Source organism: Pseudoflavonifractor phocaeensis, from assembly GCF_016901955.1.
In the GTDB taxonomy this organism is placed as follows: domain Bacteria; phylum Bacillota; class Clostridia; order Oscillospirales; family Oscillospiraceae; genus Flavonifractor; species Flavonifractor phocaeensis_A.
This window is the reverse complement of the sequence record NZ_JACJLC010000021.1, coordinates 1-48,219: the sequence shown is the minus strand read 5'-3', so window position 1 is coordinate 48,219 and position 48,219 is coordinate 1. Positions and strand designations below refer to the sequence as shown.

52 protein-coding genes are annotated in these 48,219 nt (G+C 63.4%); all 52 read left to right on the top strand.

Annotation, left to right across the window (positions count from 1 at the left end; all coding sequences use genetic code 11):
• Positions 1–485, top strand: a 485-nt coding sequence (locus H6B51_RS06975; RefSeq protein ID WP_204882993.1) for a M23 family metallopeptidase, incomplete at its 5' end; no start/stop codon positions are given.
• Positions 486–1,067, top strand: coding sequence for a site-2 protease family protein (locus H6B51_RS06970; protein ID WP_204882992.1), 582 nt, complete (start codon positions 486–488; stop codon positions 1,065–1,067).
• A 138-nt stretch (positions 1,068–1,205) separates the two neighbouring features.
• Positions 1,206–1,547 (top strand): 50S ribosomal protein L19, encoded by a 342-nt coding sequence (gene rplS, locus H6B51_RS06965; protein ID WP_204882991.1) that lies wholly within the window; start codon positions 1,206–1,208, stop codon positions 1,545–1,547.
• A gap of 138 nt (positions 1,548–1,685) precedes the next feature.
• Positions 1,686–2,540 carry a ribosome biogenesis GTPase YlqF gene (gene ylqF, locus H6B51_RS06960; protein WP_204882990.1) on the top strand — a complete coding sequence of 285 codons (855 nt, stop codon included), beginning with the start codon at positions 1,686–1,688 and terminating at the stop codon, positions 2,538–2,540.
• Between the two features lie 14 nt (positions 2,541–2,554).
• Positions 2,555–3,160: a ribonuclease HII gene (locus tag H6B51_RS06955; RefSeq protein ID WP_204882989.1), complete on the top strand. Its 606-nt coding sequence runs from the start codon at positions 2,555–2,557 to the stop codon at positions 3,158–3,160.
• Positions 3,157–3,528, top strand: a complete 372-nt coding sequence (locus H6B51_RS06950) for a YraN family protein (RefSeq protein ID WP_204882988.1) — start codon at positions 3,157–3,159, stop codon at positions 3,526–3,528. Before H6B51_RS06955 ends, H6B51_RS06950 begins: the two co-directional genes overlap by 4 nt.
• Before the next feature lie 14 nt (positions 3,529–3,542).
• Complete coding sequence (locus tag H6B51_RS06945) at positions 3,543–4,484, top strand: dipeptidase (RefSeq protein ID WP_243421170.1); 942 nt, start codon at positions 3,543–3,545, stop codon at positions 4,482–4,484.
• On the top strand, positions 4,472–5,959 hold the full coding sequence (gene thrC, locus H6B51_RS06940) for a threonine synthase (protein ID WP_204882986.1): 1,488 nt from the start codon (positions 4,472–4,474) through the stop codon (positions 5,957–5,959). Before H6B51_RS06945 ends, thrC begins: the two co-directional genes overlap by 13 nt.
• The gene (locus H6B51_RS06935; RefSeq protein ID WP_204882985.1) at positions 5,960–6,640 is read left to right on the top strand and encodes a metallophosphoesterase; all 681 of its coding nucleotides are present in this window, start codon (positions 5,960–5,962) and stop codon (positions 6,638–6,640) included.
• A 118-nt stretch (positions 6,641–6,758) separates the two neighbouring features.
• Complete coding sequence (gene tig, locus H6B51_RS06930; protein WP_204882984.1) at positions 6,759–8,180, top strand: trigger factor; 1,422 nt, start codon at positions 6,759–6,761, stop codon at positions 8,178–8,180.
• A gap of 100 nt (positions 8,181–8,280) precedes the next feature.
• Positions 8,281–8,862, top strand: a complete 582-nt coding sequence (gene clpP, locus H6B51_RS06925) for an ATP-dependent Clp endopeptidase proteolytic subunit ClpP (protein WP_204882983.1) — start codon at positions 8,281–8,283, stop codon at positions 8,860–8,862.
• A 100-nt stretch (positions 8,863–8,962) separates the two neighbouring features.
• Positions 8,963–10,276 carry an ATP-dependent Clp protease ATP-binding subunit ClpX gene (gene clpX / locus H6B51_RS06920; RefSeq protein ID WP_204882982.1) on the top strand — a complete coding sequence of 438 codons (1,314 nt, stop codon included), beginning with the start codon at positions 8,963–8,965 and terminating at the stop codon, positions 10,274–10,276.
• A gap of 98 nt (positions 10,277–10,374) precedes the next feature.
• On the top strand, positions 10,375–12,780 hold the full coding sequence (gene lon / locus H6B51_RS06915; protein WP_204882981.1) for an endopeptidase La: 2,406 nt from the start codon (positions 10,375–10,377) through the stop codon (positions 12,778–12,780).
• A gap of 59 nt (positions 12,781–12,839) precedes the next feature.
• A complete protein-coding gene (yihA, locus tag H6B51_RS06910; RefSeq protein WP_204882980.1) occupies positions 12,840–13,439 on the top strand; it encodes a ribosome biogenesis GTP-binding protein YihA/YsxC in 600 nt (199 codons plus the stop codon).
• The gene (locus H6B51_RS06905) at positions 13,436–14,188 is read left to right on the top strand and encodes a fumarylacetoacetate hydrolase family protein (protein WP_204882979.1); all 753 of its coding nucleotides are present in this window, start codon (positions 13,436–13,438) and stop codon (positions 14,186–14,188) included. The genes yihA and H6B51_RS06905 overlap by 4 nt, the downstream gene beginning before the upstream one ends.
• A gap of 101 nt (positions 14,189–14,289) precedes the next feature.
• Positions 14,290–15,000 carry a site-2 protease family protein gene (locus H6B51_RS06900; protein WP_204882978.1) on the top strand — a complete coding sequence of 237 codons (711 nt, stop codon included), beginning with the start codon at positions 14,290–14,292 and terminating at the stop codon, positions 14,998–15,000.
• Between the two features lies 1 nt (position 15,001).
• Complete coding sequence (locus H6B51_RS06895; protein ID WP_335342119.1) at positions 15,002–15,823, top strand: segregation and condensation protein A; 822 nt, start codon at positions 15,002–15,004, stop codon at positions 15,821–15,823.
• Between the two features lie 2 nt (positions 15,824–15,825).
• Positions 15,826–16,485 (top strand): SMC-Scp complex subunit ScpB, encoded by a 660-nt coding sequence (gene scpB / locus H6B51_RS06890; RefSeq protein ID WP_204882996.1) that lies wholly within the window; start codon positions 15,826–15,828, stop codon positions 16,483–16,485.
• Entirely contained in the window at positions 16,482–17,132 is a 651-nt protein-coding gene (locus tag H6B51_RS06885) for a DUF2953 domain-containing protein (RefSeq protein ID WP_204882977.1), read from the top strand. The genes scpB and H6B51_RS06885 overlap by 4 nt, the downstream gene beginning before the upstream one ends.
• A 3-nt stretch (positions 17,133–17,135) precedes the next feature.
• Complete coding sequence (ytfJ, locus tag H6B51_RS06880) at positions 17,136–17,546, top strand: GerW family sporulation protein (protein WP_204882976.1); 411 nt, start codon at positions 17,136–17,138, stop codon at positions 17,544–17,546.
• A 37-nt stretch (positions 17,547–17,583) separates the two neighbouring features.
• Positions 17,584–18,663 carry a D-alanyl-D-alanine carboxypeptidase family protein gene (locus H6B51_RS06875; RefSeq protein WP_204882975.1) on the top strand — a complete coding sequence of 360 codons (1,080 nt, stop codon included), beginning with the start codon at positions 17,584–17,586 and terminating at the stop codon, positions 18,661–18,663.
• A 62-nt stretch (positions 18,664–18,725) separates the two neighbouring features.
• Complete coding sequence (locus H6B51_RS06870) at positions 18,726–19,433, top strand: pseudouridine synthase (protein ID WP_204882974.1); 708 nt, start codon at positions 18,726–18,728, stop codon at positions 19,431–19,433.
• A gap of 175 nt (positions 19,434–19,608) precedes the next feature.
• Positions 19,609–20,478, top strand: a complete 870-nt coding sequence (locus H6B51_RS06865) for a MurR/RpiR family transcriptional regulator (protein WP_204882973.1) — start codon at positions 19,609–19,611, stop codon at positions 20,476–20,478.
• The gene (locus tag H6B51_RS06860; RefSeq protein WP_204882972.1) at positions 20,475–21,728 is read left to right on the top strand and encodes a BaiN/RdsA family NAD(P)/FAD-dependent oxidoreductase; all 1,254 of its coding nucleotides are present in this window, start codon (positions 20,475–20,477) and stop codon (positions 21,726–21,728) included. The genes H6B51_RS06865 and H6B51_RS06860 overlap by 4 nt, the downstream gene beginning before the upstream one ends.
• Position 21,729: 1 nt before the next feature.
• A complete protein-coding gene (cmk, locus tag H6B51_RS06855) occupies positions 21,730–22,410 on the top strand; it encodes a (d)CMP kinase (RefSeq protein WP_204882971.1) in 681 nt (226 codons plus the stop codon).
• On the top strand, positions 22,407–23,003 hold the full coding sequence (locus H6B51_RS06850; protein WP_204882970.1) for a lysophospholipid acyltransferase family protein: 597 nt from the start codon (positions 22,407–22,409) through the stop codon (positions 23,001–23,003). Before cmk ends, H6B51_RS06850 begins: the two co-directional genes overlap by 4 nt.
• On the top strand, positions 23,000–24,943 hold the full coding sequence (locus H6B51_RS06845; RefSeq protein WP_204882969.1) for a bifunctional 4-hydroxy-3-methylbut-2-enyl diphosphate reductase/30S ribosomal protein S1: 1,944 nt from the start codon (positions 23,000–23,002) through the stop codon (positions 24,941–24,943). Before H6B51_RS06850 ends, H6B51_RS06845 begins: the two co-directional genes overlap by 4 nt.
• A 210-nt stretch (positions 24,944–25,153) precedes the next feature.
• The gene (locus H6B51_RS06840) at positions 25,154–26,986 is read left to right on the top strand and encodes a stalk domain-containing protein (protein ID WP_204882968.1); all 1,833 of its coding nucleotides are present in this window, start codon (positions 25,154–25,156) and stop codon (positions 26,984–26,986) included.
• A gap of 197 nt (positions 26,987–27,183) precedes the next feature.
• On the top strand, positions 27,184–27,660 hold the full coding sequence (locus H6B51_RS06835) for a CarD family transcriptional regulator (protein WP_204882995.1): 477 nt from the start codon (positions 27,184–27,186) through the stop codon (positions 27,658–27,660).
• 95 nt (positions 27,661–27,755) lie between these two features.
• Positions 27,756–28,490, top strand: coding sequence for a 2-C-methyl-D-erythritol 4-phosphate cytidylyltransferase (ispD, locus tag H6B51_RS06830; RefSeq protein WP_204882967.1), 735 nt, complete (start codon positions 27,756–27,758; stop codon positions 28,488–28,490).
• Positions 28,487–28,966, top strand: a complete 480-nt coding sequence (ispF, locus tag H6B51_RS06825; protein WP_204882966.1) for a 2-C-methyl-D-erythritol 2,4-cyclodiphosphate synthase — start codon at positions 28,487–28,489, stop codon at positions 28,964–28,966. Before ispD ends, ispF begins: the two co-directional genes overlap by 4 nt.
• A 65-nt stretch (positions 28,967–29,031) precedes the next feature.
• On the top strand, positions 29,032–29,286 hold the full coding sequence (locus H6B51_RS06820) for a putative Se/S carrier protein (RefSeq protein WP_204882965.1): 255 nt from the start codon (positions 29,032–29,034) through the stop codon (positions 29,284–29,286).
• Positions 29,283–30,407, top strand: a complete 1,125-nt coding sequence (locus H6B51_RS06815) for an aminotransferase class V-fold PLP-dependent enzyme (RefSeq protein ID WP_204882964.1) — start codon at positions 29,283–29,285, stop codon at positions 30,405–30,407. Before H6B51_RS06820 ends, H6B51_RS06815 begins: the two co-directional genes overlap by 4 nt.
• Positions 30,408–30,630: 223 nt before the next feature.
• A complete protein-coding gene (cdaA, locus tag H6B51_RS06810; RefSeq protein ID WP_204882963.1) occupies positions 30,631–31,518 on the top strand; it encodes a diadenylate cyclase CdaA in 888 nt (295 codons plus the stop codon).
• Complete coding sequence (locus tag H6B51_RS06805) at positions 31,499–32,743, top strand: CdaR family protein (RefSeq protein WP_204882962.1); 1,245 nt, start codon at positions 31,499–31,501, stop codon at positions 32,741–32,743. Before cdaA ends, H6B51_RS06805 begins: the two co-directional genes overlap by 20 nt.
• 26 nt (positions 32,744–32,769) lie before the next feature.
• Positions 32,770–33,198: a SoxR reducing system RseC family protein gene (locus H6B51_RS06800; RefSeq protein ID WP_204882961.1), complete on the top strand. Its 429-nt coding sequence runs from the start codon at positions 32,770–32,772 to the stop codon at positions 33,196–33,198.
• A complete protein-coding gene (locus tag H6B51_RS06795; protein ID WP_204882960.1) occupies positions 33,198–34,061 on the top strand; it encodes a DUF5685 family protein in 864 nt (287 codons plus the stop codon). Before H6B51_RS06800 ends, H6B51_RS06795 begins: the two co-directional genes overlap by 1 nt.
• Positions 34,058–34,672 carry a J domain-containing protein gene (locus tag H6B51_RS06790; RefSeq protein WP_204882959.1) on the top strand — a complete coding sequence of 205 codons (615 nt, stop codon included), beginning with the start codon at positions 34,058–34,060 and terminating at the stop codon, positions 34,670–34,672. Before H6B51_RS06795 ends, H6B51_RS06790 begins: the two co-directional genes overlap by 4 nt.
• Positions 34,673–34,675: 3 nt before the next feature.
• Positions 34,676–35,215 (top strand): hypothetical protein, encoded by a 540-nt coding sequence (locus H6B51_RS06785; RefSeq protein WP_204882958.1) that lies wholly within the window; start codon positions 34,676–34,678, stop codon positions 35,213–35,215.
• 71 nt (positions 35,216–35,286) lie between these two features.
• Positions 35,287–36,165, top strand: coding sequence for a YicC/YloC family endoribonuclease (locus H6B51_RS06780; protein ID WP_243421169.1), 879 nt, complete (start codon positions 35,287–35,289; stop codon positions 36,163–36,165).
• A gap of 11 nt (positions 36,166–36,176) precedes the next feature.
• Positions 36,177–36,446, top strand: a complete 270-nt coding sequence (remA, locus tag H6B51_RS06775; RefSeq protein ID WP_204882957.1) for an extracellular matrix/biofilm regulator RemA — start codon at positions 36,177–36,179, stop codon at positions 36,444–36,446.
• Positions 36,446–37,054, top strand: a complete 609-nt coding sequence (gmk, locus tag H6B51_RS06770) for a guanylate kinase (protein WP_204882956.1) — start codon at positions 36,446–36,448, stop codon at positions 37,052–37,054. The genes remA and gmk overlap by 1 nt, the downstream gene beginning before the upstream one ends.
• 6 nt (positions 37,055–37,060) lie before the next feature.
• On the top strand, positions 37,061–37,264 hold the full coding sequence (rpoZ, locus tag H6B51_RS06765) for a DNA-directed RNA polymerase subunit omega (protein ID WP_204882955.1): 204 nt from the start codon (positions 37,061–37,063) through the stop codon (positions 37,262–37,264).
• Positions 37,265–37,351: 87 nt separating this feature from the next.
• Positions 37,352–39,823: a replication restart helicase PriA gene (priA, locus tag H6B51_RS06760; protein ID WP_204882954.1), complete on the top strand. Its 2,472-nt coding sequence runs from the start codon at positions 37,352–37,354 to the stop codon at positions 39,821–39,823.
• A gap of 11 nt (positions 39,824–39,834) precedes the next feature.
• Positions 39,835–40,329 carry a peptide deformylase gene (def, locus tag H6B51_RS06755; RefSeq protein WP_204882953.1) on the top strand — a complete coding sequence of 165 codons (495 nt, stop codon included), beginning with the start codon at positions 39,835–39,837 and terminating at the stop codon, positions 40,327–40,329.
• On the top strand, positions 40,326–41,246 hold the full coding sequence (fmt, locus tag H6B51_RS06750) for a methionyl-tRNA formyltransferase (protein WP_204882952.1): 921 nt from the start codon (positions 40,326–40,328) through the stop codon (positions 41,244–41,246). Before def ends, fmt begins: the two co-directional genes overlap by 4 nt.
• Before the next feature lie 3 nt (positions 41,247–41,249).
• Positions 41,250–42,497, top strand: coding sequence for a glycosyltransferase family 39 protein (locus tag H6B51_RS06745; RefSeq protein WP_204882951.1), 1,248 nt, complete (start codon positions 41,250–41,252; stop codon positions 42,495–42,497).
• Positions 42,498–42,515: 18 nt separating this feature from the next.
• Entirely contained in the window at positions 42,516–43,214 is a 699-nt protein-coding gene (locus tag H6B51_RS06740; protein WP_204882950.1) for a zinc metallopeptidase, read from the top strand.
• Position 43,215: 1 nt separating this feature from the next.
• Positions 43,216–44,526 (top strand): 16S rRNA (cytosine(967)-C(5))-methyltransferase RsmB, encoded by a 1,311-nt coding sequence (gene rsmB / locus H6B51_RS06735; protein ID WP_204882949.1) that lies wholly within the window; start codon positions 43,216–43,218, stop codon positions 44,524–44,526.
• Complete coding sequence (gene rlmN / locus H6B51_RS06730; protein ID WP_204882948.1) at positions 44,523–45,548, top strand: dual-specificity RNA methyltransferase RlmN; 1,026 nt, start codon at positions 44,523–44,525, stop codon at positions 45,546–45,548. Before rsmB ends, rlmN begins: the two co-directional genes overlap by 4 nt.
• A gap of 61 nt (positions 45,549–45,609) precedes the next feature.
• Entirely contained in the window at positions 45,610–46,341 is a 732-nt protein-coding gene (locus tag H6B51_RS06725; protein WP_204882947.1) for a Stp1/IreP family PP2C-type Ser/Thr phosphatase, read from the top strand.
• 17 nt (positions 46,342–46,358) lie between these two features.
• Positions 46,359–48,219: Stk1 family PASTA domain-containing Ser/Thr kinase (pknB, locus tag H6B51_RS06720; RefSeq protein ID WP_204882946.1), on the top strand; the 1,861-nt coding region annotated here is incomplete at its 3' end.

Here is a 48,219-nt window from a genome sequence, read left to right as displayed (position 1 = left end):
CTCCCGGTCCTGTCCCCACGGCGGAGCACGTGGACTATACCGGTCCCGCCCTGCCCGCCAACACCTCTATGGACAAGTACGACCTGGCCCTGGGGGAGACGGTGAGCCCGGTGGTGGGGGTGCTCACCTCCTCCTTCGGCTGGCGGGAGCACCCGGTGGATGGGGAGGAGAAGTTCCACAATGGGGTGGACCTGGCGGTGAATATGGGCACCCAGGTGCTGGCCTTTGCCGCCGGTACCGTAGACTATATCGGAGACTCCCCGGACGACTACGGTCTCTACCTCCAGATCGACCATGGCAACGGGGTGAAAAGCTTTTACGCCCATTGCTCCCAGCTGCTGGTCCGTCAGGGACAGACCGTGGCGGCGGGGGAGGCGGTGGCCCTGTCGGGAGACTCGGGCAAAACCACCGGGCCCCACCTCCATCTGGAGCTGAAGGTGGACGGGGTACGGATCAACCCCATCTATTATATTGAGACCGGCTGAATGAGATGGGGCCGGACGGAGATCACGGCGGGGGCCCTGGTGCTGTGGGCCGCCCTCTTTTATCTGGACCAGGGTGGTGCGGTGCCCCAGGTCCTGACCGCCTGCGCCCTCCACGAGGGGGGCCATTGGCTGGCCATCCGACTGCTGGGGGGGCGTGTTGCCGCCCTGCGGGTGACCTGCGTGGGAGCCGAGCTGCGGCTGTCCGCCCGGCACCCTATGAGCCCGGCGGGGGAGCTGTTGGCTGCTCTGGCGGGCCCGGCGGTCAACCTGCTGCTGGCCCTGGCCTGTGCCGGGCTGGGGGAGGGTTGGCACTACTTTGCCGGGCTCAACCTGGCCCTGGGCTGCTTCAACCTGCTTCCCCTGGCTCCTCTGGACGGGGGGCGTGCCCTGGGGTGTCTGCTGGCCCTGGCGGGGCGGCCCGGCTGGGGAGCGGGAGTGGCCAGAGTCTTGTCCGCCGCACTGTGCGGCGGGCTGCTGACGGGAGCCCTGCTGCTGTGGCAGGCGGGCGTGCCCAACCTGACCCTGCCCTGCCTGGCGGTATGGCTGCTGTGGGGGGCGGTGGGACGGCCGGCAAAAAAATAGAATTTCCCCTTGCTTTTTGTGGAAGGCCATGGTATACTATCTCGGACTCAAATAAAGGGCGGTCCTCTGCGGCTGCCGCCCCACAGACGGGCGGCGGGAATGGCCGGCAAGAACGCCTATCATCAGGAGGAACATCAAATGGATCTTATGCAGGCTTTCAGCGCCAAGTACCAGAAGGCTGAGCCCCCCGTGGCCAATGTGGGCGACACCGTCCGTGTTCACGTCCACATCAAGGAAGGCAACCGTGAGCGTATCCAGGTCTTTGAGGGCACTGTGATCGCCAAGAAGCACGGCGGCCTGGAGGAGACCATCACCGTCCGCCGGGTGTCCTACGGTGTCGGTGTGGAGAAGGTCTTCCCCATCCACGCTCCCGCTGTGGAGAAGATCGAGCTGGTCCGCAAGGGCAAGGTGCGCCGCGCCAAGCTGTATTACCTGCGGGACCGCGTGGGCAAGAGCGCCAAGGTCAAGGAGCGCATCTGAGCATTCAGAATTGTCCAAAAAAAGAGAGAGGCTGTGGCCTCTCTCTTTTTTTGTGCGCCTTTGCCCTTTTCAAACTACAAGATGTTGTGTATAATATCTTCCGTATTTCATTTTTATTGGGAACGAGGAGGCGGGGCTATGAACATTCAGTGGTATCCCGGCCATATGACCAAGACACGGCGGCAGATCCAGGCCGACCTGAAGCTGGTGGACCTGGTGGCGGAGATCATCGACGCCCGCATCCCCATCTCCAGCCGCAACCCGGATATTGACGAGATCGTGGGCGACAAGCCCCGGCTGGTTATCCTCAACCGGGCCGACCAGGCCGACCCCGCCATGAACAAGGTGTGGGGGGAGTGGTTCCGCCAGCAAGGCTGGTGGGTGCTGGAGACCAACGCCCGGGACGGCAAGGGGGTCAACCAGTTTTCCTCCGCCATCAAGTCCGCCCTGAAGGACAAGATCGAGCAGTGGAAGGCCAAGGGCCTGGTGGGCCGTCCGGTGCGGGCCATGGTGGTGGGGGTGCCCAACGTGGGCAAGTCCACCTTCATCAACCAGGTGGCCAAAAAGAAATCCGCCAAGGCGGGCAACAAGCCCGGGATCACCCGGGGCAAGCAGTGGGTCAACGTGGACCCCGGCCTGGACCTGCTGGATACTCCCGGCATTCTGTGGCCCAAGTTTGAGGACGAGACTACCGGTATGCACCTGGCCTTCACCGGGGCGGTGAAGGACGAGATCATGGACCTGGAGACCCTGGCCTGCCACCTGCTGGACATCCTGGGCCAGCGGTACCCCCAGGCGGTGGCTGCCCGGTACAAGGTGGAGCCCCAGCCCGGTCAGCCCGGCTGGGAGCTGCTGGAGGCCTGCGGCCGCAAGCGGGGCTTTCTCATCTCCGGTGGGGAAGTGGACACCGAGCGCATGGCAAGGGTGCTGCTGGAGGAGTACCGCAGCGGCAAGCTGGGGAACTTTACCCTGGAGACCCCGCAAGAAGTGTAAAGGAGTTTTTCCTGATGGATATGTGGGCCTGGGAGCGGAAGAGCCTGGAGGATGGACACAGGCTGATTTGCGGCTGTGACGAGGCGGGGGCCGGGCCCCTTGCGGGCCGGGTGTACGCCGCTGCCGTGATCCTGCCCTTGGGGGAGGACATCGACGGCCTTACCGACTCCAAGAAGCTCACTCCCAAACAGCGGGACCGCCTGTTTCCCCTCATCCAGGACCGGGCGGAGGCCTGGAGCGTGGCCTGGGTGGAGGCGGAGGAAATCGACGAGACAGACATCCTCAGCGCCCGGATGAACGCCATGCAGCGGGCTATAGACGGCCTGGGCGTGAGGCCTGACTTCGCCCTCATCGACGGCAACCGGGATCACGGCAAGGCGGGGGCCATCACCACGCCCCACACAACGATTGTAAAGGGAGATTCCCTGTCAGCTTCCATCGCTGCCGCCTCTGTTCTGGCCAAGGTGAGCCGGGACCGGTACATGGAGGAGATGGCGAAGTTGTACCCCCAGTACGCCTTTGAACGCCACAAGGGCTACCCCACCAAGCTCCACTATGAACGCCTGCGGCAGTACGGGCCCTGTCCCATCCACCGCCGTACCTTTTTGAAAAAGCTGTGAGCGGGGGAGAGGCCAGGCTGCTGGGCCGGTGGGGGGAGGCCCAGGCAGCGGAGTGGCTGCGGCGGCGGGGGTATACCGTCCTCGCGGCAGGATACCACAGCCGGTTTGGCGAGATCGACCTGATCGCAAGGGATGACAAGTACTTATGCTTTATTGAGGTCAAGCTGCGCAAGAGCGACGCCTTTGCCCCCGGCCGGGCGGCGGTGGACCGGCGCAAGCAGCAGAAGCTGCGCACCACGGCGGAGCTCTACCTGGCGGAGCATCCGTGTCCGGGACTCCAGCCCCGGTTTGACGTGGCGGAGGTGTACGCCCCCCAGGGGACGGCCACCCGGGACCCGGAGATCCAGTATATTGAGAACGCGTTTTAAGAGGGGGGATGGCCTTGGATATCGACCTCTTTGACGGCCACTGTGACACGGTGTGCCTGTGCTGCCAGTCCGGCGGAGGCTTTGGCCGCAACACCTACCACGTGGATCTGGAGCGGGCGGGGAAATACCGCCGGTACGCCCAGTTCTTTGCCCTCTTTGGCCAGCCGGAGGATTTTCCGGGCAAGTCCTTCCGGGAGATCTTTGACGCCGAGTACGGCCTGTTCCGCCGGGAGATGGAGGCAAATGCCGGCCAAATCGTCCACTGCCGGACGGCAGGGGAGGCGGAGACGGCCTTTGCCGCCGGGAAAATGGCGGCTTTCCTGTCGGTGGAGGGGGCTGAGCTGCTGGACTGCTCCCTGGAACGGCTGGAGGAGGCCCGCCGTCTGGGGGTCCGGGCGGTAAACCCCACCTGGAACCGGGCCAACGCCCTCTCGGGCACCAACGCGGAGGAGTCTGACAAGGGCCTCACACTCCAGGGAAAGGCCTTTGTCCGCAAGGCGGAGGCACTGGGCATGCTGGTGGACGTGTCCCACCTGTCCGATCCCGGATTCTGGGATGTGGCCGATACTCTGTCCGGCCCCTTTTTTGCCAGTCACTCCAACAGCCGTTCTATGTTTTCTCACGCCAGGAACTTGACCGACGGGCAATTTACTGCCATAATAGAGCACGACGGCGTGGCCGGCCTCAACCTCTTTTCCCTGTTTCTGGGGGGAGGGGGAGATCTGGAGACCGCCGCGGCCCATCTGGAACACTGGCTGGAGCTGGGCGGCGCCAAGCATATCTCCCTGGGGGGAGATCTGGACGGATGCAGCCCCCTGGCCGCCGGAGTGGAGGGCGTTCAGGACTACGACAAACTATACGAGATCCTACTCAGGCGCAATCACAGCGAGGACCTGATCCGGGATCTGTTCTTCAATAATCTGATGAGGGTAGTGAGCAAAGTATGTACTATGTAAGCACAAGAAACAAACAGGACCGGTGTACCGCCGCCCAGGCCATTGCCAGGGGCCTGGCCGCCGACGGCGGCCTGATGACCCCCGAGGTCTTTCCCAAGCTGTCCCCCAACGGCCTGAACACCATGCGGGACATGTCCTATCAGCAGCGGGCGGTGTTCATTATGAACTCCTATCTGGACGACTTCACCTCCTTCGAGCTGTCCACCTACGCCTCCAAGGCATATGGCGGCAACAAATTTGACGCCAAAGAGGTGGCGCCCGTCCGCCAGGTGGACCCCAGCACCTACTGCCTGGAGCTGTGGCATGGCCCCACCTGCGCCTTTAAGGACATGGCCCTGCAGATGCTGCCCCACCTGCTCACCGCCTCTTTGAAGAAAAACCAGGAGTCAAAGACGGTGTGCATCCTGGTGGCCACCTCCGGTGACACCGGCAAGGCCGCCCTGGAGGGCTTCCGGGACGTGGACCGCACCCGCATCCTGGTGTTCTACCCCAAGGACGGGGTCTCCGCCATCCAGGAGCTGCAAATGAATACCCAGGAGGGAGGCAACGTGGGGGTGTGCTCCGTGGTGGGCAACTTCGACGACGCCCAGACCGGGGTAAAGAAGCTCTTCTCCGACGAGATCCTCCGGGAGCAGCTGGCCGAGCGGGAGGTATTCCTGTCCTCCGCCAACTCCATCAACTGGGGCCGTGTGCTTCCCCAGATCGTGTACTATGTGTCGGCCTACTGCGACCTGCTCCGGGACGAGAAGATCCAGAAGGGAGACCCCATCAACGTCTGTGTCCCCACCGGCAATTTCGGCAACATCCTGGCGGCCTATTACGCCAAGGAAATGGGCGTGCCCATCCACAAGCTGATCTGCGCCTCCAACTCCAACAACGTCCTTACCGACTTCATCCGCACCGGACAGTATGACCGTAACCGCACCTTCTACAACACCATGTCCCCCTCCATGGATATCCTGATCTCTTCCAACCTGGAGCGGATGCTTTTCGCTCTGTGCGAGCACGATGACAGCCAGGTGCGGGAGTATATGAGCCAGCTCAACGCCACCGGTATGTACAAGGTAGGCCCCAACATCCAGACCAAGCTATCCAAGATTTTCGCCGCCGGCTACTGCGACGACGCCCAGACCCAGAAGGTCATCGGCCGGATGTGGAAGGAGCACAGCTACCTCATCGATCCCCACACTGCCGTGGCCTTCGACGTGCTGGACCAGTACCGCCAGGAGAGCGGGGACGCCACCCCCACCGTGGTGGTGTCCACCGCAAGCCCCTTCAAGTTCTGCGACAGCGTGCTGGGGGCCCTGGGGGTCACCGAGCTGGCAGAGGGGACCGCTATCCTGGATCAGCTTTCTGAGCTTACCGGCGTGCCGGTGCCCGCCCCCCTGGCCGCCCTGAAGAACAAAAACGTGCGCTTCCAGAACACCGTGTCCAAGGAGCATATGGTGGACAAGGTGCTGGAGATGCTCAGCTGAATGGCCCTCTTCGTCATTGGGGACACCCACCTCTCCCTGGCCTCCAACAAGCCCATGGATGTGTTCGGCGGCGGCTGGGAGGGCTATGTGGACAAGCTGCGGGAAGGCTTTCTGGCCGTGAGCCAGGAGGATACGGTAGTGCTGTGCGGCGACCTGTCCTGGGGTATGAGCCTGGAGGAGGCCCGGGCCGATTTCGCCTTTCTGGACGCCCTGCCCGGCGGGCGTAAGCTGATGCTCAAGGGCAACCACGACTATTGGTGGAACACCGCCTCTAAAATGAACCGTTTTTTTGCCGAAAATGGCTTTTCTACCCTGAAAATCCTCCACAACAACTGTTACGACTATGGAGAGTACGCCCTGTGCGGTACCCGGGGCTGGTTCTACGAGGAGAAGGGGGATCAGAAGGTGTTCAACCGGGAGCTGATTCGCCTGGAGGCCTCCCTGAAGGCGGCGGGGGAGCGGCCCAAGCTGTGCTTTCTCCACTATCCGCCCCTCTACCAGGGCTATACCTGTCCGGAGATCATTGCCCTGCTGGAACAGTATGGAGTGGAGGCCTGTTACTACGGTCATCTCCATGGGGGCAGCCACCGGCTGGCCATGGAGGGGAAGATCGGCGGGGTGGAGTACCGGCTGGCGTCGGCCGACTATCTCCGGTTCCGTCCTCAAAAAATTGCGGAATAATTGAAAAAAACTATGGAAATTTCTCAGCATATCTGATAGTATAAAACGGATAACGCGAAAGATGCCCCACCACCCGCCCCGGCGGGACTGCCGGGGCTGACAGGAGGAAGTAAACAAGATGAATGTCAAAAGCGTCGAGAAGCAGGAAAAAAGCACCGTTGCGGTAGTCATCGAGATCAGCGGCGAGGAGTTTGAGGCCGCCGTTCAGAAGGTCTATCTGAAGCAGCGGGGCAAGATCACCGTGCCCGGCTTCCGCAAGGGCAAGGCCCCCCGGAAGATCATCGAGGGCATGTACGGCTCCGGCGTGTTCTATGAGGATGCCATCAATGAGCTCTATCCCAAGGCCTACGCTGAGGCGGTGGAGCAGGAGAACCTGGATATCGTGTCCTGGCCCAACGTGGAGGTGCTGGAGGCCGGCAAGGACGGCCTGACCTTCAAGGCCACCGTCACCGTCCGCCCCGAGGTCAAGCTGGGCGAGTACAAGGGCCTGACCGCCGAGAAGGAGGAGGTCAAGCTCACCGACGAGGACATCGAGGGCGAGCTGAAGCCTTACATCAACCGGGCCACCCGCATGGTCACCGTGGAGCGTGAGGCTCAGAACGGCGATACCGTGGTCATCGACTTCGAGGGCTTCCTGGACGGCAAGCCCTTTGAGGGCGGCAAGGGCGAGGGCCACAGCCTGGAGCTGGGCTCCGGTTCCTTCGTCCCCGGCTTCGAGGAGCAGCTGGTGGGCGCTAAGGCCGGCGACGAGAAGGACCTGGATATCACCTTCCCCGAGGACTATCACGCCGACCTGGCCGGCAAGGCCGTGGTCTTCAAGGTGAAGGTCAACGAGGTCAAGGAGAAGCAGCTGCCCGCCATCGACGACGAGTTTGCCAAGGACGTGTCCGAGTTCGACACCCTGGAGGAGTTCAAGAAGGATCTGGCCGCCAAGCTGACCGAGCGCCGGGAGGCTCAGGCCAAGCGGGCCTTTGAGAGCGCCATCATGGAGCAGGTCATGGACAACATGGAGGTTGAGATCCCCGATCCCATGGTGGACTTTGAGGCCGACCAGATGGTGGAGGACATGGCCCGCCGCATCCAGGCTCAGGGCATTCCCTTTGAGCAGTACCTGGCCATGACCGGCATGAATATGGACATGTTCCGGGCCCAGGCCAAGCTGTCCGCCATGGAGCGGGTGCGCCGGGATCTGGCTCTGGGGGCCGTCATCGCCGCCGAGGGCATCGAGATCTCCGACGAGGAGCTGGAGGCCGAGTACAACCGTCTGGCCGAGGAATACAAGATGGAGCTGGACCAGGTGAAGGCCGCCGCCCCTGCCGACGACGTGAAGAAGGATCTGGCCGTGAAGAAGGCCGAGCAGGTCATCTATGACAGCGCCAAGGTGGGTAAGGCTCCCGCCAAGAAGAAGGCTGCCAAGAAGGCCGAGGGCGAGACCGCTGAGGGTGAGGAGAAGCCCAAGCGCCGCCGTACCACCAAGAAGAAGGTGGAGGAGGAGGCCCCCGCTGAGGAGGCCCCCGTCCAGGAGCAGACTGAGGAATAAGAAACCGGAGGGCGGGCATACTGTGTGGTATGCCCGCCCCTTGGACAGGGTGGTCGGGGGCCTTCTGGCCCCTACATCAAAATAAAGGAGTTTCTCAATCATGAGCTTAGTACCCTATGTAGTGGAGCAGACCAATCGCGGCGAGCGGTCCTATGATATCTTTTCCCGGCTGCTGAACGACCGGATCATCTTCCTGGGGGAGGAGGTCAACGCTACCACCGCCAGTCTGGTGGTGGCCCAGCTGCTGTATCTGGAGGCCCAGGACCCTGACAAGGATATCCAGTTCTATATCAACAGCCCCGGCGGCTCTGTTACCGACGGTATGGCCATCTATGATACCATGCAGTACATCAAGTGTGATGTATCCACCATCTGCATCGGCATGGCGGCCAGCATGGGGGCCTTCCTGCTCTCCTCCGGTACCAAGGGCAAGCGCCTGGCCCTGCCCAACGCGGAGATCATGATCCACCAGCCCTCCGCCGGTACCCAGGGCCAGATCACCGATATGGCCATCCATCTCAAGCGTCTGGAGATCATCAAAAAGCGCATGAACCAGATCCTGGCCGACAACACCGGCAGGAGCGTGGAGGAGATCACCGCCGCCTGCGAGCGGGACAACTTCATGTCCGCCGAGGAGGCCAGGGAGTACGGCCTGATCGACAAGGTCATCTATTCCCGGTAATCTGGGGGAGCGGGGCGGGGCCCCGCTCCCTTTCCGGCTTTTTCGCCGGAGCCCCCAGCTGTCTGTTCCGGCCCATTAGACTGAACGACGAGGTAACGATATGGCAAAAAATGACGAGCGCAAAAGCGTCCGCTGTTCCTTTTGCGGCAAGCACCAGGATCAGGTAGCCCGCATCATCGCCGGTCCCGGCGCTTATATCTGCAATGAGTGCGTCCACCTGTGCATGAGCATTCTGGACGACAACTACGACCCCGAGGAGGCCCTGTCCCCTGACATCCCCGACGTGATCCCCACCCCCCGGGAGATCCGGGACGTGCTGGACCAGTATATCATCGGCCAGGAGGACGCCAAGGTGGCCCTGTCGGTGGCGGTGTACAACCACTACAAGCGGATCTACTTCGGCGGCGGGGACGACGTGGAGCTCCAGAAGAGCAACATCCTGCTCATGGGCCCCACCGGTTGCGGCAAGACCCTCTTTGCCCAGACCCTGGCCCGTATTCTGAAGGTGCCCTTCGCCATCGCCGACGCCACCACCCTCACCGAGGCGGGCTACGTGGGCGACGACGTGGAGAACATCCTGCTGCGGCTGGTCCAGGCCGCCGACTACGATGTGGAGTTGGCGGAGCGGGGCATCATCTATGTGGATGAGATCGACAAGATCGCCCGCAAGAGCGAGAATACCTCCATCACCCGGGATGTGTCCGGCGAGGGAGTGCAGCAGGCCCTGCTGAAGATCCTGGAGGGCACCGTGGCCAACGTACCGCCTCAGGGAGGCCGCAAGCACCCCCATCAGGAGTTTATCCAGATCAACACCAAGAACATCCTGTTTATCTGTGGCGGCGCCTTTGATGGCATGGAAAAGATCATTGAGCAGCGTCTGGACAAAAAGACCATCGGCTTCGGCGCCGAGATCCAGAGCAAGAAGGAGAAGGATACCGCTATCTTTAAGGAGATCCAGCCCCACGATCTGCTGAAGTTCGGCATTATCCCCGAGCTGGTGGGCCGTCTGCCGGTGATCACCACCCTGAACGCCCTGGACAAGGACCAGCTGGTGCGCATCCTCACCGAGCCCAAGAACGCCCTGGTGAAGCAGTACCAGAAGCTGCTGGAGTACGACATGGTGGACCTGGAGTTTGAGCCCCAGGCCCTGGAGGAGGCCGCCGAGAAGGCCATCGCCCGGGGCATTGGTGCCCGTGGCCTGCGGGCGGTGCTGGAAGAGGTCATGACCCGGCTGATGTACGACGTGCCTTCTGACCCCACCATTACCAAGGTGACCATCACCGGCGAGAGCGTGAAGGATCACGCCGCGCCCCTGGTGGAGCACGACCCGGAGCGCACCAACCGGCCCCGGCTGGGGGGCGCGTCCCTCCGGGCGGAGCACGGGGGCAAAAGCCCCCGGGGCAACGTGTCCTAAAAACCTCATAAGATCAATGACCGGCAGGAGACAGGAAGGGGGAGGCCAGCGGGCCGATCCCCCCAGTCCTGCCTCCTGTTTCATTCCGGGAGGAGGGAATGACCATGACAACCTATGAGACCGCCGTAATGCCTGCCCTGGCGCTGCGGGGGCTGACCATTTTCCCCAATATGCTCCTCCATTTCGACGTGGGGCGCAAGTCCTCCATCAAGGCCCTGGACGAGGCCATGACCTCCGGCCAGCCTATTTTCCTGGTGTCCCAGCGGGATCTGGCGGTGGAGGAGCCAAAAGGGGAGGACCTTTACAATATCGGCACCGTCAGCAATGTGCGCCAGATCCTCCGGCTGCCGGGGGACAACGTGCGGGTGATGGTGGAGGGGACCTGCCGGGGCCGGCTGCTGGAGCTCACCCAGACCGAGCCCCACCTGGCCGCCCGGGTGGAGGAGATCCCCGAGGAGAAGCAGTTCCGCCGCTCTGCCCGTACAGAGGCCCTCATCCGCCAGACCTATGAGCTCTTTGAGTCCTATATCGAGCTGGCCCCCAAGATGACCCCTGACGTGTTGCTGTCGGTGCTGTCCAGCGAGGACCCGGGCTATATCGCCGATTACATCGCCCAAAACCTGCCCATGCGGCCCAACGACAAGCAGGTGATTCTGGAGGAACTGCGGCCGGTGCGCCGGCTGGAAAAGCTGTGCCAGAGCCTCCGCCGTGAGGTGGAGATCCTGGAGCTGGAGCATGAGATGCAGGGCAAGGTCCGGGACCAGCTCACCCGCAGCCAGCGGGACTATGTCCTTCGGGAGCAGATGAAGGTCCTCCAGCAGGAGCTGGGGGAGGACGGCCAGGGGGACAGCGAGATCGCCGAGTACCGCCAGAAGATCCAGGCCCTGAAGCTGCCCCAGGAGGTGGCGGACAAGCTGAACAAGGAGGTGGGCCGGCTGGAGAAGCAGCCCTATTCCTCCGCCGAGGCCACCGTCCTGCGCAACTACCTGGACACCGTGCTGGAGCTGCCCTGGGGCAAGCGCACCCGGGAGCGGGTCAACGTGGAGGCCGCCCGGAAGGTGCTGGACGCCGACCACTACGGCCTGGACAAGGTGAAGGAGCGCATTCTGGAGTTTTTGGCCGTCAAGCAGCTCTCCCCCCAGATACGGGGTCAGATCATCTGCCTGGTGGGCCCTCCCGGCGTGGGCAAGACCTCCATCGCCACCAGCGTGGCCAAGGCCATCCACCGGAAGATGGCCCGCATCTCTCTGGGCGGCGTCCACGACGAGGCCGAGATCCGGGGTCACCGCAAGACCTATGTGGGGGCCATGCCCGGCCGCATCATCGCCGCCATCAAGCAGGCAGACAGCTGCAATCCCCTGCTGCTGCTGGATGAGATCGACAAGCTGGGCAACGACCAGCGGGGCGACCCCGCCTCGGCGCTTCTGGAGGTGCTGGACGCCGAGCAGAACAGCACCTTCCGGGATCATTTTCTGGAGGTGCCCTTCGACCTGTCCGACGTGCTCTTCATCACCACCGCAAATACCCTGGACACCATTCCGAAGCCCCTGCTGGACCGGATGGAGGTCATAGAGCTCACCAGCTATACCGACGAGGAGAAGGTGCAGATCGCCAAGCGCCACCTGATCCCCAAGGAGTTCAAGCGCCACGGCCTCAGCCGCACCCAGGTGCGTCTGTCCGACGAGGCCATCCGTACCCTCATCCGGGGGTACACCCGGGAGTCCGGCGTGCGCATCCTGGAGCGGCAGATCGCCGCCCTGTGCCGCAAGGCGGCTATGCGCATCGTGTCAGGGGATATAAAGTCTGTTACCATTACAGAAAGCAACCTGGAAAAGCTGTTGGGCATCCCCCGGTATCACCCGGACCACCTGCCCCAGACCGAGCAGGTGGGGGTGGTCAACGGCCTGGCCTGGACCAGCGTGGGCGGCGAGCTGCTGGAGGTGGAGGCCGCCGTGGTGGCCGGCACCGGCAAGGTGGAGCTCACCGGCAACCTGGGGGACGTGATGAAGGAGTCCGCCCAGGCCGCCCTGACCTACATCCGCAGCCGGGCCTCCCAGCTGGGGGTGGAGCCCGACTTCTACAAAACAAAGGACATCCATATCCACTTCCCTGAGGGAGCCGTGCCCAAGGATGGACCCTCCGCCGGCATCGCCATCACTACCGCCATGGTGTCCGCCCTCACCGGCACCCCGGTGCGGCGGGAGCTGGCAATGACAGGTGAAGTCACTTTACGGGGCCGGGTGCTGGCCATCGGCGGGCTGAAGGAAAAGACCATGGCGGCCTACCGCAGCGGCATCCGTACCGTGCTCCTGCCCAAGGACAACGAGAAGGATCTGGAGGAGATCGACCAGACTGTCCGGGCGGGGCTGCGGTTCGTGCCGGTGGAGCAGGTGGACCAGGTTCTGGCTGAGGCCCTGGACCTGAAGGTGTGCGACCCCGGGGTGGAGCTGGCCCAGCCCCACGCCGCCCCCCAGGCCGCTGAGCTGCCTGCCATGCGGCAGTAAGGGCCGCCCGCCTCTGGGGCTGCATGCCCCTGTCAGAAACCCATATTTGGGAGGTAATTATGCCCATCAACCTGCAAAAAGCGGAATTTGTCCGCTCTGCCGCCAAAGCGGCCGACTTTCCCCGGGACCGGCTGGCCCAGGTGGCCTTTGCCGGCCGCTCCAACGTGGGCAAGTCCTCGGTGATCAACCGGCTGCTGAACCGGAAGAACTTTGCCCGGGTGGGGGCGGCCCCTGGCAAGACCACCCACATCAACTACTTCCTCATCGACGAGGCCTTTTACCTGGTGGACCTGCCGGGCTACGGCTACGCCAAGGTATCCCTGGCGGAGAAGCAGCGGTGGGGGAGGCTGATGGAGGAGTGGTTTGCCGACCCCTCTCTCATGACTCTGGGACTGATGATCGTGGATGCCCGGCACAAGCCCACCGCTGACGACTGCACCATGGCCGCCTGGTTCAAGAACAGCGGCAAGCCCTTCGCCGTGGTGGCCAACAAGCTGGACAAGCTGCGCAAGAGCGACATTCAGCCCAATCTGGCCCGGATCAGGGAGACCCTGGAGCTGGACGAGAGTGTAAAGGTAATTCCCTTCTCAGCTGAGAAGGGAGACGGAAAACAGGAACTGCTGGATCTGATTTTAGATCATGCGGAGGGGATCCGATGAGATATGTAAAGCTGCTGCGGGACGGCAGGGAATTGTGGGGAGTACTCCAGGGCGAGCTGGTGCGCACCCTGACCAAGCCCCCCTTTGAGGAGATCTGCTACGACGGCCAGATCATTCCCCTGAATAAATGCACCCTGCTGGCCCCCTGCCAGGCCACCAAGATCGTATGCGTGGGCAAAAACTACTACGATCACGCCGTGGAGATGGGGGACGGGGTGCCCGACCGGCCCATCCTCTTCCTGAAGGCCCCCAATACGCTCAACCGCCCGGAGGGAGAGATCCATGCCCCCGGCTTTGTGGAGCGGCTGGACTACGAGGGGGAGCTGGCCTTTGTCATTCGCCGCCGGGCAAAGGATGTAAAGGCAGAGAACTTTGCAGACTATATCCTGGGCTACACCTGCCTCAACGACGTCACCGCCCGGGACATACAGCAGGCCGACGGCCAGTGGACCCGGGGCAAGGGAATGGACGGCTTTGCCCCCGTGGGGCCGTGGGTCACCGACGAGGTGGACCCCGCCGCCCTGGACATCGTCACCCGGCTCAACGGCAAGGTGGTCCAGCAGGGGAACACCCGCCAGTTCATGACGGCGGTGCCCCAGCTGCTGGAGTTCATCACCGCCTCCATGACCCTGGAGCCCGGGGACGTGGTGACCACCGGCACGCCGGCGGGCATCGGCCCCATGGTCCCCGGAGACACCGTGGAGGTGGACATACAGGGGATCGGGGTTCTGCGGAATCACGTCATCTGAGTCTTAGCCGGGCAGGCGCCCCCCGCGCCGGCCCGGCTTGTGTTTTCCGGGGAGATTTGGTATAATATTTTCAATTTCAATTTGGGGGAGGGAGCGGTAATTTGGGTTCCATCATGAAATTCGCCCAGGGCATGGACTGGTGGGGGCTGATCACCCTGCTTATCAGCGCCGTAGCCGCCCTGCTGTGTATCACCCTCCACGAGCTGTCTCACGGTTTAATGGCCTACAAGCTGGGGGACCCCACAGCCAAAAATGCCGGGCGGCTTACCCTCAACCCCATCAAGCATCTGGATTTCATCGGCCTTGTGATGATGGTGGTGGCCAAGGTAGGCTGGGCCAGGCCGGTGCCGGTGGATATGCGTTATTTCAAAAACCCCAAGCGCGGCATGGCTCTTACCGCCCTGGCCGGTCCGGCGGCCAACTTCCTCACCGCCCTGGCGGCGGCGGGGATCGCCTCCCTGATCTGGCGCTTTGCCCCTGTCAACCAGGGCACTCTGCTGGCCCTATGCCTGCTGTCCAACCTGGCCTTGCTGGGGGTGGGCATGGGGCTGTTCAACCTGATCCCCATTTCCCCTCTGGACGGCTCCAAGATCTTCTTTTCCTTCCTGCCCGACAAGACCTACTACACCATCCTCCGGTATGAGCGGTATGTGATGGGGGTGCTGATCCTGCTGGTGTTTTTCGGTGTGCTGGACAAGCCCCTGTCCTTTCTCATCCTCCACGGCCTGGAGGCTCTGTGCACGGTCACCGGAATCCCTCTGAATGTACTGCTGGTGTGCCAGGACGTGTCGGTCATCCTGAGCCTGTTTTGAGGTGAGTGCCATCGAAACGCCCATCTACCATCTGGAAAAGGTGGTCAAAACCAAGGAGGAGATGGAGGACTTCAACGGTCCTCTGGACCTGATCCTCCACCTGCTGAGCAAAAACAAGATGGAGATCCAGGACATTCAGATCTCCCTGATCTTAGATCAGTATCTGGCCTGGATGGACCAGCGGCGGCAGCTGGACCTGGACGTGGCCAGCGAGTTCGTCACCATGGCGGCCCAGCTGGTGTACATCAAGACCCGGATGCTCCTGTCCATCCACGACGAGGAGGCCATGACCGAGCTGGAGCAGCTAATGGCCTCCCTGGAGGAGCACCAGCGGCGGGAGGACTATATCCGCATCAAGGCGGTGATCCCCAGGCTGTCCGACCGGTACGCGGTGGGCCGGGATTACCTGACCAAGCCCCCGGAGCCCATCCGGCAGGACAGGACCTACCGTTATGTTCATCAGCCGGAGGACCTGCTGAAGGCCATAAAGAGCGTATTGGCCCGGACCGACCACCGGCTGCCGCCCCCCATGGCGGCGTTTGAGGGCATTGTGGGCCGGGAGCCCTACCCGGTAGCCGACAAGGCCGACGAGATTTTGGATCGGCTGGCCCGGTTCGGGGTCACCCGGTTTTCCGCCCTGTTCCGGGGCAACCGCAGCCGGTCGGAGATCGTGGCCACCTTCATCGCCGTGCTGGAGCTGTGCAAGGCACGGCGGCTGCGGCTGGCGGGAACGGAAAACGACTGCACCGTCACCAGCACCGGAGAGGGGGGCGAGGAGCCGGACTACTCCACTGATGTTTATCAGGCCGAGGATGGGGGATAATGATGGAAGTAAAGGAAATCGAAGGGGCCATCGAGGGCATCCTGTTTGCCGCCGGAGAGCCGGTGGGAGTGGAACGGCTGTGCCTGGCGCTGGATTTGGATCGAGCCACCGTGGACGCGGTGTGCAAGCGGCTGGCGGACAACTACAGCTACGAGCGCCGGGGCCTGCGGCTGCTGCGGCTGGACACCAGCTATCAGCTGTGCTCCGCCCCCGAGTTCGCCCCCTATATCCGCAAGGCCTTTGAGAGCCGCCGCCCCGCCAAGCTGAGCCAGCCCGCCCTGGAGGTGCTGGCGGTGATCGCCTACAACCAGACCGCCACCCGGGCCTATGTGGACCAGGTGCGGGGGGTGGACAGCTCCTATACCATCGGCCTGCTGCTGGAGCGGGATCTGATCGAGGAGTGCGGTCGGCTGGCGGTGCCAGGACGGCCTATCCAGTACCGCACCACCCAGAACTTCCTCCGATCCTTTGGGCTGTCCAGCCTGGAGGAGCTGCCTGAGTTGCCCAACACCCCGCCGGAGGATGGACAGATCACCCTGGAGATGCAGGCGGCGGTGGAACGGCTGAAGGCGGCAGGGGAGTCCGTCCCCCCGGTGACGGAGGAGGAGATCGAATCGGCGGCCCGGGAGCTTGCCCGGACTGAGGAGGAATCTGGGGCATGACAGTGCTGTTGGTGCTGGGGTGTATCGCCCTGGCCCTGTTCCTGGTGAGCCTGATCCGGGTGGGGATATGGGGGTCCTATGCCCAGGGGGCCTTCACTCTGCGGCTGCGGGTGGGGCCGGTACGGGTGACCCTCTTTCCCCGGAAGGCAAAAAAGCGGAAGGGGAGGAAGCCCGGTCAACAGCAAAAAGAAGAGAGGCTCCGAAAGAGAAAGAAGCCAAAACAGCCGGTAACGCCTCAGGGGGAGCCGGACATCCTGGACTTTCTCAGGGAGCTGCTGCCAGTGGCGCTGGAGGCCGCTGGAGAGCTTCGGCGAAAGATCCGTATTGATGAGTTTGACCTGGCTGTCAAGGTGGCTTCCTCCGATCCGGCCAAAGCCGCCGTCCGTTACGGCAGACTCAGTGGGGCGGCAGGTATGCTTTGGCCCCTGGTGGAGCAAAATTTTAAGGTGAAGTCGTGGCGTATCCGGATCTGGGTGGATTTTACCACCACCCATCCGGAGGCCAGTCTGCGGGCTGCCGTCACACTGACCATCGGGCAGGCTCTCTCCCTGGCATTGCGGACGGCGGCGAGGCTCCTGCCCATTCTCTCCAAGCTCAGATCCGGCGGTAAAAAGACCGGACAGGAAACACAGAAAGAGGCGGTTTAAGCTATGGAAAAGCATCCCATCGGCGATCTGATGACCAACATCGTGGAGAAAGTCCGGGAGATCGCGGACGTGAACACCATCGTGGGCCAGCCCATCCAGGCGGGGGAGGTCACCATCATCCCCCTGTCCCAGCTCAGCGTGGGGGTGGGCTCCGGCGGCACCGAGTTTGCCAGCAAGAACAAGAAGCCGGAGGACGACAACTGCTTCGGCGGCGGCGCCGGGGCGGGGGTCAACCTGACGCCCGTGGGCTTCCTGGTGGTGAAGGGGGACTCGGTGCGCCTGCTGCCGGTGGCCCCCCCGCCGGCCACCACTGTGGACCGGGTCATCGAGACGGTGCCCGAGGTGGTGGACAAGGTGACCGCCTTCATCGAGAAGCAGCAGGAGAAAAAGGCGGCGGATAAAGCCCAGCCCTGAGGCGTATACTAGGGGCATCAACGTGAGGTGATGCCCCTTGAAGCGCCTGTGCGCCCTGCTGTTGGTCCTGTCCCTGACCATGCTCCCCGTTCGGGGGGCCCAGCCTGCCCTGTCGGCCTCCTCCGCCATCCTGGTGGATGCCGCCAGCGGCCGGGTCCTGTATGAGAAAAACGCCCATGACGCCCGGCCTATTGCCAGCATCACCAAGCTGATGACTGCCCTGGTGGCGGTGGAGCTGCGCCCCGACCTGTCGTCGGTGGTGAGGGTGAAACAGGAGTGGACCGGGGCGGAGGGCTCCTCCATGTACCTGAAGCCGGGGGAGGAGCTTACCCTGGAGGAGCTGCTATACGGGCTGCTGCTGGCCTCGGGCAATGACGCCGCCCTGGCGGTGGCGGGCTACTGTGCCGGTGACGTGGCTTCCTTTGTGGAGAAAATGAACAAGAAGGCGGCCGACCTGGGCATGAATCAAACCTGCTTTGCCAACCCCAACGGCCTGGACGATCCCAACCACTACTCCACTGCCGCCGACATGGCCATTCTGGCCCGGGCGGTGCTGGAGCGGCAGGAGCTGCGGGCCATTGTGGGGACCAGAACGGCCGTGGTGGCGGGACGCACCCTCACCAACCACAACAAGCTGCTGTGGCAGTACCAGGGGTGCACCGGCCTGAAGACGGGCTACACCGACGAGGCGGGACGCACCCTGGTGTCCAGCGCCCTGCGGGAGGGCCAGGAGCTCATCGCCGTCACCCTCAACGCCCCCAACGACTGGGCCGATCACGCTGCCCTTTTTGACTACGGTTTTGCCAACTTTCCCCTGACCACCATTGTGGCGGAGGGCCAGTGGATAGAGATTCCGGTGACGGGCAGTCTGTGCCGGTTTGTTCGGGCGGTGGCCCCGGCGGCGATCCGCTGGCCCCTGGCGGCGGGGGAGGAGCCTGAGGTGGAACTTTCCCTGCCGGAGCGGGTAGAGGCTCCGGTGGGGGCTGGCTTCCCGGCGGGTCATGTGACGGTGCGCCTGGCGGGGGAAGAGATCGCACGGCTGCCTTTGGTATACGCCTGGGGCGCGGCGGTGGATCTGGCCCCCAAAGGCTGGCTGGAGCGGCTGTTTGGCATTTGAACTGGAATAGCGGAGGCCTGCCGCTTAGGCGGCAGGCCTTTCCCACGGAAAGGAGACTGCCGGTGGAAGAACGGCTGCAAAAAATACTCTCCGCCCACGGCCTGTGCTCCCGCCGGGAGGCGGAGGTCTGGCTGACGGCGGGGCGGGTGACAGTGAACGGGAAGCCCGCCAACCTGGGGGATAAGGCCGACCCGGAGCGAGACGATATCCGGGTGGACGGAAAACTCCTGCGGGGGCCCAAGCGGCGTACTTATCTCATGCTCAACAAGCCCAGAGGGTACGTCACCACCCTGTCCGACGAGAAGGGCAGGCGGACGGTGGCCGACCTGGTGGCGGGCTGCGGGGCCAGGGTGTGGCCAGTGGGCCGGCTGGACATGGACTCCGAAGGCCTGCTTATCCTCACCGATGATGGGGCGCTCACCCAACAGCTGCTCCACCCCAGCCATGAGGTGGAGAAGGAGTACCTGGTGTGGGTGACCGGCGATGTGGAGGGGGCCCTGCCGGTGCTGTCGGGGCCCATGAAGCTGGACGGGGTGGCTCTGAGCCCTGCCAGGGTGGCACGACTGGGGCCGGACCTGCTCACCGTTACCATTCATGAGGGCCGCAACCGTCAGGTGCGGCGAATGTGCGCCCAGGCGGGGCTGGAGGTGCGACGGCTACGGCGGATCCGGGAGGGGCAGTTGGCCCTGGGAGGCCTGAAGCCGGGGCGCTGGCGGCCTCTGACAGAGGGAGAGCTGGCCCTGCTGACGGGATGGGACAAGAAGCCTTGACAGAAATTTTGCAGGAAATGCAAAAAATCCTGCAAAAGGGGATTGCTTTTCCCGGCCAAAACCGGTATGATTAGAACCGGCCTGCCCGTGCCGGATCGGTGCGGACAGGCCGGGATTATGTCTATTAACGACGTTATGTCCACTACATGAGTTGGAAGGCCGGGAGGGTTGAGCCATGCCGAAGGACATTTTGTCTACCATACAATCTGAAATGAGCACCTTCTCCAAAGGGCAGAAGCTGATCGCCCATTTTATTCTGGAATCCTATGATAAGGCCGCCTTCATGACGGCCAGCAAGCTGGGAAAGACGGTCAAGGTGAGCGAGTCTACCGTGGTCCGCTTTGCCGCTGAGCTGGGCTATGACGGCTATCCCGCCATGCAGAAGGCCCTGCAGGAGATGATCCGCAGCAAGCTCACCTCGGTGCAGCGCATCGAGGTGTCCAACGACCGCATTGGCGACCAGGATATCCTGTCCATGGTGATGCAGTCGGATATTGAAAAGATCCACCTGACCATGGAGGAGACCGACCGGGTCCAGTTCCAGCGGGCGGTGGACGCCATTACCGCCGCCAGGCACATCTATATCCTGGGGGTGCGTTCCGCTGCCGCCATCGCCAGCTTTCTGGGGTTCTACTCCACGCTGATCTTCCAGAACGTGACCATCATCCACACCACCTCGGCCAGCGAGGTCTTTGAGCAGCTGCTCCACATCGGGCCGGAGGACGTGATCGTGGGCATCAGCTTCCCCCGGTACTCCCGGCGGACAGTGAAAGCCATGCAGTTTGCCCACGACCGGGGAGCGGAGGCCATCGCCATCACCGACAGCCAGACCTCTCCATTGGTGCCCTATTCCTCCATCACCCTGCTGGCCAAGAGCGACATGGCCTCCTTTGTGGACTCTCTGGTAGCTCCCCTCAGCCTGGTGAACGCCCTCATCGTGGCCATCGGGCGAAAAAAGAACGACGACCTCTCCCGTACCTTTGAGAGTCTGGAACGTATCTGGGACGAGTACGAGGTCTATGAGAAGGTGGACGAGAACAGTTGAGTCAGATCATCGTCATCGGCGGCGGAGCCGCCGGATGTATGGCTGCCCTGGCGGCGGCGGAGGGAGGAGCCCAGGTCACTCTGCTGGAGCGGAACCCAAAGCTGGGCCGTAAGCTGTACATCACCGGCAAGGGCCGGTGCAACGTGACCAACGACTGTACCGTCCCCGAGCTGCTCCAGAACGTCCCTGGCAACAGCCGCTTTCTTACCAGCGCGGCCACCCGATTCCCACCGGCACAGGTGAAGGCCTTTTTTGAAGGGCTGGGGGTCCCTCTCAAGACTGAGCGGGGCAACCGGGTTTTCCCCCTGTCGGACCAGGCAGCCGATATCATCGACGCTCTGCTGCGGGCTCTGCGCAAGGCCGGGGTGGACATTGTCCAGGACCGGGCCGCCGGTCTGGTGTGGGAGGACGGAGCTCTTACCGGTGTGAAGGGAGAGAAGGGGACCTACCCCTGCCAGGCGGCGGTGATCGCCACCGGCGGGCTGTCCTACCCACTTACCGGCTCCACCGGGGACGGGTATGGGTTTGCCAGGGCGCTGGGCCACACCATCGTGGAGCCCCGGCCCTCCTTGGTGCCTCTGGTGGCGGAGCAGTCTTTCTGCGCCCAAATGCAGGGACTGAGCCTGCGCAACGTGGCCATCCAGGTAAAAAACAGCAAAAAGAAAGCGGTGTACGCCCAGCAGGGGGAGATGCTCTTTACCCACTTCGGCCTGTCCGGACCTTTGATCCTCTCCGCCTCCGCCCATATGCGGGATATGGGGAAGGAGCACTACCACATCCTGCTGGACCTGAAGCCCGCCCTGGACCGGGAAAAGCTGGAGGGGCGGCTGCTGCGGGATCTGGCCGAGGGGGCCAACAAGGACTTCCGCCATGTGTTGGAGGGATTGGTCCCCCGGCTGATGGTGCCGGTGGTGCTGGAGCTCACCGGCATTCCCGGGGACCTGAAGGCCCATTCTGTGACCAGGCCCCAGCGGCACAGGCTGCTGGATACGTTGAAGGGGCTGCGCATCGACATCACCGGCCCACGGCCCATAGAAGAGGCCATCATCACTGCCGGCGGGATCAAGACCGTTGAGGTGGATCCCCACACCATGGCCTCCAAAAAGGCCCCCGGCGTGTTTTTTGCCGGGGAGGTGCTGGATGTGGACGCCTATACCGGCGGCTTCAACCTGCAGATCGCCTGGTCCACCGGCCGGGCGGCGGGCCAGGGGGCGGCCGCATGGATCCATCCCCCAAAGGAGGAGGAATGAGATGAGCATCCAAAGAAGCATTGCCATTGACGGCCCCTCCGGGGCCGGAAAATCCACCCTGGCCAAGGCTCTGGCCAGAGAGCTGGGCTATGTATACGTAGATACCGGGGCCATCTATCGCACTGTGGGTCTGGCGGCCTGCCGGGCCGGGGTGGACCCGGAGGACGGGGCGGCGGTAGCCGCCCTGCTGCCCGGACTGGATATCACCATGGGGTATGGCCCCGACGGGGTCCAGCGGATGTACCTCAACGGGGAGGACGTATCCCAGGCCATCCGGCAGCATGAGATCTCCCGGTACGCCTCCTGTGTGTCCGCCCTGCCCGCGGTGCGGGCCTTCCTGCTGGAGCGGCAGCGGAAGCTGGCCCAGGCCCAGGATGTGGTCATGGATGGCCGGGACATCGGCACTGTGGTGCTTCCCGGGGCCGGAGTGAAGATCTTCCTCACCGCCGCCCCCGAGGCCAGGGCCCGCCGCCGGTGGCTGGAGCTGAACGAGCGAGGCCAGCAGGCTGACTATGACACGGTACTGCGGGACGTGCTGGAGCGGGACCGGCGGGACGAGAGCCGGGCGGCGGCCCCCCTCCGTCGGGCGGCGGACGCGGCCCTGGCGGATACCACCGAGCTGGACCTGGACCAGAGCCTAGCCCTGCTCAGTAAGATCGTAAAGGAGCGGCTTGGGGCATGAACAAAATGTATTTACTGGCGTATATCGTGGTTTGGCCCTTTTTCAGGCTGCTGAAACCCACTCTGTGCATCAACAAACAGAATATCCCCAAGGGGGGCGCCCTGTTCTGCGCCAACCATACCCGCATGAGCGACCCGGTGTTCATCGCTTTCGCCATGGGGCTCAAGCACCCCATCCACGTGATGGCCAAGGAGGAGATCATGCACTGGCCCATCATCGGCTGGGTGCTGAAAAAGGCGGGCATCTTTGGGGTGAAGCGGGGGCACGCCGACGTGACGGCCATCAAGACCGCTATGAAATACCTGAAGGACGGCGACCGGCTGCTTATGTTCCCCGAGGGTACCCGTCACCAGGACGGGGACTTCGGAGACGCCAAGACGGGGGCGGCCATGCTGGCCTTGCGTACCGGGGTGCCCATCGTACCCATTTACGTCCCGGCCGAGAAGCGATGGTTCCGGTGGAATCAGGTGGTCATCGGGGAGGCATACTATCCCCAGAGCTCCGGTAAGCGGGCCACCCCCGAGGAATATCACGCCATCGCCGAGGACCTGATGGAGCGTATCGAGGCTTTGAAGCCTCAGGCCGGCCGGTGAAGGTGGAGCTGGCCCGGTCCGCCGGATTCTGCTATGGGGTGCGCCGGGCGGTTCGCATGGCGGAGGAGGCGGCGGCCCAGGGGATGCCCTGCGTCATGCTGGGCCCCATCATCCACAACAGCGACGTGATCCGCTATCTGGAGAAACGGGGGGTGGGACTCATCCAGTGCCCTGAGCAGGCTCCGGAGGGGGCGGCGGTGATCATCCGCTCCCACGGGGAGGGAAAGGCAGTCCATGAGGCTTTGGCCCACCGGGGCTGTCCGGTGATTGATGCCACCTGTCCCAATGTCTCCCGGATCCACCGGATCGTGGAAGAGGCGGAGGGGGAGGGGCGGCAGGTGCTCATCGTGGGTACCGCGGATCACCCGGAGGTATCCGCTATTGCCGGCTGGTGTGCCCATCCCGTTGTGCTGGAAGGGAAAGCGGACTTGGAGCGGTGGCTGGAGGAGGACCCCAAACGGCGGCAGATCCCCCTCACGATGGTGTCCCAGACCACCTCCACGCACTTTATCTGGACAGAGTGCGTAAAAAAAGCAAAAAAAGAGTGTACAAATTTAAAAATTTTTGATACAATATGTAATGCTACGTATAAACGGCAGTCCGAGGCACAGGAGTTGGCCGCCCGGTCCGATGCTATGGTCGTCATCGGCGGGCGGGAGAGCTCCAACACCAAACGGCTGGCCCAGTTATGCGGGGCGCTCTGCCCCAAAGTGGTTTGGATCGAACGGGCGGCGGAGCTGGAACCTTCCACCCTGTACCGGAAGGCTTCTATTGGAATCACTGCGGGCGCGTCCACGCCTGAGTGGATTATAAAGGAGGTCTATGACAAAATGAGCGATGAACACATTGAGATCGAGGAATCCTTTGCTGAAATGCTGGAGAAATCGATCAAGACTTTAAATACAGGGGAGAAGGTTACGGGCGTTGTCACTGGCATCACCCCCACTGAGATCTATGTGGATCTCGGGACCAAGCACGCCGGTTACATACCGGTGTCCGAGCTGACCGACGACCCTACGGTCAAGGTCGAGGATCTGGTAAAAGTCGGCGACGAGATTGAAACCTACGTCATGCGCGTCAACGACCAGGAGGGTGTTGTCACCCTCTCCAAGAAGCGCCTTGACACCGTGAAGAGCTGGGAAGACATCGAGCAGGCCCGTGAGGACCACACCACCGTGGAGGGCGTGGTCACCGAGGAGAACAAGGGCGGCGTCGTGGTATCCATCAAGGGCGTCCGGGTCTTTGTGCCCGCCTCTCAGACCGGTCTGCCCCGTGAGACTCCCATGAGCCAGCTGGTCAAGCAGAAGGTGCGTCTGCGCATCACCGAGGTCAACCGCGCCCGCAAGCGCGTGGTGGGCTCCATCCGCGCCGTGGAGGCCGAGGAGCGGGCCGCCAAGGCCGCCGAGGTGTGGGCCAACATCGAGGAGGGCAAGCGTTACACCGGTACCGTGAAGAGCCTGACCTCTTACGGCGCCTTTGTGGACATCGGCGGCGTGGACGGCATGGTCCACATTTCCGAGCTGTCCTGGTCCCGCATCAAGCACCCCTCTGAGGTGGTCTCTGTGGGCGACACCGTGGAGGTGTACGTCATCTCCTTCGATCCCGAGAAGAAGAAGATCTCCCTGGGTATGAAGGACCGCTCCCAGAACCCCTGGGAGGTGTTCACCGGCAAGTATCAGGCCGGCGACGTGGCCAACGTCCGTGTGGTCAAGCTGATGACCTTCGGCGCCTTTGCCGAGGTGGTGCCCGGTGTGGACGGCCTGATCCACATCTCTCAGATTGCCGACCACCGCATCGACAAGCCCGGCGACGTGCTCAGCGAGGGCCAGATGGTGGACGTGAAGATCATCGATATCGACTACGACAACAAGAAGGTCTCCCTGTCCATCCGTGCTCTGCTGGAGGGCGGCAGCCAGGAGTCCGCTCCCGTGGAGGAGTAATTCCGCGTTCAAACAGCGCCGTTTTGCGAGTTTTTTGCAAAACGGCGCTGTTGTTTTGGGAGGGAGGCCCGCCATCTCATCGGTATCATGAGTTGGAGGGCTGTTCAGGGCGGGGAAAATGGTCTTTCAGCTTGCGTTCAGCAGTAAAGTATTGTAAAATATAACATCATCTGATGGGCAACCGTATTATTTTGAAAGCGAGGAATTTATATGAAGCGATATTTTTCCGCTTTTAGAACCCTGCTGGCCGCGCTTTCTGTCCTTCTGCTCCTCGTCGCCGCCATACCGGCCGCCCTGGGCGCGGATGTCCCTGGCTTGCGGGGCAGAGGAACGGAACAGGACCCCTGGATGATCTATTCCGCAGAAGATCTCCAGACGGCCTACACCTACATTGCACAGCAGTGCGACGAGCTGCCGGATGGCCGGCCGGGCGCCGCTGGCTATTTCCGCCTGGGGGCTGACATCGCCCTGGAACAGCCCATCAAAATCTATAATAACCGGGATTATGATCTGCGCATCGGTTTTTGTGGTACCTTTGACGGAGGAGGCCACGCCATCCGAAATTTCGCGCTCAATCTCCATCCCAATCCCGATTGGGGTACTGCCAAGGTACATCGGTATCCCCTGTTTCCTGTGAATTTTGGGACGATCGAAAACCTGACGTTGGAGCTGTCCCAAGACTACGGCTCCCTGTACAGTGACGACCATGGGATCATCACGGGCGGCCTTGTGTGTGACAACTACGGCACCATCCGCAACTGCCGAGTGGAGGGAAACCTGGGCGGCAGCGGGCTGCGGGACCCGGTGGGGCTGGTGGCCGGTCTCAACGGAAATGGCGGCAAGATCATCGACTGTTCCGCCTCTGGCAAGATAACCATGTCTGGTGACCGATATTACGCCAGCAGTCGGCTGGCCGGCGGTATCGTGGGCCAGTGCGATGCTGGGACGTGGACATACTTGGCGCCAGGGGATCTGGCCTGGAGCTCTTCCAACGGCATCGTCACCAACAACGCCGGGCTGGACGGCCTGGACCCGCCTCTGGTTCAGGGCTGCACTGCCGACGTGACCATCTTGGGCAACTGGTGCATCGGTCTGGGAGGTATTACAGGTAAGACGGACCGATACACCGTGGTGGAGAACTGCGCTGCCAACGTGACCCTGACAGCCGGCGGCGTTGAGACCTACAACTCAGTGGGTGGCCTTGTGGGCGATAGCGCGGGGACCCTGCGGGACTGCTTCGCCTCCGGGCAAATCACCCTTAAATCCACCGCTGGGAAAACCCCCTCCGCGGTGGGAGGGCTGCTGGGCACCGCCCGGGAGGGGGCTTTGATGACCGGCTGTACCTCGACGGTCCGCACTACGGTCTCCGATCTCAACGCCTATCACGGGGCGCTTGTGGGGCGGGATAAGGGCGCCACACTTTCCAACAATACAGCCCAAAACAGTCAGAGCATGGTGAAGCCAGACGAGATCACTGTCACTGTCAACGGCCGCCTTGTGCGCTTTGACCAGCCCCCTATTGCAGAGCACAACCGGGTGCTGGTCCCTGTCCGGGCGATTTTTGAGGCAATGGGCGCCGAGGTCACTTGGAATCAGGCTACAATGACCGCTTACGCAGTGCGGGGTCAGGATACTGTGGCAATTCAGATTGGCAACAATACCATGTATCGTAATCAGACCCCCGTGGCGCTGGATGTACCCGCCAAGGCACTTAATGGCCGTACACTTGTGCCGGTGCGCGCGGTATCAGAGGCATTTCATGCTGATGTGCAGTGGGACGCTGCCCAAAACCGGGTGGTGATCCTGATCAGCGGCTCCACACAGACCCCCTCCGAAGCTGGTACGGGGGGTGGCCAGGGAGGCGTGGATCAGCTGCCAAATTGTATTCTCTGCGGAAATACAGGTATGCGTACCTGTAATTTCTGCCGGGGAGAAGGCACGATTGTGGATCCGTATTACAATCCATTAAAGGATGGAATCAACTATATCCGCTGTCCCTATTGCCAGGGTATGGGTAAGGTACCATGCTTCTGTGGACACTGAGCCTGCTCGGCTCTTTCGGGCGGATTTTGAACAGGCCGTTGCAGGTTGCTCTGCTGCGGCCTGTTTTTTGCAGGGAAAACCGGGGAAACCGCTTGCAAAGCGAGGGAATCAGGTCTATAATGGTCCTATACAGGCAAATCACGGAGCACTCTTGGACGGAAATGAAGCGATGGACGGATCTGCTGGGAGGTGGGATCGTGTTTCAGGTAGGGGACAAAATCGTTCACCCGATGCATGGTGCTGGTGTGATCGACAGCATTGTGCAGAAAAAAGTCAACGGCGTGGTACGGGATTACTACATCCTCAAGCTGCCGGTGGGCGGCATGCTGGTCATGATCCCCACCGCCAACAGCGATGAGATCGGTGTGCGCCCGGTGGTCAGGGAAGAGGAGGCGGACCGGATCATCGCCGCCATCCCCGACATCGAGGTGGACATGACCCCCAACTGGAACCGGCGATACCGGGAAAACATGCTCCGTTTAAAAAGCGGCGACCTGCTGGAGGTGGCCCGTGTGGTGAAGGGACTCACCCGCCGGGACGAGGAGCGGGGGCTTTCCACCGGGGAGCGGAAAATGCTCCACTCCGCCAAGCAGATCCTCATTTCAGAAATCGTGCTCTCTCAGAACGCCAGCTACGAGGACGTAGAGGCCCGCATCAACACGGCCATGGCGTAATAGGATAACAACGGCGGGACGGTCAGGCCGTCTCACCCGGATCAAGTGTGAAAAAGGGGCCGGAAGGCTCCTTTTTTGTAAAAGGAGGCGGTGTTATGGCGGGACTGCTGTCCCGGTTCTTCGGCAGGGAGAGGAAGGAAGCATCCATCCGCTGCGGGGCGGTAGTGCCGGCGGCAGGTAGTTCCAGCCGTATGGGCCAGGATAAACTGCTCCTCCCCCTGGACGGGACGCCGGTGATCCTGCGTACCCTGCGGGCCCTGGAGGACTGCCCCCACATCGCCGAGATCGTGGTGGTCACCCGGGAGGATCTGATCGTTCCCATCAGCGGCCTGTGCCGGGAGGCCGGCCTGACCAAGGTGGCCAAGGTGATCCGGGGGGGTAAGACCCGGACGGAATCGGTGCTGGCCGGTCTGGGGGAGTTGAGCCGGGGCATCGATCTGGCGGCCATCCACGACGGGGCCCGGCCCCTGGTGAGCCAGGCCTTGCTGGAGGCGGTCATCACCCGGGGGGCCCACAGCGGGGCGGCCGCTCCGGCGGTGCCGGTGAAGGACACCATCAAAGTGGTACGGGAGGGTGTGGTGGAGCGCACCCCCGACCGGTCGGTCCTGTACGCTGTCCAGACCCCTCAGGTGTTCCAGCGGGACCTGATCGCCACCGCCCTGAAACAGGCCTTGGCGGAAGGGGCCGCCCTCACCGACGACTGCTCCGCTGTAGAGCGGCTGGGCATCGGGGTTGCCATCACCCAGGGAGACTACTGCAATCTCAAGCTGACCACGCCGGAGGATATAGCTACGGCAGAGGCCCTGCTGACTTGGAGGGAAGGTTCATGAGGATCGGACATGGATATGACGTACACAAGCTGGTGGAGGGCCGCAGACTCATCCTGGGCGGGGTGGATATCCCCTATGAAAAGGGCCTGCTGGGCCATTCGGATGCTGATGTACTGGTCCACGCGGTGATGGACGCCCTGCTTGGGGCGGCAGCCCTGGGGGATATCGGCAAGCTGTTCCCCGACAATGACCCGGCCTACGCCGGAGCGGACAGTCTGGTGCTGCTGGAGCGGGTGGGGGAGCGCATTGCCCAGGCCGGGTACCGGGTGGGCAACATTGACGCCACCGTCCTGGCCCAGCGGCCCAAGCTGGCTCCCCACATCCCCCGGATGCGGGAAAACATGGCCACCCGGTTGGGGATCAACCCCGACCAGGTCAGCGTCAAGGCCACCACCGAGGAGGGCCTGGGCTTCACCGGGGCCGGAGAGGGGATGGCGGCCCACGCCGTGTGTCTTTTGGAAGAGTTAAGAAGATAGGAGATATCATTTACGTCACGCTTCTCTCGCCGCCGGCATAGGCTGGTGCGAGAGGAGCGTTTTTTATGGTCTATTATCTCATGGTCTGCCGCTCCCTGACCTATGCCCAGCGGACCGCCGCCGCGTTGGAGCGGGTGGGGATCACGGCACGGATCCTGCGCTCCCCCAAGGTCATCGACCGGGAGGGGTGCAGCCATTGCGTCAAAATACCGGAGCGCAGCCTCACCGCCGCGTTGGTGGTGCTCAACCGGGCGGGGCTGGCCCCCAAGCGGATCTTTTTGCAGGCAGAGGACCGGGGTCTGCGGGAGGTGGGCCTGTGATCTATCTGGACAGCGCCGCCACTACCCTGCAGAAGCCCCCCGCCGTGGCCCGATCCATGGCCTGGGCGGTGAACCGCCTGGCCAGCCCAGGACGGGGAGGCCATCCCGCCGCCCGTCGGGCGGCGGAAACCGCCTTCGCCTGCCGCCAGGCGGCAGCGGGACTTTTCAATCTGGAAAATCCGGAAGAAGTGGTCTTTACCTCTTCCGCCACCCACAGCCTGAACATCGCCATTCGCTCCCTGGTGGGGCCGGGGGATCGGGTGCTCATCTCCGGCTGGGAGCACAACGCGGTCACCCGGCCCCTACACGGTTTGGGGGCGGAGGTGGCTGTGGCCAGGGCATCCCTGTTTGACCGGCAGGCCCAGCTGGAGGCCTTTGCCGCCGGGCTGGCGGCCCGCCCCGCCGCTGTGGTGTGCACCCACGTGTCCAATGTGTTTGGCTTCGTGCTGCCGGTGGGGGAGATCGCCGCCCTCTGCCGGCAGCGGGAGGTGCCCCTCATCGTGGACGCCTCCCAGTCCGCCGGTTGCCTGCCAGTGGAGCCGGAACAATGGGGGGCGGCCTTTGTGGCCATGCCGGGGCACAAAGGACTGTACGGTCCCCAGGGCACCGGCCTGCTGCTGTGCGGCGGGGGAGAGGCGCGGCCTCTGCTGGAAGGGGGCACCGGCAGCGCCTCCGCCCTCCAGAGCATGCCCGACTTCCTGCCCGACCGGCTGGAGGCAGGCACCCACAACATGCCGGGTATTGCCGGTCTGCTGGCTGGGCTGCGCTATGTGGCGGGCCGGGGGGAAAAGGCCATCCTGGCCCGGGAGCGGGCCCTGCTCCGGCAGGCCGTCCGGGGACTGCGGGGCCTGCCTGGGATCCGGTTTTTTGCCGCCGGGGCGGAGGACGCCCAGGCCGGGGTGCTGGCCTTCCAGGTGGAGGGCATGGACTGCGAGGAGGCGGGAGAGGCTCTGGCCCACCGGGGGATCGCTCTCCGGGCGGGGCTCCACTGCGCGCCTCTGGCCCACGAGAGCGCGGGTACCCTGGAGGACGGGGTTGTGCGGGCCAGCTTTTCCGATTTCAATACTCCGGCGGAGGTGGAGCGGTTCGTCTGGGAGGTGGCCCGGCTGGTGCGGCGCTGAGCGTGGAGAGTGGGGGCGGCCTGTGGCCGCCCACCCTATGTGGGACAAGCCCGGGGATCGTGCGGAATGGGACGAAAAGCCGAGACAAATTCACAGAAAATTGATTTCTCATACCCTTGTCAACTACTGGGTAATACAGTATAATGTATAAGTTGAGTTGGGCCTTCACAAGAAGGCCGGACCGGAATGACCGGCGCCGCCGGAGAGCGGGAGACGTGGGAGCATGGAAGGCATTTTATACCTGCTGCAACAATTGAAAGCCATGGTGACCCCCTTTGGGATCTCCGACCTCATCGACATTCTCATCATGGCCTTTATTATCTATAAGGTCATCATGTTCATCCGCCGCACCAGCTCGGGGGCGGTGGCCAAGGGCATCCTGTTGTTGCTGGTGGCCTTGCTGGTATCCGGAGTGCTCCAGCTGAACACAGTGAACTTCCTCATGGGGAAGATCGTGGAGTACGGCGCTCTGGCCCTGGTGGTGCTCTTCCAGCCGGAGATCCGCCGCTTCCTGGAGCAGATGGGCCGCACCAACCTGGGCAAGGTGTTCTCCAACGCCGAGGAGCGCAACGAGCTGGACGGGGCCATCACCCAGACGGTGGAGGCCTACGCCTCCCTGTCCAAATCCAAGACCGGCGCCCTGATGGTTTTTGAGCGGAAAAACATGTTGGAGGACGCCATCAAGACGGGCACTGCCCTGGACTGCACGGTGAACGCCGAGCTTTTAAAAAATATTTTCTGGAACAAGGCTCCCCTCCACGACGGCGCGGTCATCGTGCGGGCGGGCCGGATCGTGGGGGCGGGCTGTATGCTGCCCATGTCGGGCAACGTGAATCTGTCCCGGGAGCTGGGTATGCGCCACCGGGCGGGCATCGGCGCCAGCGAGCACACCGACGCGGTGGTGGCCATCGTCTCGGAGGAGACCGGTTCCATCTCGGTGGCGGTGGGGGGGATGCTCAAGCGGCATCTGGCCCCCGAGACTCTGGAGCGGCTGCTGCGTAACGAGCTGCTGCCCGAGCAGGAGGAAAACGAGAGCCCGGCCAAATTCAGGCTGATGAGCCTGTTCCGGGCGGGAAAGGGGGAAAAGGGCCATGGGGAAGAAAATCACTGACTCCAGATGGTTTTATATTCTGATCTCCATCCTCATCGCCTTTGCCCTGTGGGTGTATATCGGCAAGGAGGCCAACCCTGTCAACACCGGCACCATCAGCAACGTGAAGGTGGTCTTTTCCGGTCTGGAGGTGCTGGAAGAGCAGGGCCTGATGATCTCAGAGGGGGCCAACCAAAGCGTGAGCCTGAACATCCAGGCTCGCCGGGACGTGTTCACCCGGCTGAACCAGGGGGAGGTTACTGTTACCATTGATGTCTCCGGCATCGCCGAGCCGGGGGAGCAGACGGTGCCCATCACCACCCGCATTATCACCTATCCCCGCACCATCACCGCCGCCGACTCCATCGAGCTGCGGTATACCAGCCCCTCCGCCATCACCTTCACTGTATCCCGGTGGGACACCAAAGAGGTTCCCGTCCAGGGAGTCTTTGAGGGCAGCGTGGCTGATGGCTATCAGCGTGGCGAATTTGATATCACACCCGAGACCGTAACCGTCAGCGGCCAGGAGGAGGTCGTCAGCCAGATCCAGTATGCCCAGGTCACCGTGGCCCAGCAGGAGATGAGCGAGAGCTTCAGCCAGCAATGCCCCTACGCCCTCATCGACGTCAACGGCAACACGGTTACCGACAGCAATCTGGTGGTCTCCCCGGAGACCGTGCTGGTACGCCTGCCGGTGGTTGTGCTCAAGGAGGTGCCTCTTACCGTCAACCTGATCGCCGGCGGCGGCGCCACCGAGGCCAACGCCAAGGTCACCTTCAGTCCCACCGACACCATCATGGTGGCGGGCAGTCAGGCCGATCTGGAGGGCCTGAAGGAGATCAACCTGGGGGATATCCAGCTGGCCGACATTTACGGCTCCGAGACCTTTACCAAAAAGGTGGAGCTGGCCTCCGAGCTGACCAACGTCAGCGGTATCACAGAGGTGGAGGTGACGGTGACCATCGAGGGCCTGGCCACCCGCACCATGAAGGTGGACAACATCGAAGTCATCAACACCCCCGCCGGCTATGTGCCGGAGGCCATCACCAAGTCCTGCTCGGTGCTCATCCGGGGCCCGGAAGAGGACGTGGCGGAGATCCAGGAGTCCCAGCTGCGCATTGTGGCCGACCTGTCCAACACCGACCCCTCCACCGGCAGCCGTACCGTGCCGGTGAAGGTCTACCTGGATGGCAGCAGCAGTGTGGGCGTGGTGGGAGTATACACCATTGTGGTGTCCCTCTCCTAAGACAGAAAGACAGATAAGGTGATCCCATGATTCAAACAGCGAAAGTGACCAGGCTCCTGCCCGACGGCAGGGCAGAGGTATCGGTGAAACGCCAGTCGGCCTGCGGCCACGACTGCTCCAAGTGCGGCGGTGGGTGCAGTGAGCTGATGGTCAGCTCTACCGTGGCGGTCACCGCCGCCAATCCGGTCCGGGCCATGCCCGGAGACATGGTGCGGGTGGAGTCTGACACCGGCACCGTGCTGGGGGCGGCGGTGGCGGTCTACCTGGTGCCCTTCCTGCTCTTCTTCGCCGGGTATTTCATTGCCGCCGCCTTGGGCGCCGGGAGCGGGATCTGCGGCACCGCCGGCGTGCTGGGCTTTGCCCTGGGCCTCTGCCTGGCGGTGCTTCTGGACCGGCGGATGCGCAAGCGGAAGGCCATCTCCTTCCGTATCACCGCCATCAACCCCGCCGACTGATGTTCGGCTATGTGCGGCCCTGGCGGGACGAGCTGAAGGTGTCCCAGGACCGGGACTACCAGGCCCTCTACTGCGGTCTGTGCCGGACCCTGGGCAGGCGTCACGGCCTGATGGCCCGGATGTTCCTCAATTACGACTTCACCTTCCTGGCCATGCTGCTGGACGGCGGCAGGCCGGAAAAGAGCCGGGAACGCTGCCCTGCCTGGCTGTGGTGCCGGAAAAAGACCTGTGCCGCCACTGGCGGGCTGGATGAGGCTGCCGACGCCGCCACCATCCTCAGCTATTGGAAGCTGCGGGATACGGTGGCTGACAGCTCTTTTCTAAAGGGACTGCCTGCCCGATTCCTCTCTCTCCTCCTCCTCCGGGGTTACCGGAAGGCCGCCGCCGCCCGGCCCGCCTTTGACGAGGTAGTGCGGAGTTGCCTGGAGGAGTTGACGGGCCTGGAGAAGGAAAACTGCCCCTCCATGGACAGGACAGCGGACACCTTTGCCCGGCTGCTGGCCGCTGCTGCCCCGGTCACAGGGGAGAAGGCCAGGGACCGGGCCATGGAGCAGCTGCTTTACCACCTGGGCCGGTGGATCTACCTGGTGGATGCCTGGGATGATCTGCAGGCTGACAGACAAACCGGGGCGTACAATCCTATCCTGGCCCGGTTTCCTCAGGGAGCGGATCGGGACTATCTGCGCGTGACCCTGCGCCACTCCCTCAACCTGGCCCGGTCGGCCATGGCCCTGCTGGAGCTGGGCCATTGGCGGGAGACGGTGGAAAATATCTTATATCTGGGCCTGCCCGCCGTGGAAGAACTGGTATTTACCGGCCGCTGGAAGGCGGCCAATCACAGAGACAGGAGACAAGATCCATGAACGATCCTTACAGTGTTCTGGGCGTCAAGCCGGACGCCAGCGACGACGAGATCAAGCGGGCCTACCGGGATCTGGCCCGGAAGTACCATCCGGACAACTACCAGAACAACCCTCTGGCCGATCTGGCGGAGGAGAAGATGAAGGAGATCAACCAGGCTTACGATACCATCACCAAGATGCGCTCCGGAGGCGGCGGGAACTACTCCGGCGGTGGTTATTCCGGCAGCGGCTATCAGGGGAGCTACCACCAGCAGTACGGCGGCTCCTCCCAGAACGCCAACCTGTACAACCAGGTGCGCCAGGCCATCAATATGAACGACCTGAGCCGGGCCGAGCAGCTGCTGCGCTCCGCTCCAACCCAGGACGCCGAGTGGCACTTTCTCACCGGCTCCCTGGCCTACCGGAAGGGGTGGCTGGACGAGGCCCTGCAGCACATCCAGACCGCCTGCAACATGGCGCCCTCCAACGCCGAGTACCGGCAGGCCCTGCTGATGATGCGCCAGGGGGGCCAGGCCTATCGGCCCTATGGCTACGGCAACGGCCCAGACGCCTGCGACCTGTGCACCGCCTGCATGTGCCTCAACTGCATGTGCGGCGGCTGCGGGAACTGAGCGATGGCCAGCGCCCGGCGTTACAGCGGTGGAGCGGGACGGACGGCTCTGGTGGGTCTGCTTACCGGTCTGTCCCTCATCTGCCTGTATTTGGCCTTTTTGGCCCCAACGGGTAAGCTGGGAGTGGTAGCTCTGGCGGGGATCTTCCCGGCGGGGGCGGTGGTGTCCGCCGGCCTGACCGCCGGCTTCTTCTGCTACGCCGCCACAGGCCTGCTGGGCCTGCTGCTGCTCCCCTCCAAAAGCGCGGCCCTGCTCTACCTGATCTTTTTCGGGCTGTGGCCCATGCTCAAAAGCCTGCTGGAGCGGCTGCCCAGCCGTGTGGCCGAGTGGGTGGGTAAGCTGGCGGTGTGCAACGCTGCCCTGGCCCTGCTGTGGTTTGGTCTGAAGGAACTCTTCCTGCCCTTTTTGCCCACAGCCCTCAGCCAGAGCTGGATGGTGTTTGCCGCGGGCAACGCAGGCTTTGTGCTCTACGATCTGGGCTTTTCCAAGCTCATTGCCTTTTACGCCGCCCGGGTGGACAGGGTCTTGCGGAAGAACCATTAGTTTGGTATAATGTAACGATACAGACAGGGGGGTCTGGGCCTCCCATCACTTAGGAACAGGGGGAAGGCCACTTGGTCAAAAGTATGACAGGCTATGGCCGGGGAGAGGCTGTGCGCAACGGCCGCTCCATCACGGCGGAGGTCCGCTCGGTGAACAACCGCTATCTGGACTGTACTGTAAAGCTGCCCCGCATCTACGTCTTTGCAGAGGACGGGATCAAGGCCAGGGTTCAGGCCCATATTTCCCGGGGCAAGGTGGACGTTTACTTCTCCATCGGTCCCTCTGCCAATGGGGATGTGGCCATCTCGGTGAACAAGCCGGTGGCGGAGGGCTATCTGGCCGCCCTGAAGGATTTGCGTGACAGCTATGGCCTTCGGGACGATATCTCGGTATCCCTCCTCTCCCGGTTCCAGGACGTGTTTTTGGTAGAAAAGACCCAGGAGGACCTGGATGCCCTGTCCGCCGACCTGTTGTCTGTGCTGGAGCTGGCCCTGGATGACTTTGACGCCATGCGGGCCCGGGAAGGGGAGAAGCTGTGCCAGGACGTACGGGACCGGGCGGCCGTCATCGCCGGTCTGGTGTCCAAGGTGGAGGAACGGTCCCCCGGCATCGTGGCCGATTACCGGGCCAAGCTGCTCTCCCGAATGACCGAGGTGCTCCAGAACACCCAGATCGATGAGAGCCGCATCCTCACCGAGGCGGCCATCTATGCCGACAAGGTAGCGGTGGACGAGGAGACCGTCCGCCTGCGCAGCCACCTGTCCCAGCTGGAGCACATGCTGGAGCAGGGAGGCGCCATTGGCCGGAAGCTGGACTTTTTGATTCAGGAGTTCAACCGGGAGGCCAACACCATCGGCTCCAAGTGCAACGACGTGGAGACCGCCGGCTATGTGGTGGACATCAAGGCCCAGATCGAGAAGATCCGGGAGCAGATCCAGAATATTGAGTGAGGAGCGATGGGATGAAGCTCATCAACATCGGCTTTGGCAACATGATTTCCGCCGGACGGCTCATAGCCATCGTGAGCCCCGAGTCGGCCCCCATCAAGCGCCTGGTGCAGGAGGCCCGGGACAAGGGCACCCTCATCGACGCCACCTTCGGTCGCCGCACCCGGGCGGTGCTCATCATGGACAGCGACCATGTGGTGCTCTCAGCCCTCCAACCGGAGACGGTGGCGGGCCGCCTGAACGGGAAAGAGGCAGATCCGGCAGAGGAGGAAGAGGCGACTTGATGGGAAGAAAGAAAGAAAAGGGCACGCTCATCGTGCTCTCCGGCCCCTCCGGGGTGGGAAAGAGCACGGTCATCGCCGAGCTGCTCAGCGCGCGGAAGGACATCCACTTCTCGGTCTCCTTTACCACCCGGCAGCCCCGGGCGGGGGAGGAGGACGGGGTGAACTATAACTTTGTCACCCGCCAGCGGTTCGAGGAGATGATCGCCAACGATGAGCTGTTGGAATACGCGGAATATGTCCATAATTATTATGGCACCTCCCTGCGGGTGATCCGGGAGGAGCTGGCGGCCGGGATCGACGTGCTGCTGGATATCGAGGTCCAGGGAGCGGCCAAGGTGCGGGAAAAGTGCCCCGACGCCGTGTGCATCTTCATCATTCCTCCCTCCTTTGAGGAGCTCTCCCGCCGGCTCCACAGCCGGGCAACCGACAGTGAAGAGGTGATCCAGGGCCGGCTGCAAAAGGCCCGGGAGGAGTGCCGGCAGGTGCCCAACTACGATTACCTGGTGGTCAACGACAAGGTGTCCGAGGCGGCGGCCGAGATCATCGCCATCCTGACGGCGGAAGGCTGCCGCACCAAGAACCGCTTGAATCTGTTAGAAGGAGTCTGATTTGCCATGATGCTCGAACCCCCTATGAATAAACTGCTCCAGCAGGTGCCCAGTCGCTATATGCTGGTGAACGTGGTGGCCCAGCGGGCCCGCCAGGTGGCCACCCAGGCCGAGGACGCCGGTATCTCCCTGGAGGATAAGCCGGTAACCATCGCCATCCGGGAGGTGGCCGAGGGTAAGGTGGTCCTGGACGAGGAAGAAGAGGCATAAGCTGCGCATGGAGAGAGAGGAGGCAAGCGACGGGCGGTTTCCGCCTGCCGCTTGCCTCAGGCTGTCCTTAGGGCAAACAGGGGAGGGATGGAGTTGGTTGCCAGGATCGCGCTGAACGCCGCCACCTACGCCATCGACAAGCCCTACGACTACCTGGTGCCCCCCCAGCTGGCGGATCGGCTGGTCCCCGGTATGCGGGTCATCATTCCCTTTGGGCCGGGCAACCGGCGCACCGAGGGACTGGTATTGGCTCTGGAGGAGGCCGCTCCGGCCGGAGTGGCCCTGAAGCCGGTGCTTACTATCCTGGACGAGGAGCCGGTGCTGGACGGCCAGGCCCTGAAGCTGGCCCTGTGGATGCGGGAGCGGTGGTTTTGCACCGTGTACGACGCTGCCCGGGCCATGTTGCCTGCGGGCCTGTACTATGCCCTCCAGGACCGGTGGAAGCTGGCCGACGGAGTGGACCGGGAGACGGCCTACGAGGCTGCCGGTAAGTCGGAGCACGCCCGGCGAGTGGTGGAGGTAGTAGTCAGCCAGGCGGACGGGGCCGACGTGGCCACCCTCCGGGCCGCCTTCGGGGACAAGGATCCCAATCCCGCCCTCAGGCTGCTGCGGGACAAGGGCGTCCTGACACTGGAGACCAGTGCCGCCCGGGGGGTTGGGGACAAGACCCAGCAGGTGGCTGTTCTGGCCATTCCCCCCGAGGAGGCTCTGGCCCAGGTGGTCCCCCGGCGGCGCTCCGCTCCCATGCGGTGTGCCGTGGTGGAGCTGCTGTGCGCCCTGGGAGAGGCGGCCGCTAAGGAGATCTGCTACTTTACCGGGGCCTCCATGCCTACCCTCCGCTCGTTGGAGAAAAGCGGCATCCTTACCCTGGAAAAGCGGGAGGTCTACCGCCGGGTGGCGGTGGAGGGAGTGGAGCCGGCGGTCCGGCCCATCCTGAACCAGGAGCAGCAGGCCGCCTTCGCCGGTCTGGACGCCCTGGCCTCCGCCGGAAAGGCCGCCGTGGCTCTGCTCTATGGGGTCACTGGCAGCGGCAAGACCCAGGTGTACCTCAACCTGATCTATGAGGCCCTGGCCCGGGGCAAGTCGGCATTGGTGCTGGTGCCTGAGATCGGCCTCACCCCCCAGGTGATGCGGCTTTTCGCCGCCCACTTCGGAGAACAGGTAGCGGTGCTCCACTCCGCACTCCGGGCGGGGGAGCGGTATGACGAGTGGAAGCGTATCCGATCCGGGAAGGCCCGGGTGGTGGTGGGCACCCGCTCGGCGGTGTTTGCCCCCCTGAAGGACCTGGGACTCATTGTTCTGGACGAGGAGCAGGAGGCCAGCTATAAATCGGAAAATGTACCCAAATACCACGCCCGGGAGGTGGCAAAGTTCCGCTGTGTCCAACAGGGGGCCCTGTTGGTGCTGGCCTCGGCTACTCCGTCTATCGAGACCATGTATCAAGCCCGGCAGGGAATCTACCGCCTGTTCACCCTTACCCGACGGTATAACCAGCGGGAGTTGCCGCCGGTGGATATCGTGGATATGAAGGAGGAGCTGCGGCAGGGCAGCGGCGGCGACCTGAGCCGGCCTCTGTTGGCTGCCCTGGAGGAAGGGGCCGTTCGGGGGGAACAGAGCATTTTGCTCCTTAACCGCCGGGGGGCCAGCCGGATGGTGACCTGCGGGGAGTGCGGAGAGGCTCCTGACTGTCCCCGGTGCTCTATCCACCTCACTTACCACTCGGCCAACGGGCGGCTCATGTGTCACTACTGCGGCCACTCCCAGCCCCTGCCCGACGCCTGCCCCCATTGCGGAGGGGCGTTCAACTTCATCGGGGCGGGGACCCAGAAGGTGGAGGAAGAACTGCGGGAGGCCCTGCCCGGCCGGGAGATCCTCCGGATGGACGCCGACGCCGTTTCGGCCACCCACAGCCATGAGACGCTGCTGGGCCGGTTTGAGGCGGAGAACATCCCGGTGCTGCTGGGCACCCAGATGGTGGCCAAGGGCCTGGACTTCCCAAATGTGACTCTGGTAGGGGTGATCTCCGCCGACCAGTCCCTGTACGCCGACGACTACCGGGCGGGGGAGCGCACCTTCGCCCTGCTCACCCAGGTGGTGGGCCGGGCCGGCCGGGGAGAAAAGGGAGGAAGGGCTATCATCCAGACCTTCACCCCCGACAACGAGGTGATCCGTAAGGCCGCCCGCCAGGATTACGACGGCTTTTACGCCCAGGAGCTGGCCCTGCGGGAGCTGCGGGGCTGCCCGCCCTTCCGAGACCTTTTCATCATTACCGCCTCCGGGCGGCTGGAGGGGGCGGTATTGCGCACCTGCATGCGGCTGCGGCGCACCCTGGAGGGATGGCTGGCCCTGCCGGCCTACCGGGAGATCCATGCCAAACTGCTGGGGCCCGCCCCCGCCGCTGTGGCCAGGATCAACGAACGTTACCGTTACCGGCTCACCCTGGCCTGCGCCAACACCAGGCCGGTGCGGGAGATGGTGGCCGCCCTGCTGCGGGCCGCCCAAACTGACAAGGAAAACAAAGGGGTGTCCGTCTCCGCTGACGTGAACCCATTGGATTAGGAGGAAATGACATGGCACTGCGTACCATTCTCACCGATGAAGATCCCGTGCTGCACAAGGTGTGCCGCCCGGTGACCAGCTTTGACGGACGGCTTCACGACCTGCTGGACGATCTGAAGGAGACCCTGGCCCACGCCAACGGCGCGGGGCTGGCCGCCCCCCAGGTGGGCATCCTCCGCCGGGCGGTCATTGTGGTGGATGACAGCGGGGAGATGCTGGAGCTGGTGAACCCGGAGATCATTGCCCAGGAGGGGGAGCAGGACGGCCTGGAGGGCTGCCTGTCGGTCCCCGGCCGGTGGGGCTTTGTGAAGCGGCCCATGAAGGCCACCGTCCGGGCCCAGGACCGAAACGGAAAGTTTTTTGAGGTGGAGGGAGAGGGCATCGTGGCCCGCTGCTTCTGCCACGAGCTGGGTCACCTGGACGGCCACCTGTTCTCCGAGCTGGCTGACCGGCTGTACACCAACGATGAATTGGATGAGCTGCTGGGGGAGGAGGACGAGGCATGAGGATCCTGTTCATGGGCACCCCTGACTTCGCCGTGCCCTCTCTGGAGGCCCTCATTAGGGAGGGCCATCAGGTCTGCGGCGTGTTCACCCAGCCTGATAAACCCAAGAACCGGGGCATGAAGCTTCAGGCGCCGCCGGTGAAGGTGTGTGCCCAGGCCCACGATATCCCGGTATACCAGCCGGTGAAGCTGCGGGATGGCGCCGCTCTGGCCCTCATTCAGGAGCTGGCCCCCGAGCTCATCGTGGTGGCGGCCTACGGCCGCATCCTGCCTGACGACATCCTGGCTGCCCCGCCCAAGGGGTGTATCAACGTCCACTCGTCCCTGCTGCCCGCCTATCGGGGGGCAGCCCCCATCAATTGGGCGGTGCTCAACGGGGACAAGGAGACCGGTGTGACCATCATGCACATGGCCCACGATCTGGACGCCGGAGATATCATCTCCCAGGCGGCCACCCCCATCGACCCCGACGAGACGGTGGTGGCCCTCCACGACCGGCTGGCGGAGCTGGGGGCGGAGCTGCTGGTGGACACGGTGGCCCGGATCGCCGCCGGTACTGCCCAGCGCACCCCCCAGGACCACGAGAAAGCCACCCTGGCCCCCATGCTCAGCCGGGAGCTGTCTCCCATGGACTTTACCCGTACCGCCCGGCAGCTCCACGACCAGGTTCGAGGGCTCATCCCCTGGCCCGCTGCCGTCACTACCTTGGGAGACAAGCGGTGTAAAGTATTTTCAACTGTCATTTTGGACCAAAAGACCGATGCTGCCCCCGGCACCGTGCTCACTGCCGGGAAGGAGGGGCTCACCCTGGCCTGCGGTGAAGGCACCGTCCTGGGCATCGTGGAGCTCCAGCCCGACGGAGGCAAGCGGATGAAGGCGGTGGACTACCTGCGGGGCCACCCCATCCCGGTGGGATAACCCATGGAGCTGCTATGGTCAGCGGCGGCCACCGGACTGGTGATCGTTCTGGGCCTGTCCCTGGTGCTCCGATGGCTGGGCCGGGCGGGACTGCCGGTGCCCCTGGGGGCCGCCGCCCCGGCGTCAGATGGCTGTATCCCTGACCGGACAGAATGTGCAAAGGTATTTACCGTCACAGTTGCGTTTCGGGTGTTGCTCTTCCTTGCGGTGGGGCTGTTCGCCTGCCTGGTGCTCTATCCCGGTGCCGGTCCCGACGCAGCACTGTGGATCTGGCGGCGATGGGACGGCCTGCACTACATCAATCTGGCGGAGCTGGGCTATTCCGGCTATGTGGAGAATGGGAAAAACCTCTTTTTGGTGTTTTTCCCCCTATATCCCTGGCTGACCCGGGTGATTTCCTGGTTCACGGGCAATACTATGGCGGCAGGGCTGTTACTGTCCTGGCTGAGCTACGCCGGGGGCTGCGTTTTTTTCTACAAGCTGGCCGCCTATGAGTTGGGCCGGGCGGGAGCCCGCAGGACAGTGCTCTTCCTGTCGGTGTATCCCTACGCCTTTTTCTTCGGCGGACTCATGACCGAGGGCCTCTTTCTCCTCACCACCGCCGCCGGGCTGTGGTACATCCGCCGCCACCGTTGGTGGCTGGCGGGGCTGTGGGGGGTGCTGGCCGCCCTCACCCGGATGCATGGGGTGCTCCTCATCGGGGCGGCCTGCGCCGAGCTGGTGGAGAGCAGGGGAGGGCTGGACTGGAGGGCCGTGGTCCGCAGATTGCCCGCCCTGCTGCTCCCCCTGCTGGGCACCCTGGGCTATCTGGCCCTCAACTGGCAGGTGACCGGCGACCCCTTTGCCTTTACGGTGATGCAGCAGCACTGGAGCCAGGGGGCCAACCCCATCGGCGACACTCTGTGGTATGTAATGGAAAATGCCTTTACATACCCGGACGTCATGGTGCGCTGGCAGATCTGGATCCCCACCCTGCTGCTCTTTCCCCTGTGCATTGGACTGGTGGCCTGGGCGGGGAAGCGGTTCCGGAGCATGTACACGCTGTACGGCTTTGTTTATTTGGTGCTCAACTACTCCCTGTCCTGGCTGCTCAGCGCCGGACGGTACCTGTCCTGCGCCCTGCCCCTGTTCCTCTTCGCCGCCGGGCTCACCCGGGGGCGGCCCAAGACCGCCATTGTGGCTGCAAGCCTTATGGCTCTAGGGTTTGTGGTGAATCTGTACTGGTTCCTCACCGGGGGACAAATCATGTGATCTGCCTGGAGGTAGACAATGTATTTCTTCAATTATGTAGATCCTTATTACTGGATGATCCTGGTGCCCGCCATGCTCATCGCCCTGCTGGCCCAGCTGAACGTGTCGTCCACCTTCAACCGGTACGCCCGGGTGGGTAACCGCCGGGGGCTCACCGGAGCCCAGGCCGCCCAGGAGGTACTGCGGGCCCACGGGGTGCATGGCGTCCGGGTGGAGCGGGTGGCCGGCAAGCTCACCGACCACTATGACCCCAGGACCAACGTGATCCGCCTGTCCCAGAGCGTGTACGACTCGGCCAGCATTGCCTCGGTGGGGGTTGCCGCCCATGAGGCGGGGCACGCCGTGCAATACGCCCAGGAGTACGGTCCCATCCGCCTGCGGGGGGCCATTATCCCGGTGTGCAATTTCAGCTCCCAGATCTCCATCCTGCTCATCATCCTGGGCTTCGCCCTCTACTCTCAGCCCCTGTTCGCCGTGGGGGTGGTGCTCTTTGCCGTGGCCGCCTTCTTCCAGGTCATTACCTTGCCGGTGGAGTTTGACGCCTCCCGCCGGGCCATCCGGTGCCTGGGGGACACCCAACTGCTGGACCAGGAAGAGCTGCGGGGCGCCAAAAAGGTGCTGGGGGCAGCGGCTCTCACCTATGTGGCCGCCCTGCTGGTTTCCATTGCCCAGCTGCTGCGGTTCGTGCTGGCCTTCAACAGCCGCAGGAGGGATTGATATGACCGCCAGAGATGTGGCCCTCCGGGCCCTGGTGGCCTGTGAGAAGCAGGGCGCCTGGTCGGACGGCTTTTTGAAGAAGACGCTGCGGGCCGCCGGGCTGGACAGCCGGGACGCCGCTCTGGCCACCCGGCTGTGCTTCGGGGTGCTCCAGAACCGGATTTTGCTGGACCACTACCTGGAAGAACTGTCCACGGTGCGGCTGGAGAAGATGGAGCCCGCCGTTCGAAATGCCTTGCGGCTGGGGGCCTATCAAGTATTGTTCCTTGACAGGGTGCCCGACCATGCCGCTGTTAGTCAGGCGGTGGACCAGGCCCGACAAGGGGCCAAACACCCTCGGGCCGCCGGGCTGGTCAACGGGGTGCTCCGGGCCCTGGTCCGGCAAAAGGAGGCCCTGGAGCCTCCCAAGCACCCGGCCATCCGGTACAGCCATCCCAAGTGGTTGGCGGAGGCCTTCGCCGCCCGGCTGGGCGGGGAGGAGGCGGCCGCCTTTATGGCCGCCAACAACGGCCAGCCTCCCACCTGTGCCCAGGTGAACACCGTCAGGGCCACGGCGGAGGAGGTAGCCGCCTCCCTCCGGGCGGAAGGGGTGGAGGTGGAGCTCCATCCCTGGCTGCCCAACTGCCTGCTGCTGTCCCACACCGGGAGCCTGGAGGAGCTGGCCGCCTTCCGGAAGGGCCTCTTTTACATCCAGGATGCCGCCGCTAAATTAGCGGTGCTGGCGGCAGACCCAAAACCCGGTATGACGGTGCTGGACGCCTGCGCAGCCCCCGGCGGCAAGTCCTTCGCCGCGGCCCTGGCTATGGAGGGGCGGGGAAGGGTGGTCTCCTGCGATATCCACCCCCACAAGATCGACCTGATCCAGGCGGGAGCTGCCCGGCTGGGCCTGGACTGTATTTCGGCCCAAGTGCTGAATGCCAAGGAGTGTAAGGAAGAATACCTTGACGGATTTGACCTGGTGCTGGCCGACGTGCCCTGTTCCGGCCTTGGCATCATCCGGAAAAAGCCGGATATCCGCTACAAGGACCCCAAGCCCCTGGCGGGGCTGCCCGCCGTCCAGAAGGCCATTTTGGACAACGTAAGCCGGTATGTGAGGCCGGGCGGGGTCCTGCTCTACGCCACCTGCACCCTGCTGGAGCGGGAGAACGAGGACGTGGTGCGCGATTTTACTGACAGGCATAATGACTTTACATTAGAGGGATTTCAGATCCCCGGGGACTTTACCGGGGCGGCGGAGGGTATGGTGACCTGCTGGCCCCACCGCCACGGTACGGACGGCTTTTTCTTTGCCAAGCTGAGGAGGAAGGCATGACCGATATCAAATCCATGGATCTGGCGGAGATGACCGCCTATTTCAAGGAGCTGGGCGAGCCCGCCTTTCGGGCCAGGCAGGTGTTCCAGTGGCTCCACCGGGGGGCCAGATCCTTTGACGAAATGACCAACCTGTCCAAGGCTCTGCGGGAGAAGCTGAAGTCGGACTGCCTGCTCTGTCCGCCGGAGGTGGAGCGCAAGCAGGAGTCCAAACTGGACGGCACCATCAAATATTTGTGGCGGCTGTCTGACGGTAACTGCATCGAGACGGTTTTGATGCGCTACCATCATGGGAATACTGTGTGTATCTCCTCCCAGGTGGGCTGCCGGATGGGGTGCGCCTTCTGCGCCTCCACCCTGGGGGGCAAGGTGAGGGACCTGACCCCCGCCGAAATGCTGGATCAGGTGCTCTTTACCCAGATCGACTCCGGGGCCCCCATCAGCAATATCGTGCTCATGGGCATCGGGGAGCCGCTGGACAATTTTGACACAGTGATGCGGTTTCTGAGCCTGGTGAACAGCCCTGACGGGCTGAACATCGGCATGCGCCATATTTCCCTGTCCACCTGCGGCCTGGTCGAACAAATTGACAAACTGGCCGGGTATCAGTTACAATTAACGTTATCGGTTTCCCTCCACGCCCCCGACGACGAGACCCGCAGTAAGATCATGCCGGTGAACCGGGCGGTGGGAGTAGAGAAGCTGTTTGACACCTGCCGCCGGTATTTTGAGAAAACCGGGCGGCGGATCTCCTACGAGTATGCCATGATCGACGGGGTGAACGACGCCGACTGGCAGGCCGACCTGCTGGCCAGTCACCTGAAGGGGATGCCGGGCCACGTGAACCTGATCCCCCTGAACCACGTGGCGGAGAGCCCCCTGAAGCCCAGCCGCCGGGTGGCCCAGTTCCAGAAGCGGCTGGAATCCCACGGCATCACCGCCACGGTACGCCGCAAGCTGGGAGGCGATATCGACGCCTCCTGCGGCCAGCTCCGCCGGAAGGCCATGGCGGACGCCACCTGATGACAACCATCCAATCTCTGCCGCGGCTCCGCCGCGGGTACGGAAACGAGGCTGATACACTATGATATACGCGTGGGGCATCACGGATCGGGGAGTGGTCCGGGCCCAGAACCAGGACGGCTACTACCTGGACGTTCCGTCAGAGCATCTGGCGGTGGGGGTGGTATGCGACGGTATGGGGGGCGCCAGGGCGGGCAACGTGGCCAGCCTGATCGCGGTGGAGACCTTCGTGGACACCCTCCAGCGGGCCCAGGGCGCCCCGGACACCCCGCCGCCGGCGGTCCTGTCTATGGCGGCGGAGGAGGCCAACGAGGCGGTATACCGCCGGGCCAACACCGACCCGGACTGCTTCGGCATGGGCACCACCATGGTGGCGGTGCTGGTGGTGGAGCGCACGGCCTACCTGCTGAACATCGGAGACAGCCGGGCCTATCACATCAATGAGGGGGGCATCACCCGGCTCACCCGGGATCACTCGGTGGTGGAGGACATGGTGGCCCGGGGGGACATCACCCCGGAGCAGGCCCGCACCCATCCCCGGAAGAACCTCATCACCCGGGCCTTGGGGGCGGAGGAGCGCATCCGGGCCGACCTGTACGAGAAGGAGCTGGACAGCGGGGACTTTTTGCTGCTGTGCTCCGACGGACTGAGCAATATCCTCTCCGATCAGGAGCTGCTGTACGAGGTGCTCCACGGAGGAGAGCCCGCCGACTGCTGCCAGCGGATGCTCAGCATGACCATTTCCAGAGGGGCGCCGGACAACGTGACCGCCGTCCTATTCCAGATCCTTTGAAAAGGGGGTAATGAACTATGGATCAGTACATAGGGAAATTACTCGACAACCGATATGAGCTGCTGGAACGCATCGGCCTGGGCGGTATGGCCGTGGTGTACAAAGGCCGGGATCACCGGCTCAACCGGCTGGTGGCTGTGAAGATCCTCAAGGAAGAGCTGGCCCAGGACGCCGAGTTCCGCCGCCGCTTCCACGACGAGTCCCAGGCCGTGGCCATGCTGTCCCATCCCAACATCATGGCGGTGTACGACGTGTCCCACACGCCGGAGCTGGACTATATCGTCATGGAGCTGCTGGACGGCATCACCCTCAAGCAGTATATCCAGAAGAAGGGGGGCAAGCTGGCCTGGCGGGAGGCCCTCCATTTCATCACCCAGATCATGAAGGCCCTGTCCCACGCCCACAGCCGGGGTATCATCCACCGGGATATCAAACCCCACAACGTGATGGTACTGCGGGACGGCTCCCTGAAGGTAGCCGACTTCGGTATCGCCCGGCTCACCTCCTCCGCCCAGGCCACCCTCACCCAGGAGGCTCTGGGCTCGGTCCACTATATCTCCCCGGAGCAGGCCAGGGGCAGCCATATCGATGCCCGCAGCGATATCTACTCCGCCGGCGTGGTGCTCTATGAAATGATCACCGGCCGGCTGCCCTACGAGGGAGACTCCCCGGTGGCGGTGGCCATCCAGCACATCAACTCCATCCCCCTGTCTCCCCGGGAGATCGATCCGGAGATTCCCGAGGCCCTGGAGGCCATCACCATGAAGGCCATGGCCTCCGACGTGAACCAGCGGTATATCTCCGCAGACGCCATGCTGGCCGACCTGGAGGAGTTCCGCAAAAATCCCTCCATCAACTTTGACTACACCCCGGCGGATCTGCTGGTGGCGGGGGAGGATGAGCCCACCCAGGTGTTGGGAGCCAACACCCCCAGCAACGTGCGGCCCCAGCCTGTTCACACTGACCGGCTGGAGCGGGAAGAGGAGGCTCAGCACACCGCCCCTATCCCTCATCGGACCGCTCAGACTCACCGCCGGGAGGACAAGTACGACTACGAGGCGGTGCGGGGGGCCAACAGCCGCCTGCCCATCTTCCTGGCCATTGCCGCTGTGGCCATCTTTCTCATCGGTATGGGCGTGTTCCTGTGGACCTCCTTCTTCAGCAGCATCGGCAGCGGAGGAGAGACCCTGTACAGCGTGCCCAAGCTGTACGGCATGACCATCGAGGAAGCCCAGCAGCAGCACGACGTGGTGGAGGCCGGTTTCCAGATCGTTCAGGGCCAGACGGTGGCCAGCGACCTGCCCGCCGGGCAGATCGTCACCCAGGATCCGGAGAGCGGCCGCAACGCCTCCGCCGGGGCCACCATCACCGTCGCCCTCAGCGATGGCAGCCAGTATACCGAGGACAACGACGTGATGCCCGACGTGGTCAACCGGGATAGGCGCATCGCCGTCAGTACCCTGGAGGCCCTGGGCTACAGCGAAAGCGAGGGCACCCTGGTGATTCAGGAAGAGCCCAGCGAGGACGTGAATGAGAACTATGTCATTTCCAGCGACCCCAAGGCCAAGGAGAGCCTGGAGGGGGTTACCGTCATTACCCTGGTGGTGAGCACCGGCCCGGAGGATGAGCCTGTGACCGTCATCAACTTCGTAGGCATGTGGGAGGATGAGGCCCGGGAGAGGGCGGAAGAGGATCTGGAGCTGGTGGTGGCCTCCATCGACGGCGAGTACAGCGACCAAGTGGAAAAGGGCCGCATCACCTGGCAGAGCATCGACGTAGGTACCCAGGTGGAGAAGGGCCAGAAGATCCGCTTCCGGGTCAGCCTGGGCCCGGAGGAGGAGCCCACCACCGAGCCCACGCCCAGCCCCACGCCTACAG

Bases quoted from the DNA above. Each gene is read 5' to 3' on its own strand.
- H6B51_RS06740 (WP_204882950.1), top strand. From the start codon at position 42,516: ATGTATTTCTTCAATTATGTAGATCCTTATTACTGGATGATCCTGGTG.
- rsmB (WP_204882949.1), top strand. From the start codon at position 43,216: ATGACCGCCAGAGATGTGGCCCTCCGGGCCCTGGTGGCCTGTGAGAAG.
- ytfJ (WP_204882976.1), top strand. From the start codon at position 17,136: ATGGAAAAGCATCCCATCGGCGATCTGATGACCAACATCGTGGAGAAA.
- H6B51_RS06970 (WP_204882992.1), top strand. From the start codon at position 486: ATGAGATGGGGCCGGACGGAGATCACGGCGGGGGCCCTGGTGCTGTGG.
- yihA (WP_204882980.1), top strand. From the start codon at position 12,840: ATGCCCATCAACCTGCAAAAAGCGGAATTTGTCCGCTCTGCCGCCAAA.
- rlmN (WP_204882948.1), top strand. From the start codon at position 44,523: ATGACCGATATCAAATCCATGGATCTGGCGGAGATGACCGCCTATTTC.
- H6B51_RS06865 (WP_204882973.1), top strand. From the start codon at position 19,609: ATGCCGAAGGACATTTTGTCTACCATACAATCTGAAATGAGCACCTTC.
- H6B51_RS06785 (WP_204882958.1), top strand. From the start codon at position 34,676: ATGGCCAGCGCCCGGCGTTACAGCGGTGGAGCGGGACGGACGGCTCTG.
- def (WP_204882953.1), top strand. From the start codon at position 39,835: ATGGCACTGCGTACCATTCTCACCGATGAAGATCCCGTGCTGCACAAG.
- scpB (WP_204882996.1), top strand. From the start codon at position 15,826: ATGGAAGTAAAGGAAATCGAAGGGGCCATCGAGGGCATCCTGTTTGCC.
- H6B51_RS06800 (WP_204882961.1), top strand. From the start codon at position 32,770: ATGATTCAAACAGCGAAAGTGACCAGGCTCCTGCCCGACGGCAGGGCA.
- ylqF (WP_204882990.1), top strand. From the start codon at position 1,686: ATGAACATTCAGTGGTATCCCGGCCATATGACCAAGACACGGCGGCAG.
- clpX (WP_204882982.1), top strand. From the start codon at position 8,963: ATGGCAAAAAATGACGAGCGCAAAAGCGTCCGCTGTTCCTTTTGCGGC.
- lon (WP_204882981.1), top strand. From the start codon at position 10,375: ATGACCATGACAACCTATGAGACCGCCGTAATGCCTGCCCTGGCGCTG.
- H6B51_RS06885 (WP_204882977.1), top strand. From the start codon at position 16,482: ATGACAGTGCTGTTGGTGCTGGGGTGTATCGCCCTGGCCCTGTTCCTG.
- ispD (WP_204882967.1), top strand. From the start codon at position 27,756: ATGGCGGGACTGCTGTCCCGGTTCTTCGGCAGGGAGAGGAAGGAAGCA.
- priA (WP_204882954.1), top strand. From the start codon at position 37,352: ATGGAGTTGGTTGCCAGGATCGCGCTGAACGCCGCCACCTACGCCATC.
- H6B51_RS06745 (WP_204882951.1), top strand. From the start codon at position 41,250: ATGGAGCTGCTATGGTCAGCGGCGGCCACCGGACTGGTGATCGTTCTG.
- fmt (WP_204882952.1), top strand. From the start codon at position 40,326: ATGAGGATCCTGTTCATGGGCACCCCTGACTTCGCCGTGCCCTCTCTG.
- thrC (WP_204882986.1), top strand. From the start codon at position 4,472: ATGTACTATGTAAGCACAAGAAACAAACAGGACCGGTGTACCGCCGCC.
- H6B51_RS06795 (WP_204882960.1), top strand. From the start codon at position 33,198: ATGTTCGGCTATGTGCGGCCCTGGCGGGACGAGCTGAAGGTGTCCCAG.
- clpP (WP_204882983.1), top strand. From the start codon at position 8,281: ATGAGCTTAGTACCCTATGTAGTGGAGCAGACCAATCGCGGCGAGCGG.
- H6B51_RS06955 (WP_204882989.1), top strand. From the start codon at position 2,555: ATGGATATGTGGGCCTGGGAGCGGAAGAGCCTGGAGGATGGACACAGG.
- H6B51_RS06905 (WP_204882979.1), top strand. From the start codon at position 13,436: ATGAGATATGTAAAGCTGCTGCGGGACGGCAGGGAATTGTGGGGAGTA.
- H6B51_RS06805 (WP_204882962.1), top strand. From the start codon at position 31,499: ATGGGGAAGAAAATCACTGACTCCAGATGGTTTTATATTCTGATCTCC.
- gmk (WP_204882956.1), top strand. From the start codon at position 36,446: ATGGGAAGAAAGAAAGAAAAGGGCACGCTCATCGTGCTCTCCGGCCCC.
- cdaA (WP_204882963.1), top strand. From the start codon at position 30,631: ATGGAAGGCATTTTATACCTGCTGCAACAATTGAAAGCCATGGTGACC.
- tig (WP_204882984.1), top strand. From the start codon at position 6,759: ATGAATGTCAAAAGCGTCGAGAAGCAGGAAAAAAGCACCGTTGCGGTA.
- rpoZ (WP_204882955.1), top strand. From the start codon at position 37,061: ATGATGCTCGAACCCCCTATGAATAAACTGCTCCAGCAGGTGCCCAGT.
- remA (WP_204882957.1), top strand. From the start codon at position 36,177: ATGAAGCTCATCAACATCGGCTTTGGCAACATGATTTCCGCCGGACGG.
- H6B51_RS06820 (WP_204882965.1), top strand. From the start codon at position 29,032: ATGGTCTATTATCTCATGGTCTGCCGCTCCCTGACCTATGCCCAGCGG.
- cmk (WP_204882971.1), top strand. From the start codon at position 21,730: ATGAGCATCCAAAGAAGCATTGCCATTGACGGCCCCTCCGGGGCCGGA.
- H6B51_RS06790 (WP_204882959.1), top strand. From the start codon at position 34,058: ATGAACGATCCTTACAGTGTTCTGGGCGTCAAGCCGGACGCCAGCGAC.
- H6B51_RS06725 (WP_204882947.1), top strand. From the start codon at position 45,610: ATGATATACGCGTGGGGCATCACGGATCGGGGAGTGGTCCGGGCCCAG.
- ispF (WP_204882966.1), top strand. From the start codon at position 28,487: ATGAGGATCGGACATGGATATGACGTACACAAGCTGGTGGAGGGCCGC.
- H6B51_RS06840 (WP_204882968.1), top strand. From the start codon at position 25,154: ATGAAGCGATATTTTTCCGCTTTTAGAACCCTGCTGGCCGCGCTTTCT.
- rplS (WP_204882991.1), top strand. From the start codon at position 1,206: ATGGATCTTATGCAGGCTTTCAGCGCCAAGTACCAGAAGGCTGAGCCC.
- H6B51_RS06850 (WP_204882970.1), top strand. From the start codon at position 22,407: ATGAACAAAATGTATTTACTGGCGTATATCGTGGTTTGGCCCTTTTTC.
- H6B51_RS06935 (WP_204882985.1), top strand. From the start codon at position 5,960: ATGGCCCTCTTCGTCATTGGGGACACCCACCTCTCCCTGGCCTCCAAC.